The 56,944-nt window shown below is 63.2% G+C and carries 54 protein-coding genes (1 of these 54 cut by a window edge); 24 read left to right on the top strand and 30 right to left on the bottom strand.

The features are described 5' to 3' along the window. Positions 1-51, top strand: the 3' portion of a protein-coding gene (locus Q6A48_RS07730; RefSeq protein WP_304553261.1) for a methyl-accepting chemotaxis protein. The gene continues 1,515 nt to the left of window position 1, outside the view; only the last 51 of its 1,566 coding nucleotides appear in the window; its start codon lies off the left edge, out of view; its stop codon occupies positions 49-51. 151 nt (positions 52-202) lie between these two features. Here the strand turns inward: Q6A48_RS07730 and Q6A48_RS07725 are convergent, their stop codons facing one another. Beyond that, positions 203-895: an alpha/beta family hydrolase gene (locus Q6A48_RS07725; RefSeq protein ID WP_304553260.1), complete on the bottom strand. Its 693-nt coding sequence runs from the start codon at positions 893-895 to the stop codon at positions 203-205. A gap of 96 nt (positions 896-991) precedes the next feature. On the opposite strand from Q6A48_RS07725, the gene ccoN (Q6A48_RS07720) reads away from it, so the two are divergent. The 18 genes from ccoN (Q6A48_RS07720) (at position 992) to Q6A48_RS07635 (ending at position 21,439) form a co-directional block, all read left to right on the top strand. Beyond that, positions 992-2,416, top strand: a complete 1,425-nt coding sequence (ccoN, locus tag Q6A48_RS07720; RefSeq protein WP_304553259.1) for a cytochrome-c oxidase, cbb3-type subunit I — start codon at positions 992-994, stop codon at positions 2,414-2,416. 10 nt (positions 2,417-2,426) lie between these two features. Then, positions 2,427-3,035, top strand: coding sequence for a cytochrome-c oxidase, cbb3-type subunit II (ccoO, locus tag Q6A48_RS07715; protein WP_304553258.1), 609 nt, complete (start codon positions 2,427-2,429; stop codon positions 3,033-3,035). A gap of 5 nt (positions 3,036-3,040) precedes the next feature. Continuing rightward, complete coding sequence (locus tag Q6A48_RS07710; protein WP_042731116.1) at positions 3,041-3,244, top strand: cbb3-type cytochrome oxidase subunit 3; 204 nt, start codon at positions 3,041-3,043, stop codon at positions 3,242-3,244. Continuing rightward, positions 3,241-4,197 carry a cytochrome-c oxidase, cbb3-type subunit III gene (gene ccoP, locus Q6A48_RS07705; RefSeq protein WP_304553255.1) on the top strand — a complete coding sequence of 319 codons (957 nt, stop codon included), beginning with the start codon at positions 3,241-3,243 and terminating at the stop codon, positions 4,195-4,197. The genes Q6A48_RS07710 and ccoP (Q6A48_RS07705) overlap by 4 nt, the downstream gene beginning before the upstream one ends. Before the next feature lie 487 nt (positions 4,198-4,684). Further along, entirely contained in the window at positions 4,685-6,127 is a 1,443-nt protein-coding gene (gene ccoN / locus Q6A48_RS07700) for a cytochrome-c oxidase, cbb3-type subunit I (RefSeq protein ID WP_304553253.1), read from the top strand. Beyond that, positions 6,127-6,735 carry a cytochrome-c oxidase, cbb3-type subunit II gene (ccoO, locus tag Q6A48_RS07695; protein WP_129391555.1) on the top strand — a complete coding sequence of 203 codons (609 nt, stop codon included), beginning with the start codon at positions 6,127-6,129 and terminating at the stop codon, positions 6,733-6,735. Before ccoN (Q6A48_RS07700) ends, ccoO (Q6A48_RS07695) begins: the two co-directional genes overlap by 1 nt. A gap of 6 nt (positions 6,736-6,741) precedes the next feature. Then, a complete protein-coding gene (locus tag Q6A48_RS07690) occupies positions 6,742-6,927 on the top strand; it encodes a CcoQ/FixQ family Cbb3-type cytochrome c oxidase assembly chaperone (protein ID WP_003183474.1) in 186 nt (61 codons plus the stop codon). Next, positions 6,924-7,907, top strand: coding sequence for a cytochrome-c oxidase, cbb3-type subunit III (gene ccoP / locus Q6A48_RS07685; protein WP_134923491.1), 984 nt, complete (start codon positions 6,924-6,926; stop codon positions 7,905-7,907). Before Q6A48_RS07690 ends, ccoP (Q6A48_RS07685) begins: the two co-directional genes overlap by 4 nt. A gap of 146 nt (positions 7,908-8,053) precedes the next feature. Continuing rightward, positions 8,054-8,308: a type II toxin-antitoxin system Phd/YefM family antitoxin gene (locus Q6A48_RS07680; RefSeq protein WP_304553241.1), complete on the top strand. Its 255-nt coding sequence runs from the start codon at positions 8,054-8,056 to the stop codon at positions 8,306-8,308. Beyond that, the gene (locus tag Q6A48_RS07675; RefSeq protein WP_304553240.1) at positions 8,308-8,718 is read left to right on the top strand and encodes a type II toxin-antitoxin system VapC family toxin; all 411 of its coding nucleotides are present in this window, start codon (positions 8,308-8,310) and stop codon (positions 8,716-8,718) included. The genes Q6A48_RS07680 and Q6A48_RS07675 overlap by 1 nt, the downstream gene beginning before the upstream one ends. 170 nt (positions 8,719-8,888) lie before the next feature. Then, positions 8,889-13,286, top strand: a complete 4,398-nt coding sequence (locus Q6A48_RS07670) for an RHS repeat-associated core domain-containing protein (RefSeq protein ID WP_304553238.1) — start codon at positions 8,889-8,891, stop codon at positions 13,284-13,286. Positions 13,287-13,292: 6 nt separating this feature from the next. After that, positions 13,293-14,303, top strand: a complete 1,011-nt coding sequence (locus tag Q6A48_RS07665) for a hypothetical protein (protein ID WP_304553237.1) — start codon at positions 13,293-13,295, stop codon at positions 14,301-14,303. 517 nt (positions 14,304-14,820) lie between these two features. Further along, complete coding sequence (locus Q6A48_RS07660; RefSeq protein WP_304553236.1) at positions 14,821-15,714, top strand: phosphoesterase; 894 nt, start codon at positions 14,821-14,823, stop codon at positions 15,712-15,714. A gap of 255 nt (positions 15,715-15,969) precedes the next feature. Then, the gene (gene ccoG, locus Q6A48_RS07655) at positions 15,970-17,385 is read left to right on the top strand and encodes a cytochrome c oxidase accessory protein CcoG (protein ID WP_304553235.1); all 1,416 of its coding nucleotides are present in this window, start codon (positions 15,970-15,972) and stop codon (positions 17,383-17,385) included. Positions 17,386-17,396: 11 nt separating this feature from the next. After that, positions 17,397-17,936: a FixH family protein gene (locus tag Q6A48_RS07650; RefSeq protein WP_304553234.1), complete on the top strand. Its 540-nt coding sequence runs from the start codon at positions 17,397-17,399 to the stop codon at positions 17,934-17,936. Between the two features lie 135 nt (positions 17,937-18,071). Further along, positions 18,072-20,522, top strand: a complete 2,451-nt coding sequence (locus Q6A48_RS07645) for a heavy metal translocating P-type ATPase (RefSeq protein ID WP_304553233.1) — start codon at positions 18,072-18,074, stop codon at positions 20,520-20,522. A gap of 22 nt (positions 20,523-20,544) precedes the next feature. Then, positions 20,545-20,763, top strand: a complete 219-nt coding sequence (gene ccoS, locus Q6A48_RS07640; protein ID WP_053158784.1) for a cbb3-type cytochrome oxidase assembly protein CcoS — start codon at positions 20,545-20,547, stop codon at positions 20,761-20,763. Then, positions 20,756-21,439, top strand: coding sequence for a sulfite exporter TauE/SafE family protein (locus Q6A48_RS07635; protein ID WP_304553227.1), 684 nt, complete (start codon positions 20,756-20,758; stop codon positions 21,437-21,439). Before ccoS ends, Q6A48_RS07635 begins: the two co-directional genes overlap by 8 nt. A gap of 103 nt (positions 21,440-21,542) precedes the next feature. Here the strand turns inward: Q6A48_RS07635 and Q6A48_RS07630 are convergent, their stop codons facing one another. Continuing rightward, the gene (locus tag Q6A48_RS07630) at positions 21,543-23,927 is read right to left on the bottom strand and encodes a sensor domain-containing diguanylate cyclase (protein ID WP_304553226.1); all 2,385 of its coding nucleotides are present in this window, start codon (positions 23,925-23,927) and stop codon (positions 21,543-21,545) included. A 141-nt stretch (positions 23,928-24,068) separates the two neighbouring features. Next, on the bottom strand, positions 24,069-26,333 hold the full coding sequence (rlmKL, locus tag Q6A48_RS07625; protein WP_304553224.1) for a bifunctional 23S rRNA (guanine(2069)-N(7))-methyltransferase RlmK/23S rRNA (guanine(2445)-N(2))-methyltransferase RlmL: 2,265 nt from the start codon (positions 26,331-26,333) through the stop codon (positions 24,069-24,071). 532 nt (positions 26,334-26,865) lie between these two features. Here rlmKL and rmf point away from each other — a divergent pair. Further along, the gene (rmf, locus tag Q6A48_RS07620) at positions 26,866-27,081 is read left to right on the top strand and encodes a ribosome modulation factor (protein WP_003223300.1); all 216 of its coding nucleotides are present in this window, start codon (positions 26,866-26,868) and stop codon (positions 27,079-27,081) included. Between the two features lie 328 nt (positions 27,082-27,409). On the opposite strand, the gene Q6A48_RS07615 is transcribed toward rmf, so the two are convergent. Further along, the gene (locus Q6A48_RS07615; RefSeq protein ID WP_304553130.1) at positions 27,410-28,429 is read right to left on the bottom strand and encodes a quinone-dependent dihydroorotate dehydrogenase; all 1,020 of its coding nucleotides are present in this window, start codon (positions 28,427-28,429) and stop codon (positions 27,410-27,412) included. A 222-nt stretch (positions 28,430-28,651) separates the two neighbouring features. Between Q6A48_RS07615 and Q6A48_RS07610 the strand changes: the two genes are divergently transcribed. Beyond that, positions 28,652-30,121, top strand: a complete 1,470-nt coding sequence (locus Q6A48_RS07610) for a hypothetical protein (protein WP_304553129.1) — start codon at positions 28,652-28,654, stop codon at positions 30,119-30,121. A gap of 184 nt (positions 30,122-30,305) precedes the next feature. Here Q6A48_RS07610 and Q6A48_RS07605 read toward each other — a convergent pair whose 3' ends face one another. The 9 genes from Q6A48_RS07605 to Q6A48_RS07565 all read right to left on the bottom strand — a co-directional run bounded on the left by Q6A48_RS07605 (position 30,306) and on the right by Q6A48_RS07565 (position 36,247). After that, positions 30,306-30,731, bottom strand: a complete 426-nt coding sequence (locus Q6A48_RS07605) for a hypothetical protein (protein WP_304553127.1) — start codon at positions 30,729-30,731, stop codon at positions 30,306-30,308. Beyond that, the gene (locus Q6A48_RS07600) at positions 30,721-31,422 is read right to left on the bottom strand and encodes an oxygen-regulated invasion protein OrgB (protein ID WP_304553125.1); all 702 of its coding nucleotides are present in this window, start codon (positions 31,420-31,422) and stop codon (positions 30,721-30,723) included. Before Q6A48_RS07600 ends, Q6A48_RS07605 begins: the two co-directional genes overlap by 11 nt. Further along, entirely contained in the window at positions 31,394-31,960 is a 567-nt protein-coding gene (locus Q6A48_RS07595; protein ID WP_304553124.1) for an OrgA/MxiK family T3SS sorting platform protein, read from the bottom strand. The genes Q6A48_RS07600 and Q6A48_RS07595 overlap by 29 nt, the downstream gene beginning before the upstream one ends. Next, positions 31,947-32,669: an EscJ/YscJ/HrcJ family type III secretion inner membrane ring protein gene (locus Q6A48_RS07590; RefSeq protein WP_304553122.1), complete on the bottom strand. Its 723-nt coding sequence runs from the start codon at positions 32,667-32,669 to the stop codon at positions 31,947-31,949. The genes Q6A48_RS07595 and Q6A48_RS07590 overlap by 14 nt, the downstream gene beginning before the upstream one ends. Further along, positions 32,666-32,974 (bottom strand): type III secretion system inner rod subunit SctI, encoded by a 309-nt coding sequence (gene sctI / locus Q6A48_RS07585; protein WP_304553120.1) that lies wholly within the window; start codon positions 32,972-32,974, stop codon positions 32,666-32,668. The genes Q6A48_RS07590 and sctI overlap by 4 nt, the downstream gene beginning before the upstream one ends. 54 nt (positions 32,975-33,028) lie before the next feature. Next, positions 33,029-33,289, bottom strand: a complete 261-nt coding sequence (sctF, locus tag Q6A48_RS07580; RefSeq protein ID WP_304553118.1) for a type III secretion system needle filament subunit SctF — start codon at positions 33,287-33,289, stop codon at positions 33,029-33,031. Positions 33,290-33,296: 7 nt separating this feature from the next. Beyond that, positions 33,297-34,472 carry a PrgH/EprH family type III secretion apparatus protein gene (locus Q6A48_RS07575; RefSeq protein WP_304553117.1) on the bottom strand — a complete coding sequence of 392 codons (1,176 nt, stop codon included), beginning with the start codon at positions 34,470-34,472 and terminating at the stop codon, positions 33,297-33,299. A 150-nt stretch (positions 34,473-34,622) separates the two neighbouring features. Next, positions 34,623-35,093, bottom strand: a complete 471-nt coding sequence (locus Q6A48_RS07570) for a transglycosylase SLT domain-containing protein (protein ID WP_304553116.1) — start codon at positions 35,091-35,093, stop codon at positions 34,623-34,625. After that, positions 35,090-36,247, bottom strand: coding sequence for a winged helix-turn-helix domain-containing protein (locus Q6A48_RS07565; protein WP_369811672.1), 1,158 nt, complete (start codon positions 36,245-36,247; stop codon positions 35,090-35,092). The genes Q6A48_RS07570 and Q6A48_RS07565 overlap by 4 nt, the downstream gene beginning before the upstream one ends. 393 nt (positions 36,248-36,640) lie before the next feature. Between Q6A48_RS07565 and Q6A48_RS07560 the strand changes: the two genes are divergently transcribed. Beyond that, positions 36,641-37,858 carry a hypothetical protein gene (locus Q6A48_RS07560; protein ID WP_304553114.1) on the top strand — a complete coding sequence of 406 codons (1,218 nt, stop codon included), beginning with the start codon at positions 36,641-36,643 and terminating at the stop codon, positions 37,856-37,858. Between the two features lie 191 nt (positions 37,859-38,049). On the opposite strand, the gene Q6A48_RS07555 is transcribed toward Q6A48_RS07560, so the two are convergent. From Q6A48_RS07555 to Q6A48_RS07475, 17 genes are all read right to left on the bottom strand, one after another. Beyond that, positions 38,050-38,301, bottom strand: a complete 252-nt coding sequence (locus tag Q6A48_RS07555) for an acyl carrier protein (RefSeq protein ID WP_304553113.1) — start codon at positions 38,299-38,301, stop codon at positions 38,050-38,052. Positions 38,302-38,322: 21 nt separating this feature from the next. After that, positions 38,323-39,414 (bottom strand): IpaD/SipD/SspD family type III secretion system needle tip protein, encoded by a 1,092-nt coding sequence (locus Q6A48_RS07550; protein WP_304553111.1) that lies wholly within the window; start codon positions 39,412-39,414, stop codon positions 38,323-38,325. A gap of 12 nt (positions 39,415-39,426) precedes the next feature. Then, positions 39,427-40,506: an IpaC/SipC family type III secretion system effector gene (locus Q6A48_RS07545; protein ID WP_304553110.1), complete on the bottom strand. Its 1,080-nt coding sequence runs from the start codon at positions 40,504-40,506 to the stop codon at positions 39,427-39,429. Positions 40,507-40,532: 26 nt separating this feature from the next. Further along, a complete protein-coding gene (sctE, locus tag Q6A48_RS07540) occupies positions 40,533-42,293 on the bottom strand; it encodes a type III secretion system translocon subunit SseC family protein (RefSeq protein ID WP_304553109.1) in 1,761 nt (586 codons plus the stop codon). 2 nt (positions 42,294-42,295) lie between these two features. Continuing rightward, positions 42,296-42,778, bottom strand: coding sequence for a type III secretion system translocator chaperone SicA (gene sicA, locus Q6A48_RS07535; RefSeq protein WP_304553107.1), 483 nt, complete (start codon positions 42,776-42,778; stop codon positions 42,296-42,298). A gap of 298 nt (positions 42,779-43,076) precedes the next feature. Beyond that, positions 43,077-44,111: an EscU/YscU/HrcU family type III secretion system export apparatus switch protein gene (locus tag Q6A48_RS07530; RefSeq protein ID WP_304553106.1), complete on the bottom strand. Its 1,035-nt coding sequence runs from the start codon at positions 44,109-44,111 to the stop codon at positions 43,077-43,079. Next, positions 44,086-44,883, bottom strand: a complete 798-nt coding sequence (gene sctT, locus Q6A48_RS07525; RefSeq protein ID WP_304553104.1) for a type III secretion system export apparatus subunit SctT — start codon at positions 44,881-44,883, stop codon at positions 44,086-44,088. The genes Q6A48_RS07530 and sctT overlap by 26 nt, the downstream gene beginning before the upstream one ends. Beyond that, entirely contained in the window at positions 44,883-45,137 is a 255-nt protein-coding gene (locus Q6A48_RS07520) for an EscS/YscS/HrcS family type III secretion system export apparatus protein (protein ID WP_020795892.1), read from the bottom strand. The genes sctT and Q6A48_RS07520 overlap by 1 nt, the downstream gene beginning before the upstream one ends. Positions 45,138-45,145: 8 nt before the next feature. Continuing rightward, the gene (locus Q6A48_RS07515) at positions 45,146-45,805 is read right to left on the bottom strand and encodes an EscR/YscR/HrcR family type III secretion system export apparatus protein (protein ID WP_304553096.1); all 660 of its coding nucleotides are present in this window, start codon (positions 45,803-45,805) and stop codon (positions 45,146-45,148) included. Next, the gene (locus tag Q6A48_RS07510) at positions 45,798-46,721 is read right to left on the bottom strand and encodes a FliM/FliN family flagellar motor switch protein (RefSeq protein ID WP_304553095.1); all 924 of its coding nucleotides are present in this window, start codon (positions 46,719-46,721) and stop codon (positions 45,798-45,800) included. The genes Q6A48_RS07515 and Q6A48_RS07510 overlap by 8 nt, the downstream gene beginning before the upstream one ends. Then, complete coding sequence (locus tag Q6A48_RS07505) at positions 46,718-47,545, bottom strand: SpaN/EivJ family type III secretion system needle length determinant (RefSeq protein ID WP_304553093.1); 828 nt, start codon at positions 47,543-47,545, stop codon at positions 46,718-46,720. Before Q6A48_RS07505 ends, Q6A48_RS07510 begins: the two co-directional genes overlap by 4 nt. Beyond that, on the bottom strand, positions 47,542-47,997 hold the full coding sequence (locus tag Q6A48_RS07500) for a SpaM family type III secretion system protein (protein WP_304553091.1): 456 nt from the start codon (positions 47,995-47,997) through the stop codon (positions 47,542-47,544). Before Q6A48_RS07500 ends, Q6A48_RS07505 begins: the two co-directional genes overlap by 4 nt. Then, complete coding sequence (gene sctN / locus Q6A48_RS07495) at positions 47,981-49,267, bottom strand: type III secretion system ATPase SctN (RefSeq protein WP_304553090.1); 1,287 nt, start codon at positions 49,265-49,267, stop codon at positions 47,981-47,983. Before sctN ends, Q6A48_RS07500 begins: the two co-directional genes overlap by 17 nt. Positions 49,268-49,280: 13 nt before the next feature. Next, positions 49,281-51,329, bottom strand: coding sequence for an EscV/YscV/HrcV family type III secretion system export apparatus protein (locus Q6A48_RS07490; RefSeq protein WP_304553088.1), 2,049 nt, complete (start codon positions 51,327-51,329; stop codon positions 49,281-49,283). Between the two features lie 23 nt (positions 51,330-51,352). Beyond that, positions 51,353-52,459: a type III secretion system gatekeeper subunit SctW gene (sctW, locus tag Q6A48_RS07485; protein ID WP_304553086.1), complete on the bottom strand. Its 1,107-nt coding sequence runs from the start codon at positions 52,457-52,459 to the stop codon at positions 51,353-51,355. Next, positions 52,456-54,090 carry a type III secretion system outer membrane ring subunit SctC gene (gene sctC / locus Q6A48_RS07480; protein ID WP_304553085.1) on the bottom strand — a complete coding sequence of 545 codons (1,635 nt, stop codon included), beginning with the start codon at positions 54,088-54,090 and terminating at the stop codon, positions 52,456-52,458. The genes sctW and sctC overlap by 4 nt, the downstream gene beginning before the upstream one ends. 4 nt (positions 54,091-54,094) lie before the next feature. Next, positions 54,095-54,826, bottom strand: a complete 732-nt coding sequence (locus Q6A48_RS07475; RefSeq protein ID WP_304553084.1) for a helix-turn-helix domain-containing protein — start codon at positions 54,824-54,826, stop codon at positions 54,095-54,097. A gap of 223 nt (positions 54,827-55,049) precedes the next feature. Between Q6A48_RS07475 and Q6A48_RS07470 the strand changes: the two genes are divergently transcribed. After that, the gene (locus Q6A48_RS07470; RefSeq protein WP_304553082.1) at positions 55,050-56,261 is read left to right on the top strand and encodes a CmpA/NrtA family ABC transporter substrate-binding protein; all 1,212 of its coding nucleotides are present in this window, start codon (positions 55,050-55,052) and stop codon (positions 56,259-56,261) included. 14 nt (positions 56,262-56,275) lie between these two features. Next, the gene (locus Q6A48_RS07465; RefSeq protein WP_047737436.1) at positions 56,276-56,851 is read left to right on the top strand and encodes an ANTAR domain-containing response regulator; all 576 of its coding nucleotides are present in this window, start codon (positions 56,276-56,278) and stop codon (positions 56,849-56,851) included. Positions 56,852-56,944: the final 93 nt, after the last annotated feature.

Genomic DNA, 56,944 nt, shown 5'->3' with positions numbered 1-56,944 from the left:
ACCCGCACGGCCAACTCGCAGTATTCGCTGGTGGAGCGGTTCAACCGCTGACTTCAATGGGTCGACCCAAAACCCGGACAGTGAAAGCTTCCGGGTTTTTTATTGCCTGATAGGCCGCTATCGCGAGCAAGCTCGCTCCCACATTGAAATGCATTCCAATGTGGAAGCGAGCAGGCTCGCGATGAGGCCAGGGCAGGCGCTGTCACTCTCGAAGAAGGAATTCCGCCACCCTCGACGCCGCCGCCTCCAGATGCTGCTCATGACTGAACCCCGACGCCTTCAACGGCTTCAAGTCATGGTCCCCGGCCACCAGCCAAAACACTTCGATATTCGGTGACAAGCTGTAGCCCTGCACCGCCTGCCGATTGCCCAGCGCGTCACGCTCACCCTGGACGATCAAGGTCCGGGCCTGCAAGGTCGCCAGGTGCTCGACCCGCGGTTTCTCCGGCTTGCCCGCCGCATAGAAGGGATAACCCAGGCACACCAGCGCATCAGCGCCCAACTCATCGGCCAGCAAACTGGCCATGCGCCCGCCCATGGATTTGCCACCCACGGCCAGCCGTCCAGCGACATAAGGCCGCACCGTGGCGTACACCTCGCGCCAGCATTCCAGCAGTTTCGGCGCCGGGTTGGGTGGGCGCTTGCCACCGTCCTGGCGCCGCTGGGCCATGTAGGGAAACTCGAAGCGCAGCACGTTGACGCCCCGCGCGGCAAGGCGCGCAGCCATTTGTTCCATGAAACCGCTGTCCATCGGTGCACCGGCGCCGTGGGCGAGGATCAGGGTCGGCGGCGTGGTCCCCGTGCCCGGTTGCGCGGCCGTCCACAGCCAGCCGTGTTGCTCCACGCACCGCGCCCATTGATCCCCGTCAATACTGGCCTTGTGCTGTTTGTCCATGCTTGCCTCGCTTTTAGTCTGCCTATAACTCCAGGCGAAGAACGCCGCCCTGCCTTGCGCAGGCGCTCACTTCGGCTGAACCGTGGATGGGGAACCATGAACACTTCTATCAGTACCGCCTACAACTACAAGGTGGTCCGCCAATTCGCCATTATGACGGTGGTGTGGGGCATCGTCGGCATGGGGCTCGGGGTTTTTCTCGCCGCCCAATTGGTCTGGCCGCAGCTCAATTTCGATTTGCCCTGGACCAGCTTCGGCCGCCTGCGCCCGCTGCACACCAACGCGGTGATCTTCGCCTTTGGTGGCTGCGCGTTGTTCGCCAGTTCGTTCTACTCGGTGCAACGCACCTGCCAGACCCAATTGTTTGCGCCGAAAATCGCCGCTTTCTGCTTCTGGGGCTGGCAACTGGTGATCCTGCTGGCGGCCATCAGCCTGCCCCTGGGCTACACCAGTTCCAAGGAATACGCCGAGCTGGAATGGCCCATCGACATCCTGATCACCATTGTCTGGGTCGCCTACGCCATCGTCTTCTTCGGCACCGTGGCCAAGCGCAACACCAAGCACATCTACGTGGGTAACTGGTTCTTCGGCGGGTTCATCCTGACCGTGGCGATCCTGCACATCGTCAACAACCTGGAACTGCCGGTGAGCCTGACCAAGTCCTACTCGGTGTACGCCGGGGCCACGGATGCGATGGTGCAATGGTGGTACGGCCACAACGCCGTGGGCTTCTTCCTCACCGCAGGCTTCCTGGGGATGATGTACTACTTCGTGCCGAAACAGGCCGAGCGCCCGGTGTATTCCTATCGCCTGTCCATCGTTCACTTCTGGGCACTGATCACCCTGTACATCTGGGCAGGTCCCCACCACCTGCACTACACCGCGCTGCCGGACTGGGCGCAATCGCTGGGCATGGTGATGTCGCTGATCCTGCTGGCCCCCAGCTGGGGCGGCATGATCAACGGCATGATGACCCTGTCGGGCGCCTGGCATAAGTTGCGCAGCGACCCGATCCTGCGGTTCCTGGTGGTGTCCCTGGCGTTCTATGGCATGTCGACCTTCGAAGGCCCGATGATGGCCATCAAGACCGTCAACGCCCTCTCCCACTACACCGACTGGACCATCGGCCACGTACACGCCGGCGCGCTCGGCTGGGTGGCGATGATTTCCATCGGCGCGCTGTACCACATGATCCCGAAAGTCTTCGGCCGGCCGCAGATGCACAGCATCGGCCTGATCAACGCGCACTTCTGGCTCGCGACCATCGGCACCGTGCTCTACATCGCCTCGATGTGGGTCAACGGCATCGCCCAGGGCCTGATGTGGCGCGCGGTGAACGAGGACGGCACGCTCACCTATTCCTTCGTCGAGACGCTGGTGGCCAGCCACCCGGGCTTCATCGTACGGCTGGTGGGCGGCGCAGTCTTCCTCACCGGCATGCTGCTGATGGCCTACAACACCTGGCGCACCGTGCGGGCCTACCAGCCTGCCGAAGCCGCCGCTGCCGCGCAGATGGCTTGAGGAGTCCGCCATGAAACACGAAACAATCGAAAAAAACGTCGGCCTGCTGATGCTGCTGATGGTCCTGGCCGTGAGCATCGGCGGCCTGACCCAGATCGTGCCGCTGTTCTTCCAGGACGTGACCAACAAGCCAGTGGACGGCATGAAGCCCTACACCGCCCTGCAACTGGAAGGCCGCGACATCTACATCCGTGAAGGCTGCGTCGGCTGCCATTCGCAGATGATCCGTCCGTTCCGCGCCGAGACCGAGCGCTACGGCCACTACTCGGTGGCCGGCGAAAGCGTCTGGGACCACCCGTTCCTGTGGGGTTCCAAGCGCACCGGGCCGGACCTGGCCCGCGTCGGCACACGCTACTCCGACGACTGGCACCGCGCGCACTTGTACAACCCGCGCAACGTCGTGCCCGAGTCGAAGATGCCCGCCTACCCATGGCTGGTGACCCAGGCCGTGGACAGCAGCCACACCGAGACCAAGCTGCGGGCCATGCGCACCCTCGGCGTGCCATACACCGACGATGACATCACCGGCGCCGTGGCTTCGCTCAAGGGCAAGACCGAGATGGATGCCCTGGTGGCCTACCTGCAAGTGCTCGGCACTGCCATCAAGAGCAAGAGGTGAGCCCCATGTTTCTTGAAATGAGCACTGGAATGATCCGCGGGCTGGGCACGATCGTGGTCTTCGTCGCCTTCATCGGCCTGCTCCTGTGGGCGTTCAGCAGCAAGCGCGGCCCGGAATTCGCCCAGGCACGCCTGTTGCCGTTCGCCGACGAGCCGCCCGCCGACACCGCCAATCCCCAAGACCCTGCAACAAGGAGTACCCGGCCATGACCACCTTCTGGAGTACGTGGATCTGCGTACTGACCCTCGGCAGCCTGATCGGCCTGACCTGGCTGCTGATCGGCACCCGCAAGGGCGAGACCAAGGGCAGCGTCGACCAGACCATGGGCCACAGCTTCGACGGCATCGAGGAGTACGACAACCCGCTGCCGCAATGGTGGTTCCTGTTGTTCGCCGGCACCCTGGTGTTTTCCGTCGGCTACCTGGTCCTGTACCCGGGCCTGGGCAACTGGAAAGGCATCCTGCCCGGCTACGAGGATGGCTGGACCGGTGCCCATGAATGGGAAAAGGAAATGGCCAAGGCCGACGCCAAGTTCGGGCCGATCTTCGCCAAGTTCGCCTCGATGCCCGTGGAAGAAGTCGCCAAGGATCCCCAGGCGCTGAAGATGGGTGGCCGCCTGTTCGCCTCCAACTGCTCGGTCTGCCATGGTTCCGACGCCAAGGGTGCCTTCGGCTTCCCGAACCTGACCGACAACAACTGGCGCTGGGGCGGCGCAGCCGAGACCATCAAGGCCACCATCCTGGGGGGGCGCATGGCGGCGATGCCGGCCTGGGGTGAAGTGCTGGGGGATGCCGGGGTCAAGAATGTCGCGGCGTACGTACGCCACGACCTGGCCGGCCTGCCGCTGCCGGCGGACAGCGGCGCCGACCTGCAAGCCGGCCAGCAGGCCTTCAACACCACCTGCGTCGCCTGCCACGGCGCCACTGGCCAGGGCACCGAAGCCATGGGCGCGCCCAACCTGACGCAACCAGCCGGCTTCATCTACGGCACCAGCCTGGCCCAGTTGCAACAGACCATTCGCCATGGTCGCCAAGGCCATATGCCGGCGCAGAATGAAATGCTCGGCAATGACAAGGTGCAATTGCTGGCCGCCTACGTCTACAGCCTGTCGAAAAACAACGAGCCGTCGAGCGCCCAGCCGCAAACGGTGAGCGCCCAGTAAACCAAGAAACAAAAGCTGCAAGCGACGAGTACCCACTCGAAGCTTGCAGCTCCCCGCCTCCTGCTTCTTTTTGTCGCACCCCTCCCAAGGTCTTTCTTTCGGTTCCTTCGAATCGGGTCTAAGCTTGCCTTTGCGTGCACTGGCGACTGCCGTTTCAGGTCGACCCGACCCGATGTGTTCGACAATCGTTCGACTGAAAAACCCGCAAAGGCAAGGAATACCGGCAGTTGCGAGAATTGCCCGGCCTCCCTCGAACGCAGCGTCTGAACACACCCCGTTACAACCGACCTGAGCCCCTCGCCTCTTTCCTGTGTCGCGACATTTTTCCGAGGGCCGATTTTGTCCCTACACGGAACATGGAAAGGCCGCAGAATCAGCGTCGGAAAGCATTGACCCAGGTCATGGCGCGTTGCAATGACCCCCCGCTTTCTCCATACTTGCGACCGATTTTTATCCTAATAAAACACCCAAACCGTGGAACCTTAGAATGAGCACAGCAATCAGTCCGACTGCTTATAACTATAAGGTAGTCCGCCAGTTCGCCATCATGACGGTGGTCTGGGGGATCCTTGGCATGGGGCTCGGTGTCTTCATCGCCTCGCAACTGGTCTGGCCGGAGTTGAACTTCGATCTGCCATGGACGACATTTGGACGCCTGCGCCCGCTGCACACCAACCTGGTGATCTTCGCCTTCGGTGGTTGTGCGTTGTTTGCCACTTCTTACTACGTCGTGCAGCGAACCTGCCAAACGCGACTGATCTCCGACAGCCTCGCCGCCTTCACCTTCTGGGGTTGGCAAGCGGTCATCGTCGGCGCGATCGTGACCTTGCCCATGGGTTTCACCACCACCAAGGAATACGCGGAACTGGAATGGCCCCTGGCCATCCTGCTGGCCATCGTCTGGGTGACCTACGGTCTGGTGTTCTTCGGCACCATCGTCAAGCGCAAGACCAAGCACATCTATGTCGGCAACTGGTTCTACGGTGCCTTCATCGTCGTGACGGCCATGCTGCACATCGTCAACCACATGTCGCTGCCGGTCAGCCTGTTCAAGTCGTACTCGGCCTACTCGGGCGCGACCGACGCGATGATCCAGTGGTGGTACGGCCACAACGCCGTGGGCTTCTTCCTGACCACCGGTTTCCTGGGGATGATGTACTACTTCGTGCCGAAACAGGCCGAGCGTCCGATCTATTCCTATCGCCTGTCCATCGTCCACTTCTGGGCGCTGATCACCCTGTACATCTGGGCCGGCCCTCACCACCTGCACTACACCGCGCTGCCGGACTGGGCCCAATCCCTGGGCATGGCGATGTCGATCATCCTGCTGGCCCCCAGCTGGGGCGGCATGATCAACGGCATGATGACCCTCTCGGGTGCCTGGCATAAATTGCGCACCGACCCGATCCTGCGGTTCCTGGTGGTGTCCCTGGCGTTCTACGGCATGTCGACCTTCGAAGGCCCGATGATGGCCATCAAGACCGTCAACTCCCTGAGCCACTACACCGACTGGACCATCGGCCACGTACACGCCGGCGCGCTCGGCTGGGTGGCGATGATTTCCATCGGCGCCATCTACCACATGATCCCGAAACTGTTCGGTCGTGCGCAGATGCACAGCACCGGCCTGATCAACGCGCACTTCTGGCTCGCGACCATCGGCACCGTGCTCTACATCGCCTCGATGTGGGTCAACGGCATCACCCAGGGCCTGATGTGGCGTGCAATCAACGACGACGGCACCCTGACCTACTCGTTCGTGGAAGCGCTGCAGGCCAGCCACCCTGGCTACATCGTGCGTGCCCTGGGCGGCGCGTTCTTCGCCAGCGGCATGCTGTTCATGGCCTACAACGTGTACCGCACCGTTCGTGCCTCTGACCCGGCTGAAGCTGAAGCCGCCGCCAAGATCGCCGTAGTTGGAGCTCACTGATGAAGCACGAAGCAGTAGAGAAGAATATCGGCCTGCTGGCCTTCTTCATGGTCATCGCCGTCAGCGTCGGCGGCCTGACCCAGATCGTTCCGCTGTTTTTCCAGGACGTCACCAACAAGCCGGTCGAAGGCATGAAGCCGCGCACCGCCCTTGAACTGGAAGGCCGCGACATCTACATCGCCAACGGCTGTGTCGGCTGCCACTCGCAGATGATCCGTCCGTTCCGCGCCGAGACCGAACGCTACGGCCACTACTCGGTCGCCGGCGAAAGCGTCTGGGACCACCCGTTCCTGTGGGGTTCCAAGCGTACCGGTCCGGACCTGGCCCGCGTTGGCGGCCGCTACTCCGATGACTGGCACCGTGCGCACTTGTACAACCCGCGCAACGTTGTGCCGGAATCGAAGATGCCGGCCTACCCGTTCCTCGTAGAAAACAAGCTCGACGGCAAAGACACTGCGAAAAAAATGGAAGTCCTGCGCACCCTGGGCGTGCCTTACACCGACGAAGACATCGCCGGTGCCAAGGATGCCGTCAAGGGCAAGACTGAAATGGACGCGCTGGTGGCCTATCTGCAAGGCCTGGGCACCATCATCAAAAGCAAACGGTGATTCTTAATGGATATCGGGATGATTCGCGGCCTGGGTACCGTCGTCGTGATGGTGGCTTTCATCGGCCTGGCCCTGTGGGTATTCAGCCCCAAGCGCAAGTCGGAGTTTGACGACGCGACCTTGCTGCCGTTCGCGGATGATCCCGAAGCCATCAAGCACGTCGAGCAAGCTTCTAGGAGTAACAAAGAATGACTACGTTCTGGAGTCTGTACGTCACAGTCCTCAGCCTGGGAACGATCTTCTCCCTGACCTGGCTGCTGCTGTCGACCCGCAAGGGCCAACGCAGCGAAGCCACCGAAGAGACGGTCGGCCACTCCTTCGACGGGATCGAGGAGTACGACAACCCGCTGCCGAAATGGTGGTTCATGCTGTTCGTGGGCACCATCGTGTTCGCCCTCGGCTACCTGGTGCTCTACCCGGGCCTGGGCAACTGGAAAGGCCTGTTGCCCGGCTATAACTACCTGGACACCGAAAAGCAGACCGCTTTCGCCAACGGCCAGACCGGTTGGACGGGCGTTCACGAATGGGAAAAGGAAATGGCTCGCTCGGACGCCAAGTTCGGTCCGATCTTCGCCAAGTTCGCTTCCATGCCGATCGAAGAAGTCGCCAAGGACCCGCAAGCCTTGAAGATGGGTGGCCGCCTGTTCGCCTCCAACTGCTCGGTCTGCCACGGTTCCGACGCCAAGGGTGCCTACGGCTTCCCCAACCTGACCGACGCCGACTGGCGCTGGGGCGGTGAGCCGGAAACCATCAAGACCACCATCATGGGCGGTCGTCACGCCGTCATGCCGGGCTGGGCTGCCGTGGTCGGCGAACAAGGCGTTGCCGACGTGGCTTCCTACCTGGTGACCAGCCTGCACGGTCGCAAGCTGCCGGAAGGCGCCAAGGCCGATCCGGCCAACGGCCAGAAGCTGTTCGCGGCCAACTGCGTGGCCTGCCACGGTCCGGCCGGCAAGGGCACGCCGGCCATGGGTGCGCCTGACCTGACCCACCCTGCCGCGTTCATCTACGGTTCGAGCTTCGCCCAGCTGCAACAGACCATCCGCTACGGTCGCCAGGGCCAGATGCCGGCCCAGGCCGACCTGCAAGGCAACGACAAGGTCCACTTGCTGGCCGCCTATGTCTACAGCCTGTCCCACGGCGAAAAGGCCCCGGCCGCTGACGCCCAGTAAGTTGTGTACCTGAAACACCAGAGGCCCCGTCAATACCCGTTGACGGGGCCTTTTTCATGGCCGGCCCGATGGAAGGCAGCCCTCTGCATTGCGGCCATGCGATTCAAGTAGTAACGTGCCTACATTCGATTCGACGGGGCACGGCCATGTCCATCACCACCATCTCCAGCCGCGAATTCAACCACGACACAAGTGGTGCCAAAAAAGCGACCCGCGAAGGGCCGGTCATCATCACCGACCGTGGCAAGCCGGCCCACGTACTGCTAAGCATTGAGGAGTACCAGAAACTCACCGGCGTCAACGCCAGCATCGTCGAGTTGCTGGTCATGCCCGATGCGCCGGACATCGACTTCGAGACCGAGCGCGCCGTCATCTCTCCTCGAGCGGTAGACCTGTCCTGATGTATCTACTCGACACCCACGTCATCTCGGAACTGCGCAAACCCCAGGCGGACAAGAACGTGCAAGCCTGGGCCCGGAGCGTGGCAGCCCCCAGCCTGTATCTCTCGGCGATCACCGTATTGGAACTGGAAACCGGAGTGCTGCGCTTCGAACGCAAGGATCCGGGCCAGGGCAGCCGCCTGCGTGCCTGGCTGGACAACCATGTCTTGCCGGCCTTTGCCGGCAGGATCCTGACCGTCGACCGCGCCGTGGCATTGCGCTGCGCACGCCTGCACGTGCCTGATCGCAGCAACGAATGCGATGCACTGATTGCCGCCACGGCACTGGTCCATGGCTTGACCGTGGTCACCCGCAACGTCGCGGACTTCGAGGCCAGCGGGGTTGCGCTGCTCAACCCGTGGGTGGCCTGACACGGCGATACAACGCCTGCCCAGGATGATTGACCAAGATTGCCTGATGCGTCGCGAGATGATCCAATGCCCGCTCGCACGGATACGCAAGCCACGATTGCCAAGGAGACAAGGCACAATGGAAGGCCTCACAGCGCTGGACCCCATCGCCCACCGCACGGGCAACGTGCATGTCTGACGCGCTCTGGGCGGCCCGCCTGGGCGATGCACTGAACCACACTTCGATGATGGCCGACATCCTCGGCGGCGTCCTGGAGGTGGCGGCCAACATCGCGATCACCGCCGTCGCCACCGCCGCCGTGGTCGCGGCCACCGGCATCACCGTGGTCACCGGCGGCCTGGGTTGCTTCGTCCTCGGCCTGGTGGTGGGGACCATCGTCGGCCTGGCGATGAGCAAGACCGGGGCCGACAAAGGCTTGAGCCATTTATGCGAGAGCATCGGCAACGCCCTCTTCCCGCCCACGGTGCAGGCCAACATCCTCACCGGTTCCACCGACACCCTCACCAACAACATCCCCGCCGCCCGCGCCGCCGGGGCGATCGAGTCCCATGTCGCCCCGGCCGGCACCGAACTGGAAGCGCCCACGCCTGAAGAAGAACCCAGCTACCTGGACATGGCCGGGGAATTCTTCTCGCAGATGTGGCGCCCCACCGTCGCGGTGCCCGCCCCCGGCGCCGTACCCAAGCCGGAAGACCTGGTCATCTGCACCAAGCATCCACCAATGCCGCCGCAGTTCATGGCCGAAGGGTCGGACAAGGTCACCATCAACGGCCAGCCCGCCGTGCGCAGCGGCGACCGCAGCACCTGCGATGCGACGGTCGTGTCGGCCGGGCTGATTTCGCCCAACGTGACCATTGGCGGCGGCTCGGTGGTGGTGCGCGAGATTCGCAGCGGCAAGACCCCGGGCGTCGGCCTGGCGGTCACCGCGCTGCTGATGCTCAAGGGCGGCAAGGGCAAGTTCTTCAGCAAGCTGCCGTGCATGTTGGTGGGCGGCGCGGTGTCCATGGCCGCCAGCAGCGCGGTGAACGCGGCGGCCAACGCCGCCATGGGTTCGTCGAATCCGGTGCATGCCGCCACGGGGGCCAAGGTCCTGGGCGGTGCCGAAGACCTGGATTTCGTCTTGCCCGGCATCCTGCCGATCGACTGGCAGCGCGTGTACAACAGCCGGGACGAACGCCGCGACACGTTGTTCGGCCCCGGCTGGAGCGTCGCCTATGAAGTCTGCGTCGAGATACTGCCCCACCCGGAGGGCGGCGACACCCTGGTCTACACCGACGAACAGGGTCGGCCCATCGACATGGGCTCGATTCCCTTGGGCGGCGCGGTATTCAGCGCCGGCGAAGGTTTGGCCGTGCGCCGCCATGTGAGCGGGCAATTGCTGATCGAAAGCGACGACGGCCTGTACCGCTTGTTCGAACCCACGCCAGCCAACCCATCGCACTTGCGCCTGAACCAGTTGGGTGACCGCAACGACAACCGCATCCACCTCGACTACGACGACGCCGGACGCCTGGTGCGGCTGCGCGATACGTTTGATCTGGTGCAAGTAGAGCTGATCCGCGAAGGCGAACGCGTCACCCACATCGAACGCCTGTACCCCGACCAATCCCGGGAAGTCCTGGTCAGCTACGCCTACGACGCCTTGGGCAATCTGGCTGAAGTACACGACGCCACCGGCCAGGTGCAACGGCGTTTCCGCTACGACGCCGGGCAACGCATGGTCGAACACCAGTTGCCCGCCGGCCTGCACTGCTTCTACGAATGGGCCCTGATCGACGACCGGGAATGGCGCGTGGTGCGGCACTGGACCGACGAAGGCGACGCCTACCAGTTCGACTATGACCTCACAGCCGGCACCACCCGTATCACTGACAGCCTGCAACGGATCAGCATTCGGCAGTGGAACAGCCAGCACCAGATCACCCAATTCAGCGACAACCTCGGCCAGACGTGGCGGTTCGAGTGGAACGATGAACGCCAGTTGCTCAGTGCCACCGATCCACAGGGCGGCCAGTACTCATTCAGCTACGACGAAGCCGGCAACCTGATCAGCGAAACCGACCCGTTGGGCCGCAGCGAATCTACCCTCTGGCTCGAACACTGGGCCCTGCCGCTGGCCGACATCGACGCCGCCGGCAACAGTTGGAGGTACCGCTACGATCAGCGCGGCAACTGCATCGCCGAAACCGATCCGCTGGGGCATGTCACCCGCTACCGCTACGACGCCCACGGCCAGGTCGTGGAAATCATCGATGCCACCGGCAAGAGCAAGAAATTGCGCTGGAACCCGTTCGGGCAATTGGTGGAACACATCGATTGCTCAGGCTACCCGACACGCTTCAGCTACGACGCACGCGGTTACCTGCACACCATCACCGACGCCCTCGGCGAGCGCACCCAGTTCAGCTATGACGCCCAAGGGCGCTTGCTCGGCAGCCAATTGCCGGACGGCCGCACCGAGCACTACCAGCGCGACATCGCCGGCCAGTTGACCGGTTACACCGACCCGGCTGGACATACCACGCTCTACCAACACAACCGCCGCGGTCAGGTCCGCCAGCGCACCGACGCCCAGGGCCGGCAGGTGCAATTTGCCTACGACAGCTTTGGAAGGCTGCAAGCGCTGATCAACGAGAATGGCGAAAGCTACCGGTTTGCCTGGGATGCCGGGGATCGCTTGACCGAACAGCGCAACCTTGATGGCAGCGCCAAGGGCTATACCTACGACGCCCTCAACAACGTAAAACGAGTCGAAACCGTCGCGGCGCCGCGAAGTGGTCATCAGCCCAGTGAAAAGCCCCTTGTTCATCATCTGGAGCGTGATGCCATTGGCCGGCTGACTACCCGAATTACACCGGATGGACAGTCCCGTTACAGCTATAGCCCGTTGAATCAGCTGATCGAAGCCACCGTCATCGATAAGGACGGCAACGAACAACGACTGGGCTTCGCTTATGACGCGCTGGGTTACCTGATCGAGGAGCAGAGTTCAGCAGGCGTTCTGAAGCATCACTACGACGAACTCGGCAACCTGATCCAGACCCAACTGCCCGATGGTCGTTGGATCAACCGCCTGTACTACGGCAGTGGTCATCTGCACCAAATCAACCTCGACGGCCACATCATCAGCGACTTCGAACGCGATCGGCTGCATCGAGAGGTGCTGCGCACCCAAGGCCAAATCAGCACCCGGAGTGAGTATGACCGTAGCGGGCGCTTACGCAGCCGCCACCGTCGGCACACCAGCCAGCTGTCGTTGATGCCTGCCGCAGAGCAGACCCATTTTGAGTTTGATCCTGGCGACCACCTGGTGGGGCGTCTTGAACGCCAGCCACAGGGTCAACAACGCCAATGGCTGCACTACGACGTGACAGGTCGGATTCTGGCAAGCCAGGGCACTCGACAAGGCCAGAATGAAACATTTTCCTTCGACGCCGCCGCCAATCTCCTCGACAGTTCAACCGGTACGGGTGGGCGGGTAACGCACAACCAGCTCAAGAGTTTTCAGGATAAGCACTATCGCTACGATGGTTTTGGTCGAATGATAGAAAAGCGCAGCAGGCGGTATGGCCTGCAGCGCTTCAGTTACGACTCGGATCATCGGCTGGTTGAAGTTCGAACGCACAAATCCGGCGGTGAAAACACTGTCAGGATGCGCTATGACCCGTTGGGCCGGAGGATCGAGAAAACCGAACACGACGACAACGGGCGTCTCATCGCCTGCACGCGTTTCGATTGGGACGGCCTGCAATTACTCAAGGAACATAAGAATAGCCTGACCAGCCTGTACCTCTACATTGGCGACAATCACGAGCCCTTGGCCCGGGTCGACGGCATCGGCGAGCATCAACGCATCCGCTATTACCACAACGACCCCAATGGCCTACCACAGGTCTTGACGGAAAGTGACGGCCACCCGCTGTGGCGTGCTCACTATCAGGTATGGGGCAACACCCTCGATGAAGTCCGTGAGCCGTACTACATCGAAGAACAGAACCTGCGCTTTCAGGGACAATACCTGGACCGGGAAACAGGCCTGCACTACAACACCTTCCGCTTCTATGATCCCGACATAGGCCGTTTTATCACCCCCGACCCGTTGGGCCTGGCCGCAAGCCTGAATCTTTATCGCTACGCACCGAATCCATTTACCTGGATCGACCCGCTGGGGCTCAAAGAGAATGAGATTATCCGCTACATGGGCGAAAGCGAAACGGTCTCATCCAAGGCTGCCAACGGAGGCAAAGGCGGTTTGGTTCCGAATATCAGGGGAGAAAAAGCAGTCTGGGTCAATCAGGACAGTAACCCAGGGTTCAACCCAGGCAATGAAAAGTATCGGGTAGTGGCCACCGTCAATAACGAAGGGGTCAGCATGCTCAATAACCACAAGGACATCTCTACCGTTGACTATAAAGAGACAGGTCTGAAAGATGGCGTGCTGTCCAAGACGAATGAGCCCAAGGCCAGAGGCATCGGTTTCCGATTATTGGATAAATTCAATAAAACCATTACGTCATTCCGGGTCGAGAAGAAAGGCCCGAACGGAAAATGGAAGACCTGCGGATAACACCAGATGGACATATTCGATCTTCTCTCATACAAGCTTGAAAACTTCCTGAACGCCCGGCCCTGTCCGAAGGCGCTGGACGCTGTCTTTTACAAAGAGGAAGAGCCTTCGCTGCTAAGCGTTGTCGCCAGAAAACACAATGGCGCGCCCTTCAGCGTTAGCCGCTGGCATGATTTGTTCTCCGTCAGCGCTTTCGAAAAATCCATGTTGAAAAATGGTTTCACGGAACCCGACTGCTACGCCCTCGTCCTGGTCCTGTCGCGCCTTGGCTATCTGCTGGAAATCGACAACCGCCAGAGAACCAACAAGGAATACTTTATTTTCTTCTACCTGATCCAACTGATCAGCTTGAAGAACAGTACCGAGGATGCGGATGCGCACCTCAGGAACTACGCGCTCAGGTTCCTGCTCTTCGAACTGAGCATTGATGACGAGGCGTATCGTCGGTTCAGCATCGAGGGCAATCAGCTGGTGATGGCGACCGATGGGCTAGGGTCCGTGGCTTTTCTGGATGTGATTGATCGGGTCTACAAAGCGATCAAGGCCGACAGCAGGAAAGAGCATGAACTGCTCAGTACGTTGAAAACATTTCAAACAAACACAGTCAGATTACTCACCGAGCCCGACGATACCGCTTACCGTTTCGCGATCAATGATCGTCACAGCGAACTCATGTACCCCGACGTGTTTCTACGCACGTATGCTCAGGGCCCCCAAACAATATTCGATGCGTTGATCGACGCGGTCAATCCGCTTCAGTCGACGGCAAATCTGTTCGTTTCCAATATGATCGTGATGAATTACGCCTTTCACATCCTGAAAGACACGCCTCGCGAAATCCTGAAACTGAAAAAACACGTCCGTGACGAAACGTTGTTCGGACAATTGCTGGAGGTGATCATCATGCGTCGGATGGCGGTCAGCAAAGCGCTTTTCGAAAAAGTCCCAACGGGTCACGATCTCTCCTCGGTCAAGGATAGGCAAACCACGTTTTACAACATCCTGTACAGCCAGTAGAAGCAACTGATCGAACCAAGCTCATTGCTTGCCAACCCGATGCTGGACAACGTCGACCCGCGCCAGTCGCTACCCCCCACCTGTGGCGAGGGGATTTATCCCCGCTGGGCTGCGTAGCAGCCCCGTAAAAGATGACACTTTCTTCCAGGCAAACCGCACAGCCGGTTTACGACGGCTGCGCCGCCGCACGGGAGCAAGCGCCCTCGCCACGTGATATCAACCTGCCCCATCACCTTCGCGAGCAGGCTCGCTTCCACACGGTTGGCGGTGGTATCCGATGGTTGAGGCTCATCCCGCGCTCACCGACACAAACACTATCAATGCAAGCGCGGCCCACCCTGGCGCGGGCAAGTGTGCCTCGCTAGAGTCGCTCCAGGAACAACACACCCACACTTCATAGAAAAGGATTTCCATGAAAAAACTGGCCTGCTTGAAGCTTCTATCAGCCCTGCTGCTTGGCTGCAGCCTCCCTATTACACATTCACTGGCGGCAGACATACCACCGAGCCATATCGTATTGGCCGCCAGCCCCAAATATCCCTCCAGTGAAAAATCCGAAAGTGGCGCAATCGAATCGGCCGGCGAAACGGCTTCCCGTTCCCGCGGGCTGATCGAGGCCCAGTACGCCAGCATCGCCGAATTCCGTGCGCAGTCGGGGGGCCCGGCCGCGGTGCCTGTCATGGTCAATGGCAACCTGACGAAAACAGGCCACGCCAGCGAGCGTGCCTATATCAAGGCCGTCCTGCAGAATAAATTGAACAATGTCTATGACTATGGCCTGGGCCTTCATGACTACGACTTCAACGTCGACAGTTGCGCCGCTTGCGCGGCCGGCAGTGTCGATGACCTCAAGGAACGGTATTGGGGAAAAGTGCCGAACATGGACTGGTCGGCCAGGGCTTCGGGCCTGACGAAAACCTGGTACGGCAGCCTGGCCTATGCCCGGGATTTTGGCGACATCCACTTGGTCCAGCTACATGGCCAGCCCACCTATTCGGTGAATTTTTCCACCCACGCCGTTTTCAACACCACCGCCTACGAGATCACCGCGTCGCTCGACTGGCTGGAGCGCGATCTGCAGCAGGCGCGTGCCCAAGGCAAAATCATTCTGTTGAACCTGAACCAGCCATTCCATTGGCCGGCCCTGGAAGCCGACATCGCGCGCTTCAAGCGGATGATCGAGGATCATGGCGTCACCGCCGTGTTTTCCAGCGATGGGAAGAGCAAGCACGGGCTTTACCCGCACAACTACCTCTACGGCGACGTGCCGTTGTTCAACAGTGGCTCGGCCGCCCGGAAAACCTGGCTGTACGTCAAGGTCTCCGACGACCGCAGACACCTGACGGTCAATGTCGTCGCCGACAACGATTGGCGCAACCCTGTGGCCACTCATACCATCGCCGTGCGGTAGGTCTTCAAGGGCGCCAATGGGCATGCATTGGCGCCGTTCGCGACGACTGGACGGCTATACTCGACAAGTCAATTGATCTGGATCATGACTTGTTACATCCGCTACACCATTCGACCCTTGCACCCAACGCGACCAAAGGTCGCACCCTTGAGTTAGAGCGACAGGCGTATCATTGCGCCACTGCAACACCCTTTTGTGACCGTGGCCGGCACGTACTGGCCTTGGCACTTTTCCACTGCCGTGGGATGCATCTTGATGAGTAACCAGATTCCGGTACATGACGTCACCCCGCCTGCCAAGGACGCGAACAAAAGCGTCGACCTGTATGCCTCTCGGGAAAAAATCTACACCCGCGCCTTCACCGGCCTGTTCCGCAACCTGCGGATGCTCGGTGGTGCGTTCCTGTTCCTGCTGTATTTCGGCACGGTCTGGCTGAACTGGGGCGGCCACCAGGCCGTCTGGTGGAACCTGCCGGAACGCAAGTTCTTCATCTTTGGCGCCACCTTCTGGCCCCAGGATTTCATCCTGCTGTCCGGGATGTTGATCATCGCGGCCTTTGGCCTGTTTTTCATCACGGTGTACGCCGGCCGAGTCTGGTGTGGGTACACCTGCCCGCAAAGCGTGTGGACCTGGATCTTCATGTGGTGCGAGAAGGTCACCGAAGGCGACCGCAACCAGCGCATCAAGCTCGACAAGGCGCCCATGAGCGCCAACAAGTTCCTGCGCAAGTTCGCCAAGCACAGCCTGTGGCTGCTGATCGGTTTCGTCACCGGCATGACCTTCGTCGGCTACTTCACGCCGATTCGCGAGCTGGTGTTCGAATTCTTCACCGGCCAGGCCGACGGTTGGTCGTACTTCTGGGTCGGCTTCTTCACCCTCGCCACCTACGGCAACGCCGGCTGGCTGCGGGAGCAAGTGTGCATCTACATGTGTCCCTACGCCCGCTTCCAGAGCGTGATGTTCGACAAGGACACCCTGATCGTTTCCTACGACCCGCGTCGTGGCGAAAGCCGTGGCCCGCGCAAGAAAGGCGTCGACTACAAGGCCCTGGGCCTGGGCGACTGCATCGATTGCACCATGTGCGTCCAGGTCTGCCCGACCGGGATCGACATCCGCGACGGCCTGCAGATCGAGTGCATCGGCTGCGCGGCGTGCATCGATGCCTGCGACAACATCATGGACAAGATGGAATACCCACGCGGGCTGATCAGCTACACCACCGAACACAACCTGTCGGGGCAAAAAACCCATAAACTGCGCCCGCGCCTGATCGGTTATGCCCTGGTGTTGCTGGCGATGATCAGCTTGCTGGTGACGGCCTTCTTCATGCGCTCGCTGGTGGGTTTCGACGTCAGCAAGGACCGCGTGCTGTACCGCGAGAACGCCGAGGGCCGGATCGAGAACGTCTACAGCCTGAAGATCATGAACAAGGACCAGCGCGACCACACCTACGTCCTGGAAGCCGCCGGCCTGCCGGACCTGAAGCTGCAAGGCCGCAGGGAAATCAAGGTCGCGGCCGGCGAGATCTTCAGCCAGCCGGTCGAATTGTCCAGCGCACCGGACCAACTGCCATCGAGCACCAACGAGGTGACCTTCATCCTCAAGGATGCCGATGACGAAAGCGTTCACGTCGAAGCCAAGAGCCGATTCATCGGCCCACAAACTCGTTGAGAGAACTGAACATGCCTGCAGCAACCGCCACCAGTCCTTGGTACAAGCACCTTTGGCCGTGGATCATCATCGGGATCCTGACCTGTTCGGTGACGCTGAGCCTGACGATGGTGACCATTGCGGTGAAGAACCCGGACAACCTGGTCAACGACAACTATTACGAAGCCGGCAAGGGCATCAACCGCTCCCTGGAGCGCGAGTTGCTGGCCCAGACCCTGCAACTGCATGCCAACGTGCAACTGGACGACGTCACCGGCGAAGTCAACCTGCGCCTGAGCGGCAACAGCCGCCCCCAGACCCTGGAACTGAGCCTGATTTCCCCGACCCAACCGGAGAAGGACCGTAAGATCGTCCTGACCCGCAACGACAGCGAGCCGGGACGCTACGTGGGCCAGTTGGCGGACAAGATCGACGGCCGGCGCTTTGTCGAATTGCTGGGCATGGAAAACGACAAGACCTGGCGGCTGTTCGAAGAAGAACAGGTCAACCATGACCAGGACATCCTGCTGGGCGATGAACCGCTGCAAGGCGCTGAAGACCTGAAAAAATAAGTGACCGCGCTTCGCGCAAATCGCGAGCAAGCTCGCTCCCACAGTGGATTTGTGTTGTTCACATAACCCCTGTGGGAGCGAGCTTGCTCGCGAAGCGATTTCAAATGCCTAGAAAGCTGCGATATGTGAATACCCATGACCACGCCACAGCCCTGCTACCACTGCGCCCTGCCCGTCCCTCCCGGCAGTCGCTTCACCGCCGTTGTCCTCGGTGAAACCCGTGAGCTGTGCTGCCCGGGTTGCCAGGCGGTGGCCGAGGCGATTGTCGCCGGCGGCCTGGAAAGTTATTACCTGCATCGCAGCGAAGCGTCGGCCAACCCCGAGACCCTGCCGGTGCAATTGACCGACGAGCTGGCGCTGTACGATCGCCCTGATGTACAGCAATCGTTCGTGCGCCATGAGGGCGAGCTGGCCGAAACCACCCTGTTGATGGAAGGCATCAGTTGCGCCGCCTGCGGCTGGTTGATCGAAAAGCAGTTGCGCAGCCTGCCGGCGGTGGCCGAGGCGCGGCTGAACCTGTCCAATCATCGCTTGCAGGTGCGCTGGGCCGACACTCAACTGCCGCTGAGCACGCTGCTCGCCGAATTGCGTCAGATCGGCTACGTCGCCCACCCCTACCAGGCCGACCAGGCCAGCGAGCAACTGGCGGCACAGAACCGCCTGGCCCTGCGCCAACTGGGCGTGGCCGGGCTGCTGTGGTTCCAGGCGATGATGGCGACCATGGCCACCTGGCCGGAATTCAACATCGACCTGAGCCCGGAGATGCACACCATCCTGCGCTGGGTGGCCCTGTTCCTCACCACGCCCATCGTCTTCTACAGCTGCGCGCCGTTCTTCAAGGGCGCCATGCGCGACCTGCGCACCCGCCACCTGACCATGGACGTCTCGGTGTCCCTGGCCATCGGCAGTGCCTACATCGCCGGAATCTGGACGTCGATCACCGGTGTCGGCGAACTGTATTTCGATGCCGTGGGCATGTTCGCCCTGTTCCTGCTGGCCGGCCGCTACCTGGAGCGCCGCGCCCGGGAACGCACCGCCGCAGCCACCGCGCAACTGGTCAACCTGCTGCCGGCCTCATGCCTGCGCCTGGCGGATGACGGCCAGGGCGAACGCATCCTGCTCAGTGAATTGCGCAACGGCGACCGGGTGCTGGTGCATCCCGGGTCGGTATTGCCGGCCGACGGCAGGATCCTCGAAGGCCAGTCCAGTATCGATGAGTCGCTGCTGACCGGCGAATACCTGCCGCAACCGCGCCAGGCGGGCGATGCGGTCACGGCGGGCACGCTCAACGTCGAAGGCGCGTTGACCGTGGAAGTGCTCGCGCTGGGCCAGGACACCCGCCTGTCGGCCATCGTCCGCCTGCTGGAGCGGGCCCAGGCCGAAAAGCCGCGACTGGCGGAGATCGCCGACCGCGCCGCCCAGTGGTTCCTGCTGTTCTCCCTGGTTGCCGCGGCGGCCATCGGCCTGTTGTGGTGGCAGCTGGATGGCTCGCGGGCCTTCTGGATTGTCCTGGCGATGCTGGTGGCCACGTGCCCTTGCGCGCTGTCCCTTGCCACGCCGACCGCCCTCACCGCCGCCACCGGCACCCTGCACAGGCTCGGCCTGCTGCTGACCCGCGGCCATGTGCTGGAGGGCCTGAACCAGATCGACACGGTGATTTTCGACAAGACCGGCACGCTCACTGAAGGTCGCCTGGCGTTGCGCACCATCCGGCCACTGGGCGCCCTCGACAGCGACCAGTGCCTGGCCTTGGCCGCCGCCCTGGAAAACCGCTCCGAGCACCCCATCGCCCGCGCGTTCGGCCGCGCGCCGGTGGCGGCCGAGCACGTGCAGAGCAGCCCCGGGCTGGGCCTCGAAGGCCTGGTGGAAGACCAACGCTTGCGTATCGGCCAGCCCGCGTTCGTCTGCCAGTTGAGCGGCGCGGCAGTCCCGCCAATGCCGGACGAACCCGGGCAGTGGCTGTTGCTGGGCGATGCCAGCGGGCCGTTGGCCTGGCTGGTCCTGGATGACCGCCTGCGCGCCGATGCCCCGGCCTTGCTGGCGGCCTGCCACGCCAGGGGCTGGCGGACCGTGCTGCTGTCGGGCGACAGTTCGCCGATGGTGGCCAGCGTCGCCGCCGAACTGGGCATCGACGAGGCGCGGGGCGGCCTGCGTCCGGATGACAAGCTGGCCGTGTTGCAGCAGTTGCACCAGCAAGGCCGCAAGGTGCTGATGCTCGGCGACGGGGTGAACGACGTGCCGGTGCTGGCGGCGGCGGACATCAGCGTCGCCATGGGCTCGGCCACGGACCTGGCCAAGACCAGCGCCGACGCCGTGCTGCTGTCCAACCGCCTCGACGCCCTTATCCACGCCTTCGCGCTGGCCCGGCGCACGCGCCGGGTGATCCTCGAGAACCTGGTGTGGGCGGCCCTGTACAATGGCCTCATGTTGCCGTTCGCCGCCCTCGGCTGGATTACCCCCGTGTGGGCGGCGGTCGGCATGTCCATCAGTTCGTTGACCGTGGTGTTGAACGCGCTCAGGCTGACCCGCCAGCCCGGCACGCCCGTGTTCGACGCCACGCCCGATACCCGCCCGCTGCCGGCCTGAGCCGCGGGCATGGAGTTCCGAGATGCCAGCTCTCTACGTGATGATCCCGGCCGCACTGCTGATCGTGGCCATCGCCGTGTACATTTTTTTCTGGGCCGTGGACAGCGGCCAGTACGACGACCTCGACGGCCCGGCCCACAGCATTCTGTTCGACGACCAGGACCCTAACCACAAGGCGGCGGTGGACGAGGCCGACGGCCAGCCCCGCGAACCCGACGACAAGGCCCCGCCCCATGCTTGACCTGGCGCCCCTGCTGGTTTCGGCGGTGATCCTTGGCCTGCTGGGCGGTGGCCATTGCCTGGGCATGTGCGGCGGCCTGATGGGCGCCCTGACCTTGGCGATCCCCAAGGAACAGCGCAGCCGGCGCTTCCGGCTCCTGCTGGCCTACAACCTGGGGCGGATCCTCAGCTACGCTTGCGCCGGGCTGTTGATCGGGCTGGCTGGCTGGGCCGTCGCCAACAGCCCGGCGGCGATGGTCATGCGCATCCTGGCGGGCCTGCTGCTGATCGCCATGGGCCTGTACCTGGCAGGCTGGTGGAGCGGCCTGACCCGCATCGAAGGCGTGGGCCGTGGCTTGTGGCGGCATATCCAGCCCGTCGCCAACCGCTTGCTGCCGGTGTCGAGCCTGCCTCGGGCCTTGCTGCTCGGCGCGCTCTGGGGCTGGCTGCCTTGCGGGCTGGTCTACAGCACCCTGTTGTGGTCCGCCAGCCAGGGCAATGCGCTGGACAGCGCCCTGCTGATGCTGGCCTTCGGCCTCGGCACCTGGCCGGTGCTGCTCGCCACCGGCCTGGCCGCCGAGCGCGTCACCGCCCTGCTGCGCAAACGCAGCGTGCGCATGGCCGGTGGGCTGTTGGTGATTGTTTTCGGGATCTGGACACTGCCGGGGCCGCACCAGCATTGGCTCATGGGGCATTGACCGAGTCGCCGCCCATCGCGAGCAAGCTCGCGCCCACATGGAGGGCCCTGCCGCAAGCCTTCTGTGGGAGCGGGCCTGCCCGCGAAGGCGCCAACCGGGCTTGCTACCCCAGTTGCGTTTCGACCCGATCCCGCCCGGCCTGCTTGGCGGCGTACACGCCTGAGTCGGCTCTCAGCAGCAGGGCGTCGGCGCCTTCGCCGGCGCGCCAGGTGGCAATGCCGAAGCTGGCGGTGACGATACCCACGCCGTCGATGGGCGCCGAACGCAGGCCCTCCCACAGCCCCAGGGCCAGGGCATAGGCACTGCCGCTGTCAGTGTCCGGGCATAACACCACGAACTCTTCCCCGCCCAACCGGCAGAACACATCGGTACGTCGCAACCGCTGGGCAATGCGTTGGCAGACCGCCTGCAGCACGCGGTCGCCCACCGCATGGCCGTGCTGGTCGTTGATGCGCTTGAAGTGATCGATGTCGAGCATGATCACCGCCAACCCGCCGGAACCGCGCTCGACCCGGGACATTTCCGACGTCAACCGCTCCTGGAAATAACGGCGATTGCGAATCCCCGTCAGGGCATCGGTCACCGACAGGGCCCGCAGTTCCTCCTCCACCCGCTTGAGATCGGAAATGTCCGAGATATAGCCGTGCCACAGCACCCCGCCGCCAGGCAGCTCCTCGGGCGTGGCCTCGCCCCGGACCCAGCGCAGGCCCCGCTGCGGCAATTGCAGCCGGTACTCTTCACGCCAAGGGCTCAGGGTATCGGCCGAGGCACGGATCGAGGAGCGCACCCGTCCGACGTCCAGGCAATGGATGCGCGAGAAAATCGCCTCGGCATTCTGCACCAGCACGTCCGGCTCCAATTCGTAGATGTCACGGATGCCATCACTGGCGTAGATCACGCTGAAGCGGCCGTTGAAGTCCATCTTGAACTGGTAGATGCCTCCCGGCACATGGGCGCTGAGTTTCTTCAGCAGCAGGTCCCGCGCCGCCAGGGCTTCGTGGACACGCTTGCGTTCGGTGATGTCGATGCAGATCGCCAGGTGCCCGACCCACAGGCCCTGGTCATCGAGCATCGGCGTGGCCAACATGTTCACCGTCAGGTGGCTGCCATCGCGCCGCACCAACGTCCATTCCCGCGCCTGCTGGCCACCCTGTTCGCCGCCTTCGAGCAGCATCGCGTGGCAGGTGGGGATGGGCTTGCCGAAGCGCGCGCCGAGCTGGGCGGCCCGGGCCTGGAGTTCGCGGGGGACGTGCAGGCTTTCCAGGGTCATGCTCTGCAAGACCTCGCTGCTCGAATAGCCAAGCATCTGTTCGGCGCCGGCATTGAACGTGGTGATGACCCCGCGCAGGTCCGTGGCGATGATCGCCACCTCGGTCGCGGCATCCAGCACCCCGCGCAGTTGGCCATGGGTGCCGCGCAGTTCCTGCTCCCTGGCCCGCAGTTCGCGAGTCCGCTGCTCCACCAGCGTCAACGCCCGTTGCCGCTGGCTGACCAGCACGTAGAGCAAGGCGCTGAGCAACAGGCTGAGCAAGCCGCCCAGCACCACCAGGCTTGCCACCGACGAGTGGTTGGTCGCCAGGAACGTCCGGCTGGGCCGCAATTCCACCCGATAATCACGGTCGGCCAGGCGCACCCGGCGGCTCGCCGACAGGTCGCTGTGACCCGCCGGGGTGGGCGATTCGAACAGGGCTTCCTCGCGGTCACCCGCCGACAAGTCGATGACCCGCATCGACAGATTGTCATGACCGGCGCCCGGCAGGCCCTCGCCCGCCAACTGGCGCATGCTGATGGCCGCGACCACATACCCGAACGGTTCGCCAGCCCCCGGCCGGGTGACCGACGCCGCCAGCAACACGCCGCGCGTGAAGGCCGGATCGACGCCAATCAGGTCCAGGGGCTGCGAGACCGCCAGTGCGCCACTCTGATGTGCCCGGTCCAGCGTGGCCCGGCGTACGGGATCGAACAACAGGTCCAGTCCCAATGGCGAACCATAGGATGGCTGGCTTTGCACGTAGAGCACGGGGACATATTCGTCCCGCTCGGCCGCCGGCCGCAGGCCACCGCTGCCGTCCGTCTCACGGATGATGAAGTTGATCGAGCCGTCGGCCTGGGCCTGTTGCTCGAACGCTGGCCGGTCGGCCCGCCGCACCCTGGGCGCCCAGGCGAGGGCTCGGGTACGACGCAACAAGGCGTCGGCATACCCGCGAAACTCATCGTGGGACACCCGTTCGGAGTTGGCGAAGAAACGCCTCAAGCCATCCAGGCGCTGCTCCTGCTCCTGGAAACGCTCCTCGATCCGACTGAAGCGCTCCTCGGCTTGCAGCTCGAAACGCTGGCGCAGTTGCTGGCCGAACAGGTTCATCATCGCCCAGCTCAGCACGCCGGTCAGGAAGGTGCCGGCCAGCAGGACCAGCGTTGCCACGAGCCAGGCCGAGACGTCTTCGCTGATAAAGCCCAGGATCCTGGGGCGCACCTGATGCAAGGCCATAAACACGACTCAAAAAGGACCGGGCAGTCGGTTCAACCCGGCCACAGGCTAAGTTATAGCTATTAGCCATCATTTTGACCAGCCCCAAAATGAGCTGGAAGCCTTGAGCTACAAGGCTTGCGTGGATCCAATCAGCATCGATCAGCGGGCCATGATCTTCCAGGCACGGTGAATCTTGCCATTGCGGGCGAAATCCGGATCGATGGTCTTGGCGGTGATTTCCTCCACCGCATAGCGCTCGGCGAGGTTGTCTTCGAGCTGGAACTTGCGGAAATTGTTGGAGAAATACAGCACGCCCCCCGGCGCCAGGCGCGCCATGGCCAGGTCGAGGAGCTGGACGTGGTCGCGTTGCACGTCGAAGATCCCCTCCATGCGCTTGGAGTTGGAGAACGTCGGCGGGTCGATGAAGATCAGGTCGTACTCGTCACGACTGGCTTCCAGCCAGGCCATCACATCCCCCTGCTCCAGGCGGTTCTTGTCCGAGAAACCGTTGAGCGACAGGTTGCGGCGTGCCCAATCCAGGTAGGTTTTCGACAAGTCGACACTGGTGGTGCTCCGAGCACCGCCCTTGGCCGCGTGAACGCTGGCGGTCGCGGTATAGCAGAACAGGTTGAGGAAGCGCTTGCCGGCGGCTTCCTTCTGGATCCGCAGGCGCATCGGCCGGTGGTCGAGGAACAGCCCGGTGTCCAGGTAGTCGGTGAGGTTGACCAGCAGCTTGACGCCACCTTCGTTGACCTCGGTGAACTTGCCCTGGGCGCTCTGGCGCTCGTACTGCTTGGTGCCGCTCTGGCGCTCGCGGCGCTTGATCACCACGCGGCTCTTGTCGACGTTCAGCGCCTGAGGGATCGCCGCCAGGGCGTCGAACAGCCGGGCCGAGGCCTTTTCCGGGTCGATGGATTTTGGCGCGGCGTATTCCTGCACATGGACCCAATCGTGGTACAGGTCGATGGCCATGGCGTATTCCGGCATGTCGGCATCGTAGACCCGGTAGCAGTCCACGCCTTCACGCTTGGCCCACTTGCCCAGCAACTTGAGGTTCTTTTGCAGGCGATTGGCGAACATCTGCCCGCCTTCGCTCAACCGTGCCTGCTCGACCACCGGGGCCGGCGCCGGCTTGATCGGGTTGCCGTTCTTGTTGTACTGGCGCTCTTGCGGTACTTGCGGGGCCTGATCGTAGGCGGCCTGCTCGCGCTCGGCCTGGCGCTGTTCCGGGGTGCGGCGCTCGCCGGTGACGAACTGGTCCGGCAGCACCTTGATCAGCAACAACTTGCACGGCAACGCGCCGTTCCAGAACGAATATTGCTTGTGGCTGCGGATGCCCATGCGCTTGCCCAGGTCCGGCGCGCCGGTGAACACCGCGGCTTCCCAGTTCAGGCAAGCCTGGCGCAGGCGCTCGCCGAGGTTCTGGTAGAGGTAAAGCAGGCTGGCTTCGTCGCCCAGGCGCTCGCCGTACGGCGGGTTGCAGATCACCAGGCCCTTCTGGTTCTGGTCCGGGCGCGGTTCGAAGGTGGCGACTTCGCCCTGGTAGATCTTGATCCACTCGCTCAGCCCGGCCCGCTCGACGTTGTTGCGGCCCGGCTGGATCAGCCGTGGGTCGGCCTCATAGCCGCGGATCCACAAGGGCGGCTTGGCCAGCCCGGCGGCGGCGCGGGCGGTGGCCTCTTCGTGGAGTTTCTTCCACAGCGCCGGCACATGGCCGAGCCATGCGGTGAACCCCCACTGCTGGCGACGCAGGTTCGGCGCCATGTCGGCGGCGATCATCCCGGCTTCCACCAGGAACGTGCCCACGCCGCACATCGGGTCGGCCAGCGCCCCGCCTTCGGCGGCAATGCGCGGCCAGCCGGCGCGGATCAGGATCGCGGCGGCGAGGTTTTCCTTCAGCGGCGCGGCCCCCTGCTGCAGGCGATAACCGCGCTGGTGCAGGCTGTGACCGGAGAGGTCGAGGGAAAGGATCGCCTCGCCACGGTCCAGGCGCAGGTGAATGCGCAGGTCCGGGTTGAGCTTGTCGATGGACGGCCGCTCGCCCGAGGGGGTACGCAGCTTGTCGACGATGGCGTCCTTGACCTTCAAGGCGCCGAAGTGCGTGTTGTCGATGCCCGAGCCATGCCCGCTGAACTCCACCGCGAGGGTGCCATCGGCCAACATGTGGTCTTGCCAGTCGACGTCCAGCACGCCGTGGTACAGGTCGTCGGCGTTCTTCATCTCGAACCGCTTGAGGACCAGCAACACCCGGTTGGCCAGGCGAGACCACAGGCACAAGCGATAGGCGGTTTCCATGTCGGCCATGCCGCGCACGGCCGAGGTGTGTTCGCGAGCCTCTTCAAGGCCAAGCCCGACGGCTTCCTCGATGAGCAGGCCTTCGAGGCCCTTGGGGCAAGTGAGGAAGAGTTCGAAACGGTCGGACATGGGAATTCCAGCGCCTTTGGCTTAGTGGACCGGGCAACGCATTGCCGGGTCGGGTTCAGTCAGGTGCTTTTCTCAAGAGCACCCGCGTGGCACGAAGGTGTGCCGTCCCACCCCCGCCGCTCAGGTCAAAAGAGCTTGGACGCGGGGGCAGGTGAAAAATTCTGTGAAACAAATTGTGAAAACTCGACCCTTTCGTCGAATAGTACCCGAGTGCAACGGGAGGACATTCTCATCCGGGCCACCACCGCGCCTTTCAGCGCAGGGCTGATCATACAGGGGTCTTGCTCAAAAGCGGACGCTGAACATCAAGTTACTTATCGCCCTAACATCTTTATTGTTACGTGCTTATGACAAAACGATCATTCCATCCATGTGACGCTTTGGTTAGAACTCAACACAGGTTGACGTCGCCACGGCGCCAACACCTTGGCTCGTCACGCCGGCAACGAGCCACCAACGGCAGAATGATTCTGCCCCGGCCTCGACAGGGGCCGACGCTAAAGAAACAGTCAACAAGTGAGGGCAACACCCTATGAGAAGACTTAAGCGTGATCCGTTGGAAAGAGCATTTTTACGCGGTTACCAATATGGCGTTGGTGGTAAATCCCGTGAGCTTTGCCCCTTTACTCTACCGTCGGTACGTCAAGCCTGGATCAACGGCTGGCGAGAAGGACGCGGCGACAACTGGGACGGTATGACCGGCACTGCGGGTATCCATAGACTCAACGAACTTCACGCCGTCGGCTGACACAGGGCTCAACACTCAAGAACTCGACAATCTGATGTGCCAATCGATTTAACCACGCGCGTCCCATCCGGACGGCGGGCTACGGCCCAGGGGCTCCTTCGAGGAGCCCTTTTTATTGCCTGGATTTCATGACCACCAGGAATGCCCGAGGTGTGAACACTGTTGTGGCGAGGGGATTTATCCCCGCTGGGGCGCGAAACGGCCCTAAGAACAGTTAACTCGATAGTCCTGATACACCGAGGTGCTGGTTATAGGGGGGCTGCTACGCAGCCCAGCGGGGATAAATCCCCTCGCCACGAAGGCTAGCCAGTCCCCAGCAGGCTCAGGATCAGCCCAACGCCGCAATCGCATCCACCGACTCACGAATCAACGCCGGCCCCTTGTAGATGAAACCCGAATAGATCTGCACCAGGCTCGCACCGGCGCTGATCTTCTCGGCAGCATGCCGGCCTTCGGTGATCCCGCCCGCGGCGATGATCGGCAAGCGCCCTGCCAGCTCCCCCGCCAGCACTTTCACGGTGTGGGTGCTCTTGTCGCGCACCGGCGCGCCGGACAGCCCGCCGGCCTCGTCACCGTGCTCCAGCCCTTCGACCCCTTCGCGGCCCAGGGTGGTGTTGGTGGCGATCACCGCGTCCATGCCGGTCTCGATCAAGGCCTGGGCCACCTGGACGGTTTCCTCGTCGCTCATGTCCGGGGCGATCTTGATCGCCAGCGGCACATGCCGGCCATGCAGCACCGCCAGTTCGGCGCGGCGGCGGGCCAGGTCGGCCAGCAGTTGCTTGAGCGAATCACCGAACTGCAGGCTGCGCAGCCCCGGGGTGTTCGGCGAGCTGACGTTGACGGTCACGTAGCTGGCGTGGGCGTAGACCTTGTCCAGGCAGATCAGGTAATCGTCGACGGCACGCTCCACCGGCGTGTCGAAGTTCTTGCCGATGTTGATGCCCAGCACGCCCTTGTACTTGGCGGCCGCCACCCGGGCCAGCAGATGATCGACACCCAGGTTGTTGAAACCCATGCGGTTGATGATCGCCTCGGCTTGCGGCAGGCGGAACAGCCGTGGCTTGGGGTTGCCTGGCTGTGGACGTGGGGTGACCGTGCCGATTTCGACGAAGCCGAACCCCAACTGGGCAAACCCGTCGATGGCCGCGCCGTTCTTGTCCAGCCCCGCCGCCAGTCCGACCGGGTTGGGGAATTCCAGGCCCATGACCGACACCGGCAATTTCGCCGGGGCCTTGCACAGCAGCCCATTGAGGCCCAAACGTCCACCCGCGCCGATCAGGTCGAGGGACAGATCGTGGGAAGTTTCCGGGGAAAGTTTGAACAGCAGCTCACGGGCCAGGGTGTACATGGGCGGGTTTGACTCTCTGGGGGGGAAAAAAGTGACGCGATTATACCGGGCAGGAAGGCCAGCGGCGAGGACGCTGGCTCATCGAGGTTTGATCCCGGGCCGATGCAGCATCGCCATGACCTGCGAGCGTTATTTGAAAGTCGAACGCGCGAAAAACCTGCAAAAGATCAATGACGCTGAAATTGCAGCGTCCACTATTTTGCCAAGCAGGATCAGAAACCCATGGAACTCGCCTCGTTAAGTCATTTCACTTCACCTGTATCCGGTCGCGCCGAAACACCAGGCCCGTCAAACGTTGATGACCCACGCCACACCATCATCGACATGACGAGCATAGAGACCCTCAGTGAAGGCATCCCCCACGAGCATAGAACCGAGCTTTCACCGCACGATCTGGAATTCGCAATGCGGGGCGTCGAAGACGCGCTCCATCAAATCATTTCCGAACGACAGCTTGATGCGGGCACCGATACCGAACGGGTCCTGGAATACATCGCAGTGTCGATAGGAGAGTCCACTGACGACGGTCAGTTGACAAAGGCCCTCCTTGGCCTGGGGGACTTCGAATTCTTGAAGCATTCCCTGTCCGCTGACCAACTCATCCAAGGCGCCCAAACCGTCCTGGCCTACCTCAGCGACAAATTGGATAAATTATCTCGCAATGAACTCGAAGGCGATCTGGGGCGCTGGGTCGGCAACCTGACGACTGCCAGCGTACGCACCGGCATGGTGACCGGGGTGCTCACGGTCTTCAGGCAACTGGCCGGCTTCGCCATGGAAAAAAACCTCCAGTCCAACGCAACGTCGCCATTGACCCGCAGCGTGATCGGCGCAATCGCCCTGTCCGTCGGTCCGATAACGAATATGCTCGGCGCCATCAGGGACGAGTGCAACGGTACGGCAAACATCGAGACGCGCATGGCGCGTTTATCCACGCTCCTATTATCGATGGCCGCCCTGGCTGCCGCAGCGACCGTGCCAACCGCCCTGCCCGCATTGGCCTCCCTGGGCTCGCAAATGGCTTTCTATACCTTTGCCCAGGATCTGGTGAGCCTGTTCTGTCCCACTGGCGACAACGCGAAAGCCAATTTGGGCGGTACGGCAATCGCCGGCCTGCTGAACGGTGCGCTTCAGTTCGTATCCTTCACGCTGATGAACTACACCGCGCCACACTCGGGCCCCGGGTATGTCATGGCGCAAGGGAACGCCTCATCAGCGTCCGAGACAGAGGGCCTGGCCGCCCAACTCTCGGCCTGGGTGGAACAACAGGCCAATACCACCGGAGAACCCGGGCCTCAACAGACCGCGGACTCTCTGACCGTGGCGCTGGGCGACGATGTGCTGCGAGGCGTCTACAACGCCTTCGCCGACGTCTCCGGCCAAATACTCATGGGCGAAGCCATGCACGCCATGCAAGCCGAGCCTTCCAAGGACGGTTTCCGGATCAATCCCATCTCATTCCGAATCCCCACTGCCGAGCAAGCCGCCAATCAATTCCTGTCCACCAATGCCATACGGACCTCCGTAGGACAGATCATCGTGGGCGTCGTGGTCGCGGCATCCCGCTATTTTTCGACCCTGCCCATCTCAAAGGAGACGGCTGACCATATCGCCAACCTGTTCGTCGCCGCCGTGGTGTTCGCCGCTCGTCCCGGTACAACCTACGTCAACGCCCGCACCCAACCGGCATGACCCCTTTGCCTCGGCAGACCTGACGCCGACCTGGCGTCGGTCCCCAAACAGAGGCTAGTCGCCGATGCCGAGGGAGCTTGGAAGCGGCCCTGTCTCGGGGCTGCTACGCAGCCCAGCGGGAGCAAGCTCCCTCGCCACGGGATGATTGCCTGTGACGTTGTTCTTGTACCAAAGAGGATCAGGGTTACCACTCACTCTTCTCCCACGCCTCATCCCCCATCGGCTGGAACACTTCACGCATCGCGCCCCTGACGAAGACTTCCATGGCGAACGCCAGGCCGTTGGCCCCGACGATTTCCTTGTACAACTGCGACTTTTCCAGTCCCTCCTCCTTCAATCGATACAAAACCTGCAGGGTGACGGCCTTCAACGCCGTGGCGGTTCGATACATCGGCGTTTCCCCATCCGGCCCGCGCAGGGTGCGGAGAAACCGATGGATCGCCTTCTCCCCTTGTCCTTCCATGGCCAACAGCAGCCGATACACCTGCTCGAATTCAGGGTCCGGTCGTTTGTGCTGATGGGCCGCCAGCAGCCGCGACTCCAGCATCTCGACCGATGAACCGACATCGTGACCGAGGGCGCTGGTGCCCGTCGTGGACTCAATCTTCATGGCGCGGATCGCCAGGGGTGGTGTGCGGGGCGAAGCTGGCGCACGCATCCGACAGGGCCTGCCACGCGGCCTGGTCCAGGACACGCACCGATTCCGGCAAGTCGGCAAGGCTCGCCAACAAGCGGGGCGCCAGTCGCGCCCGGGTGGTTTCAAGGTCGAATTCCAGCACTCGGTCCGCCAGCCGCAGCACGTAGCGGTCCTGCGGGTGATACTCCAGGCTCAGCTCGCCCGCCCAGTGCCTGCCCAGCCGCTCGCGCCATTCATCGGCACGCGGCCGACACGCCAGCGGCAGCACTGCCTGCAATATCGCGCTCGCGTTGCCCACCTGCGCGGCCAGCCAGCGTTCGAGCATCTCGTCCAGCCATTGCGGGCAGCTCAAGGCCTGTGCGAGCAACTCGTTCGCCGCCTGCGCCAGTTGGTGGCGCAATTGCAGCGCCAGGTTGTGCGAGGTCAGCAGGCCTTCCGCCAGGTGCGCGGTGGCACGCAGGATGCCCTCGGCATAGCCCTGTCGAAACGCCTCGGCATGCACCGCGTCGGCGTCGCGCCGGGCCTGTTCGACGCACTCGCGGGCCCGGCGCCGGGCCTCCCGTTGCAGGCGTCGACGACAGCGGGCGGCGGCGACGTCCTCGCGCGCCAGGTGTACGTCTTCGCCAACGGGCAGGTCAGCCAGGGATCGGATCGCGTCGAGCATGTTGCACCGCCAGGAAGAAAAGCGTCGGGGCCGGTTCCGGGACCGGCCATTGCCGGTGCAAGCCCACAACCGGTTCGGAAAATTGCAAGGCCAGGCATTCCAGCAAGCACGGCGGAACCTGCCTGTGCCAACCCCACAATGCATTGAGGCCGGCCGCTTCGACCTCGGCCATCGAGACCGGCCAGCCGTCGATTGGCGGGCCATTGCGCGGGCCCAGGTGGCAGCCGGCGAACCGCCGTGCCGAGGCCGGCAGGTTGCACAACGCCGCGCCCCGCGCCAACGCGGGCAGCAGCCGATAGGCGCCCATCAGCAAGGCAATGGAAGGCAGTCGTCGCCAATGACGAACCCACGGCTTCGCCACGCCAGCCAGTGCCGTCGAAGGCAACGACCGGGGCAGCGCCAGTGCGTCGCGCACCATTCGGTTGAGCACACTGCGGGCCTCGGCGCCGGCGAACTGCGCCGGGACCACCAGGCGCTGCGGGTGCAGATAAGCCAGAGGCTCGGCGAGAATGCGCCGCAGGCATTCAACGTCCGACATCACGCCGCCTCACGCCTGCAAAGTGATAGACCCACGCGGCACCAGCGGCCACCAGCAATCCGCACATCACCCCCAGCAACCACGGCCAGGGCGAGTAGCCCGGGGTGACGGCCCGCGACGGCGCAACATGCTGGGTCGGCGAGCGCCTGGACAGCACCACCGAAATGTTCTCGTAGTCCACCGCCGCGAAACTGTTCTTGAGAAAACGCTTGATGTCGTTGATCAGCAATTGCGCCTCGACGTCGCGTTCGTGCAACACCACCGCCGAGAGATGGACCGGCGCGACCTTGCGCCCGCCTTCGCCGGCATCCAGGTCATAACTGATGTGTACCCGCGCCGACACCACGCCTTCGAGCACGCCCAGCGACTGCTCGACGCGCTGTTCCAACGCCGAATACAACCGAGCTTTTTCCGCGCGAGGCGACGCCACCAGGGCGTCGGCGGGGAACATTTGCGCGACTTGCAGGCGCGGCCTGGAAGGCAGCGAGTAGAGGTTGAGCAGGTCGACGGCGGCGGAAAAGTCCAGCGGATCGATCTTCACCGCGTAACCGGCCTTGCCGGTGTCGACCTTCACCGCCACGATGTTGTTGCGTTGCAGCACCGACAGCACTTCGTTGGCCTGCTGCTGATCCAACCCTTCCAACAGGTTCGGCTGGCGGCAACCCGCCAGCGCCAGGCACAACAGCACCCCGCACAGGGCCGTTTTCATGAGGCACGCAACAAGGTTTCCGCGGTGCCCACGGCCTTGCGCACCAACACGTTGAGCAGGTTGATGTCGACGTTGTACTGCCCGGTCAGCTCCTGCAACCGGGCCAACACGTCAGGGTCGGTGATGTCCGGGCGCCGCAGCAGTTGGTCGATCGCCGCGACGTCTTGCCCGCTGTCGACGACGGACCGGGCATAGCTGTCGATCAGGCGCGACTCCAGCGACACGATCGGCCCTTCCTGGGGGCCTTGCAATTCAACGATGGCCGACCGCTCGACGGCCAATGGGTAAAGACTTTGGATGGGCATACGGTGCACTCATGCAAGGGCCGCCGGGGCGACGGCCAGCCAAAGGAAAAAGCGTCAGCGAGCCGCCTGGATGATCGCCATGTCGATGTCCTTGAAGCCCTTGATCGTGTTGGTCTGGGCGTTGCGAAACACCGTGTACGAGGAAAAGGCGGTCTGGTAGGCCGCCAGCAGCCCGGGGTCCGAGGCGTCTTTCTTGAGTTCTTCAAGCGCCTTGTCCAGGGCCGCCTTGAGGTTCTGGGCGCCGGCCTCGAACGCGGCGGCTTGTTCGCCGAGAAAATCGTCGGGAAATGTGATGGGGAGTCCGATACCTGCCATTCGTCACCTACTCTGTCTGTGTTGAGAAATGCCAGGACGAAGCGCTCGTCTTGACGTAGCCCTGCGGGCCGGTTTGAAACGACTTGCCCTTGAGCGCGTCGTCCTTGAGCTCGACGGTGAAGTGCACGTAGCGATCACCCCACTGCCGGTAGAAGTCGTCGATGTACTGGCGGGCCGCGGCCAATTCGGCATCCTGCAGGTTGCCTTCGACGGCGAACGTGACGCTGCCCTCGTGCTCGGTCCGCTCGAAGGCCAGCGACAGCCGTTGCAAACCGCCCTGGGCCAGGTCGGCCAGCACCCGGTCATCCTGCATCCGCACCACCACGTCGTGGGCATACGGCGCCGCCGCCAACAGCGTTTCGAGCAGTTGCGCCTGCTGGTCAGGCGTGAGCAGATTGCGCTGTGCGCTAAGCACCAGGCGCGGCAGCGACGGGTCCTTGAGGTCGAGGAAATGCCAGGCCAGTTGCGGGTCATGTTCGATCAACAGGCGCTCCAGGCGACGACGTTCCTGATCCAGCATCAGGACTTTGCCGTCAAGGTTGTGGTGGCGTGTCAGCACCTGGCGGCTCCAGCCGGCATCACGCTCGTTGGAGACGAAGACATACACCGACCCATCGCGCCCGCCCAGCACTTGGGGCTGCACACTGGCACCGGCAGTCAGCGCGCGAACATCGGTTTCAGGTGCCGGTGCCGGTCTCGACCCGAAGCCGAGCGCCACCACCAGCGTCGCCAGCGCCAGGCCCGAGGCGAGCCAGCGCGTTCGCGGACTGCGCCACGCCGAGGGGGCGGCTACAGGCCCCGGTGCAGCAGCGTGTTGATGGAAGAGACCCGGCGCCCAGGCCTGGTCTTGAGGACGCAGGGCGATGTGCAGGCCACCGACCTGGACCCGGGTCTGGAAGATTGCGTGGAGCACCTCGACCGAGTCGCCGAGCAAGCGCAACGGCACGCCCTGCGCCGTGGCCTGGTCGGCCAGCACCTCGAAGTTGCGGCCTCCGGTTGGCAGGGGAACGAAGATCGCCTCGGCGGGCACGCTGGCCGAGAGGGCGCGCTCCCCCAACAGCTCCAGCGCCCCGACCACGAACACGGTGGTGCCTTCGCCCAACGCGAACTCGCAACCCTGCAACGGGCCATCGAGTATCCGCAGGACGCAGGGCTGTAGCGTAGGGGCCGTCGGGACTGTCACCGTCCAAACTCCGGGGCAATCGAATGAAGTGCCATGGTAGGCACCCCAAAAACCGCCTTCCTGATCGAAATCTGCCGGTGGCGCCTGGCGGGGGATCAGAATCGGCGGCCTTTCTTTTCACTCGATGTCAGACCCTCGCGAGGCCAAGGTTCATGGCTCCGGCTGGCCCCGGGTGAGCACTTGGTAGCGCTGCCAGACCTTGCGCGCATAGCGCAACCGCGCAGCCTGGCGATGGGGTGAGTTGCCCGCGTTGTAGGCGCCGACCGCGGTCCAGTTGTAGCCATGGCGGGCGATGAATTCGGCCAGCACCGACGCCCCCACCTCCACTGACAGGCACGGCTCGTCCAGCAAGCGTTGCTCGGTGATCCCTTGGCGCTGCAAGCGCGGCAAATGGCTGCTGTTGACCTGCATCAGGCCGATATCGCGGGTGCCGTTGCGGTTGTGGTGGATGGCCCCCGGCTGCTGCCCCGATTCGACCTCGGCAATCGCCTGCAGCAACTCGGGCTCGATGCCATGCAACTGCCCCGCCTTGCTCCAGCACCAGGCCTGGGCGTGCGTCATGCCCAGGCCCAGGCCGAGGCACACCGGCCAGCACAACCAAGGCTTGCGACACCGCGTCATGCCAGGCGCCGCTCGCTGGCCCAAGTCATCTGCTGGTGGATGCTCACCTGCAACAGCTGGGCCCGCACACAACCCGGATCGTGGGCCAGGCACTGCTCGATCAGGCGCGCCGCCACCTCGTGACGCCGCCAGAACCAGTGGTGCCAAGCGTGAAAGTACAGCACGTCGGCCTGGTCGGCCGACAACAGGCAGCGTCGGAACAACACCTCGGCCGCCTGCTCGCAGCCGCGCAAACTGGTGAGCAAGGCCAACCGCGTCAACGCCGGGAGGCTGCCGGGATCCAGCGCCAATGCATTGGAAATCGCCGACTGCGCTTCTTCGATAGCATTCTGTCGATCACCCAGGCCCATCGTCAGCTGTCCCAGCCACACGTCCGCCAGGCCGCACCAGGGCGGCGCGTACCCGCCATCGAGTTTCAAGCATTGCCGGAACGACACCGCTGCATCGCCCAGGCTTTGCACCGTATGTTGCTGTAAGTTGTACAACCCATGGAGGTACGCCACCGCCACCGGATAGGAACCACAGCGATCCGCGACGGGCCGCAGCCCGGGCACCCGCTGGGCCACCAGGCACGTCAATGCACCCAGCGCCTCCCCGGCGTCCTGGGCATCCAGCGTCTGTCCGTGCAACAGGGCCTGGTCACCGCCGCGAATCAACTCGACCGACCAATGCCGGTATTCGCTCGAACCGATAAAACGCCCGCTCAAGCAATAGTCCGGCGACAACCGCTCGGCCAGCACTCGCATATCGCCCACCATCCCGCAGGCCGCGATGACACTGGAAGGAATGAGATGCAGCGCCTCGCCGAAGGCGATCGTCAGCTGGCGGATCATCACATCCTGCAAATCCAGCGCCGCCGTCTCTTCGAGATTGCGAAACGGCATCACCGCCAATGAAGGCGCCACGGTCCTCGCCTGGCCCGGCACATCGAGCTCGACCACCGACGCCGTGAATCGATAACCCTGGCCGTACACCGTGGCAATGAATTCCTTGTCTTCCCTGAACAATTTGCGCAGGGCATAGATGCAACGGGTCAACGACTCTTCCGCGGCATCCATCCGCGGCCAGACATGGTCCAGCAGATAATCCTTACTTATCACCGCCCCTGCCGACGCCAGCAGCAGGCGCAATACCTGTAGTTCCTTGGGTGGCACATGAACTCCCTGTCCATCTCGCGTCAGCGTTCCGTCGCCTTGCAATAACCAGTGGCCAAAAACGAATGACTTCGCCGGTGTTCGATCAGTTGCACTGTCCATACTCTGGGACTTCTCTATAGAAAGTTACTGAAGCGCGGTTGAGCCTGTGGGTGTGACAGGCTCGGGATGATGAGCGCGGATGACTATAGGAAGATCCTTGGGACTATTCCGTAGTATGAATTCCCTAGGCACCTACGAAACAACGACAAAGCCTGTAGGAATTTTTACGATCAAGCAACACCCACTCCAACCAGCATGCTCTGCATCCGAGACAATACATGAGCTTTTTATATAAGAAAGACACAAAGAAACAAATTAAATTGGGCGAACCTATTCTCCTTGGGAACAACCATGACCATATCCACCAGTCGTCTTCAAACACCCCAAATCCCCCCTCTTTCTGTTCATCAGAATTCGACAAACCCTCCTGACCATCAACAGGAAAAATTCTGCAAGAACAAGGAAATCTATCACGATGTATTCAACCGCATCACTGAGCGCTACAAATCCTTCTCCCCAGAGACAGAACTAGGGCATCAACAAACTCCCGGGATTACTGCCGACATCGAAGACATTTCCGTCAAGGACATTATCTCCATACTCGAGTACATCAAGGCAGACGATCAGCAATTGGACATCTGTAAAAACAGCTCTGCTCAAGCGCCCTTCTTTAACAAATTCTACTTAATGTCCAACCCGGAGCAAGGCTGGAATTTGCGCCTGCACGCCTTCAACATCAGGGGAAACAGCCTTGGCGAAGACGACAGCCCTCATTACCACCGCTGGGTGTTAGCGTCAAAGATACTGGCTGGCGGCTACAACAACATTAGATACCTGGAAACCCCTAAAACAGACTCAAGCCTAGAAGACCACACCTATTCAAAATATGAGCTTGCTTCTACGAAATCTCAAACCAGCGCTCAATCACGCCAAGCGACTTACCTATCAGAAGCTGTCATGACGCCTATTGAACGTACGCTGTACGCCCAAGGTGACCTCAAGCATTTCCCAAAGGCTATCCCTCATAGCGTAGAAACCCATCCAGCCGTCATGGGCACAACCATGACGCTCGCTCACACCAGCAACGCACTCTCCGACACGTCCTTTACATTCAAAAAAAGTGGCGGAATGGAGAGCTTTCCTGAAGTAAAGGTAGGCAGCAGGGAAGCGTTCAGTGACATGCTCAGCAGTCAGATAACCCACCTTCAAGTCATGACATTGAGCGAAGATCTCAATTCGTGCTTAAAGGCAAAATTTGAAGCCAACGCAAACCTGACCCCAAGAGAAGCGCTTCACCTACAAGATTGCAAGTACCCCAACTACATAGAGACCTCGCTCTTACCAGCCCTGGCCATCTACCAAATGGAGTCCTTGAACGATATCGAGCACATTGAGTTCAGCAAAGAAGCATCCAACATCATTGACCAGGCATTACTTGACATTGATACCGATTCGCTTAACAAATTAATCGCCAGCAACCAAGGCGACCTATTTGACAATCTACTAACCGTCGAAGTGCACGATACCAAACTTGCAGATGAACTGGAGAGGCGCGCCGCCCTGCTTTAAAGCCGCACCACCACAACACCTGCATTAGCAACCACCGCAAAGACAAGCTCCGATAACGGTTGCTTTATCGAGAGCTTGTCTTGCGCTTTTCCCTCCAGTCGTCCAAACATGCACTAACGATGTTGCTCTCGCAGTACGGGGAACAGTCGTTCAGGCCAACTTCAGCCGCGACACATCCCTACCGACACATTTTATTGAGCCGCGATCACCGATTTAACAATATCGTTTATCGATCGCCACAGCGTTACCTCATCTGAAGACAGCTCTACGTTAAACCCATCACTCATAAGCATGACGATTTCCACGACTTCCATGGAATCGACATTCAGATCTTCGACCAATCTCGAATGTCCGCTTAAATCCCGACAGGCCTTTGAAAAAAAGCTGGACAACAGCCTTATCACCTCTGCTTCAACATGGGCTTCGGTTACTGGCAAACTCATCTATCACCCTCTGCATGATGACTAGAAATTCAGCATCGCCCGCAACATATCCGCAAACTGATTCAAATGCGCCGACAACGTCTTGTTGAAATTGTCATGGTACGAATTGGCGTTCGAATATTTCTGTGTCAACGACTGCAACAAGTTCTTCATGATTTCTTCCTGGGCGTTGAAGCCGGTTTGCCACTGATTGTACTTGGCGGTATCCCAGGTCACGGTGCCGTCGCTCGAAGACAGGCTGTTCTTCATGATGGTCAGCGGGCCGGTGTCGATGACGACGCACCAGGTGCCGTCGGCATTTGGCTTGAGGCAACTGGCGGGCAGGCCCATGGCCTTGCGCCATTTCTCGGCTTCGTCCTTACAGGCGCCGCCCTGCCCTGGTTCGGGGAAAAGCACCGACGCAGGGTTGGGGTGGGTGTATTGGGCGATCAGGTTGTTCAACGCGGCGCGCAACGCACCGGCGTTGAGCTTGACCTCCTTGCCGTCGTTCGCGCCTTCGATCCAGTCCTTCATCTGCGCGGTGATCTGGGCGTTGAAGTCGGCGAAAAAGTCGGAATAGGCGGAGATGATGTGTTCGTAGCCGGCGAGGTAGCCGTTCTTGATCAGGTCGATCAGTTCGAGCAGCTTCTCGAAGAAATCGTCGGAGGAGTTAATCGTGGCATCCAGGGCCTCGGCGATCTCGACAGGCTTGTCCTTGTCCAGGAACGCCTTGAGGTCTTGCAGGATCTCGCCTTGCCGATCTATGAGTGTGCGCCGCTGGGTTTCGTCCACGGCGTTCATGCAGCAGCCGATGGCGGCGGCGCACTGACGCAGTTGCAACGTCCACAATTGCGAGCGCGTGCGCTTGGCATGGACGAATTCGAGAACCTCGGCGAGGTTCATGGCCAACCCACCTTCAGTGGCCAGGTTGTCCATTCGCCTGGAGATCTCCGCCGAACAATCGAGCATGCGATCGAGATGGCGATTCAGATGCTGGAACGCGCGATCCAACGCGTGCGCCGGCTGGAACGTCGAAGGCAGCGCCACGCTCATCTCAGGCGGAACCGGCACGGGGTCGGTACGATCGGCGCTGGTCGACTGCCGGGGTGTCTGTGTGAAACCTTGAATGATCATCGGTGGACTCCTTTAGGCCGTCAGGGCGCGAATGACGTCGGTGCGCGATTGAAAAAGCTGCATCACCAGGTCCATCAACTTCTGCAACAGCGCCGCTTCGGCCGCGTCTTTCTGCGTGATTTCGTCGACCAGGCTCTTCTGGCTGTTCTGCGCGCTTTGCTGCAGCACTTCCCGCTCCCGCGCGGCGTGCTCGGTCAGGCGTACCACGCTCGACACCACCTGGCTGAGGTTCATCGACATGGCGCTGAGGGCGCGGCCGATTTCCAGTTTCTTGTCGATGCTCCGGCTACCCATCTGGCTCAGCCAGCTGGAGGTCTGGTCGATCTTCTGGGCCTTGAGGATTTCACCGTCGAACCAGGCCTGCTCCTGGGGCGTCAGGGTCGAGCCCTTGGGTTGGAAGTCGACGGTGACCGGGCGGCCAAAATCATCGAAGGTGCTGATCTTGCAAGGGGTCTTCGGGTCCCATTCCTCTCGGTTGCGCGCCATCTTGAGGTCGCGCTCGACGTTGCCGGCGTCCAGGGCGTTGCGCCGGTGCAGGTTGATGTCGGCGTGCTTCAACGCCTGCCCGTGAAGGGTCTTGACCAGGGCAAAGCCGGCGACGGCGCCGGATACCACGGCGGCGGTGATGGCGCTGTACAGGGCCGCCTTGCCGGACTCCATGATCGACCTGCCCTGGGCCTTGGCCGCTTCGGCCGCCATGACGGTGAAATGGCCGCGCAACTCGCCGTTGGTGACCCGCGCAATGTTCAGCGCGATGATCGCTGCCACCAGCACGTTCGCGTGCTTTTCCCAGGCACCGGGGTCGAGTGTCAGCTCGCTGCGCATTTTGTCGTCGAGCCTCATCGAGGCGGCCATGAAGGTTTGCCAGTCCGCCTCGGTGAGTGAATAGGCGTCGATGGCATTTTCCAGTTCCGCCGCCGAAAACACCGCGTCGCCCGGGTCCTGGAGGATTTGCCGGGCAATGATCTCGTCGAAGAGCGCCGCCCCGGTAAAAGGTGTGAGCGGGTTCGAATACGGCTTCTGGGCGATGGACTCGCCCCGCTGCACATCGAAAGAAGTGAAATGCCGGATCGTCGGCTCAATCGCGTTCATCGTAGCTCCTTGTCATCCATGGTTTTTCAAACATGCCGGGCCATCTGCAGGCTCACGGCATGGCTGCGTTGCAGGTCGGCGAAGACTTGTTCGATCTGCCGGGCCCGGTACTGCATCGCGTGCCCGTAGTCCTCGACCACTTGCGTGAGGTACCGGCTGATTTCTTCACTGATCGCCATGCGCACCCGCACCTCGGCCAGGTGCACGGCGGCCTGGGCCTGGTGCTTGCCGCTCTGGATCTGCAGCCCGCCTTGCACCGCGACGCCGCCGAATTCGGTCAGCGCCTGGGCGATTTCCAGGTTGGCGGCGTAACGGGCCAGCGTCACCGGGTCGGCGCCGTGGGTAATGAAGCCCCTGAGCTGGGCCAGCGCTTGCGTCAGGGTGTTACCCACCGATGACGCCATCTGCTTCATGACTTGCATCGCGGCGGGCGCCACCTGGCTGGCCACCGAAGCCAGTTTCGACGCAACGGCACTGATCATCGGCCCGATCACTTGCGCGCCCGCCATGGCGACCAGGGCCACCGCCGCCAGGGTCGAGATCACGCCCTGGATCATGCCCGCGACCTGGGCGATGTCCTTGGCCTTTTCCGGATCGACACCGAAATCGATCAATAGCTGGGTGTAGATCTCGGTGAACCGCTTGATGGCTTCCTGCATGACGACGGTCAGCGGTTTCATGGCTTCGGCCATGAACGACTTGCCGGTTTTTTCCTCCACCACCACATCGGCCATCATGACGCCCATGCCAGCCACCCCTACCGCGATCAACGGCAAGGCTCCGGTCATGACGCCAGCCACGATGGTTGCAACCGACACGATCGCCCCGAGGATCTTGCCAAGGCAGCCCATGGTTTTCTGCAATGCCTCGGCCTTGCGCACTTGCTCCAGGTACTTATCCGACTCTCGCTTCATGTGTTCCTGGAGCCTGGCCTGCAATTCCTGGAACAGTTCCTGGCTGAGTTCTTCCTTGTTCTGCGCCGCCTCGCCCAGCAATTCGATGATCTTCAGGCGATTGAGCAATGCCAGCGCGCTGCTGCTGAGGGCCTTTTCATCGGTGTCCTGGGTGGCGCGGCCATTGATGCCGGACACCAGCACTTTCGCGACCACGCCATTCAGGGTGGTGGCCAGGGCATTGGCGACCTCGATCAACTTGAGGTGGGCCACGACCGCTCCGTTGAACGCCTGGGTGTGGCTCGCCAACTCGCCCTTGAGCTGGTCGCGCCGGGCCAGCTCTTCGGCATATTCGGCGGACGCCGGGTCCAACTGCGCCAACCGGGCCTCGCTGTCGGCCAACAAGCCTTGGGCATGCACGACCCGCTCATGCAATTGGTCGAGGTGTTCCTGACTGCTGCCGACCTGTCCTTCGGCCGCCTCCCAGGCCTGGAGGGCCGCGGCGTAGTCGGCCGAGAGTTTTTCCAGCCCTTGCTGCCGCGCACTCGCCATGCTCTGCAGCATCGCCAGGCGATTCTTCAGTTTATTGACGTCGACTTCGCCGATCAGCTCGCTGATCATCGCCATCAACCAGGTGAACAGGTCGCCGCTGGTTGCCTGCCGGTTGCCATCGGGCCGCAGCGGCGGATGCAGCACGGGCTTGCCCAGGCTGGCGGTGGACGGGCCAGCCTGGCCTTCGTAGCGCACCGACATCAGGGCCTCCAGCGCCTGCTGCCCGGCCTCGCGGTACTGGGCGGTCCTGGCGGCCCGGCTGGCCGCGTCGCCGTAGCGCTCGAAGGCCTCGGCGCGACTCAGTGTGGCGCCCAGGTAGCCTGGGCGGGTGATCTCAATCATGTTCAGTCCTCGGAACAGTGCTGTTGCAGGTGCGCCAGGGTGTCGAGATAGACCTTGGCCTGCTCGCGCAGATCGTCTTGGGTGGCGTGTTCGAGCACGTAGTCGAAACACAACCGGGCCTTGCCGACCTTGCCCAGGGCCAGGTGACACTGGCCGGTGTAGAGCATCGGCCGGTAGTCGTCCTTGCCTTGGGCAAAGGCGATCGCATACAAGTCGATCGCCTTCTGGTGGTTCTGCTTGAGCTGGTGCACCGCCGCCAGCCCCATCCAGTAATGGCTGTTGTGGAAGTCGTAGATGCACAGGAAATGAAAGAACTTCTCCGCATCGTCCAGGCGCCCCTGCTCGTAGAACTCGAAGGCGAAGGCATAGAGGCTGGCCATGTGCTCGTCACTGATGCCTTGCACGTCTTTCAACGCCGCGCCGGCGAGCAGCGCATCGACGACGTCCTGGGCCACCTGCTCGTCTTGTTTGTTGTTGCGACTCATCGCCACACTCCTGAAAAAATGCCAGCGTCGCTGACAGGTGCATTGAGCCAAACCGCTGGCGGGGGCGCTGCCAAATTGCGCTCATGCCAGGGTGGAAACACACAAACCTGCTGCCTGGTGAATGCTTTTGTGGCGAGGGAATTTATCCCCGCTGGGGCGCGCAGCGGCCCCGAACCCGGCAACGCGGTAGATCAGGCAGATCGAGTTCACTGCTGTCAGGTCTGCTACGCAGACCAGCGGGGATAAATCCCCTCGCCACAAGGATCGTGCGCGGCTCGGGTATCGGAACTTACGAGCCTCAAGCCTGCTCGACCTGCTCCAGCCAGATCAGCAGCCGCAATACCTGCTCCACTTCCTGCACTTGCAGGAAGCTGTAGCGCTGGTGGGTCTTGAAGATCCGTCGGGCCAGGGCCACGTCGTTGACCACCGGCACGCCGACCTCCTTGGCGTACGCCCGCACGGCCAGGGCACGCTGGTTGGTTTCCATCAGGGAGATGAACGGCAACAGGGTGATTTCCGGGCGGAAGTACACGCCGATGGCGATGTGGGTCGGGTTGGCGATGATCATGCGCGAACTGCGCACGTCGGACTTGACCTGCTCCGACAACAGCTCCAGGTGCAAGTCGCGGCGGCGGCCCTTGATCTGCGGGTTGCCGTCCTGCTCCTTGTGTTCGCGCTTGACCGAATCCTTGTCCATCATCTGGTCTTTCATGAACAGGCCGTACTCGCACAGCGCATCGAGCACGACGATCAACAGGACACACCCCAGGAACGCCAATACCAGCACCAGCAGCAGGCGTCCCCAGATCGCGAACAGGTCCGGAGCCTGGGCAAACAGTTGGGCGAAGAGCAATGGGCGCTGGGTGATCCAGACGATCCACAGCGCCAGGGCGAAGCTGCCCAGGTACAGCAGCGCCTTGACGGTGTCCTTCACCGTGCGCAGGCTGAACAACTTCTTGAAACCGTTGACCGGGTTCAGCGCCCCCAGGTTCAGCTTCAACGCCTCGCTGGCCAGGGCAAAACCGCTTTGCAGCAAGGCCGGCAACGCGCTGGTCAGCACACACACCAGCAGCAACGGCAGCAACGCCTTGAGGCCGACCAGCACCAGCATCGCCGAATAGGCTTGAAGCCCCGCGTCAAAATCGCTGGCGATGATCCGCCGGTAGACCTCCATGATGTCGAACAGCGAGCTGTTGAACACCAGGTAGCTGATACCGCACAGGGTCAGGCAGGTGATGACCAGGTCCTTGGCCTTGAACGTCTGCCCTTTGCGTGCGGCATCCCGGAGCCGCTTGGCGGTGGGTTTTTCAGTCTTCGAGGCGCTGGACGACATGCCCGCCCTCCGCGCCGCCCAGGTAATCGGCCAAGGCCCCGGAGGTCGAACCCATGCGTGCGACTTCGTCGGGCAGGTGCGCGCCGAAATACAGCATCAACACCACCAGCGCCACCAGGCTCTTGACCGTCAGCGACACGGAGAACGCGTTCATCTGCGGCGCATAGCGCGAGAGCAGGCCGAGCAAGGCCTCGCTGACCAGCAAGGCGGCCACCACCGGCGCGCTGATCACCAGGGTCTTGCCCACCAGCAAATCCAGCAGGGCATGGACAGCCGGCAGGTTCATCGCGCAACCACTCGACGGCGCACAAACGCGGTAGCTGTGGGCGACGGTTTCAAGCATCAACAGCATGCCGCCACCTTCGAGGTACACCACCGCGGCGAACAGTTGGAGAAAGTTCGCCAGCTCCGAAGTGTCGACGCCGTTGGCCGGGTCCACCGTGCTGCTGAGCATCGCGCCGCGCTGGTTGTCGATCAGGTTGCCCATGGCATGCAGCACCCAGAACGGCCAGCACAGCAGCCCGCCCAGCAGCACGCCAATGCTCATTTCCCGCAGCAGCGCGCCGAGGAACGCGACGCTGTCGAGGGCCGGCACGGATTCGCCCACAGCGGTCCAGAAGCCCAGCGCAACCAGCACGATCACCGCTTGGCGCGGCACGCCAGTGAGCACGCCGTTGTTGAGGAACGGCAGCATGAAGAAAATCGGCGCCAGGCGCGCCACCCCCAGCAGCGCCGCCGCGAACCCGGCGTACAACTCGAAGAACAAAGTCATCAACCCAGCGCCAGGCGGATGACTTCGCGACTGAAGTCCAGCAGGGTTTCGCCGTACCAGCCCGACAGCAGGAACAGGCACGCGGCGACCGCCAGCAACTTGAACCCGAACGGCAGGGTCTGCTCCTGCAACTGGGTCACGGTCTGGATCAACCCCACCACCAGGCCGACCACCGTGGCGACGATGATCGGCCAGGCCACCATCAGCAGGATCAGGTACAGGGTCTTGTTGCCGGCGTAGACCAGGTCATTCATCGGCGGGCCTATGCCAGCAGGGTCAGGTATTGCTTGACCAGCCCGGTGGACAGCAGCGCCCAGCCATCCAGGGCGACAAACAGCACCAGCTTGATCGGCACCGAGATGATCACCGGGCTCATCATCATCATGCCCAGCGCCAACAGGATGCTGGAGATCACCAGGTCGACGATCACGAACGGCAGGTACAGGTAGAAGCCGATCTTGAAGGCGCCCTTGATTTCGCTCAGCGCATAGGCCGGCAGCAGCGAGAACAACGACGGCGCCAGGTCTTCATCGACGTACCGGTCGATGTCGGCATCGACCTGGCCGGCCTGGGCGCGCTCGAAGAACAGCGCCAGCTCCGGGTCGGTGTACTTGCGCAGGTAATCCTTGTAGCTGCCCAGGCCGTTCTCGGCGAAATTCACCACCGATTCGATATCGGTGAAGGCCACCGCCTCGCTCTTGTAGTAGTCATGGCCCTGCTTCATCACCGGCGTCATGACGAAGATCGCCAGCATCAGCGCGATCGCATTCAGCGCCATGTTCGATGGCACCTGCTGCAACCCCAGGGCGTTGCGCACGATGACGAAGACAATGGAAAACTTCAGGTAGCAGGTGCCCGCCGCCACCAGGAAGGGCAGCAGCGAAGCGAACGCCAACAGCGCGATCAGCGAGACGTCATTCATCGCTGGCGTTCCGATGGACTTCGAGCAGTTCAACGCCCAACTGGCGGTCCAACTGCACCAGTTCACCCCGGGCCACGGGCAGGCCGTTGGCGCGGATCTCGATGCGCTGCGCGGCATCGGCGGCCAACGGGATCAGTTGCCCCTCGATGAACTGCGACAGCCGCCCCAGGTCGATGTCGTGGGTCGCCAGGACAAACTCCAGGCGCACCGCAACCGCGCCCAGGTCGACCGGCCGGGCAGTGGGTGGCGGGGTTCCTGGATCGGCATCGGTATCGCTCGGTTGCATGTGTAAACCCTCTTCGGTCATGGTGAAAACGCCCAGGCTGCGGTGGGCCAGCAAGACCCGCTGGGTGCGTTCGGTGATGCGCAGGACATCGCCCTCGCGCAGTCGCCTCACGCCCCCGGCGCGCAGCTCACTGACGCCCAACTGCAACACCAGGCGCAGCGGCAATGCCTTGAGCCAGGCAGCCGGTTCCTGGGGCTCGACCGTCGCATTCGTGGGTGGCAAACGCGTGATCCACAGCCGCCCGCGACCGGTGTCGAGCCAGGGCAGCTCGTGCTGCGGGCACAGCGCGCTGTCCACGGCCTCGACGTCCGACAGCCGGTGGTAATGCAGCACGTTGACCGCCAGTGGCAAGGGCCGAGGCACCGCCCGGAACAAGGCGACGATGCTCGGCAACGCGCACTCGCGTCCCAGCCACGAGCGCAAGGTCGGCAGCGCCTGGTGCAACCAGTCCCGGGCCAGGATCATCCCCTGCCAATCACCATCGACGCCGTGGGCGCGAAATTGGATAGCCGCGACACGCTCCGGCACCCGCCCCCACCCGGCCGGCTGGCCGGCCCGCCGCCAACGCTCGATCGCTTGCGTGCAGGCGTGTCGCCCGGGATCGACCCGTCGCAGTTTCAAGGCCCTCACGCCGGACGCTCGGACGCTTCGTCCGGGTCGTCATCCGGCGCCTGCCGCGACCCCTGGCGCGGTTGCTCGTCGCCACGCCCGGTCAACCGCCAGGCCGGTTCCGCCGCCAGGGCGAAAGGCTCCTTGAGTTGCTCGAACACCCATGCATGGCTCGGGCTGAGTGTCAGGCCGGCTGCATTCTCCGGCAGCCGGTGGATCGTCACCTGGCCGCTGGCGGCGCCCCTGTTGAACGGTACTTGCAGCAGTTCCCGCGCCGGCCCCGGCAAGGTTGGCGCCTCAACCTCGAGTGGTGGTGGCGGCGCTGCCGGCGGCGCAGGCGTCATTGGCGCGGCGCTGGGCACGACGCGCGCAACCTGCGGGGCCGCTGGCACCACTGGCACCGGCTCATCGCCCTGGGCCGCGGGGGGCTCGGCCGGCACCGACAGGGTCGGTACGCTGGACGAGTCAATGGCCCTCTCCAGCCGTAACGGCATCGGCGCCTGCAGCGACCCATCGAGCACCGCCCCGACCTGCAACAGCGTCTTGGCGATGGGGCTTGCCTCGCGCATCACATCCATCCCAGGTTTCACAGTCGATGGCAGTTCCCGCGAATCGCCATCCTCTCGCCCCAAGGCAGTACCCACCGCGTGCCAGACCTTCCCCCGAGTGCCCTCCGGCAGCGGACGCGAGAAACGCGGCAGCGCCGCCAGAAGGTCCAATACGCCTTGGGGCAAATCCTCCTCCTGCGCCGGGACCCGGGTATCCGGCAGCGTGTCCACCAGGCCTTCGTCATTGAGGTCCAGTGCCGGGACGGGGCGAGCGGGCACGCCGAACACTTCATTCATCGCCCTGCCCCCATCCGCTCTTCCTGCTCCCGCTCTTCCCGGCGCACCTGCATCCGCCGTTGCAGGCGCAATTGCTGCTGGAGCCCACGCTGGTACTGGTCGTGCTTGCGCTGCAACGAACCCAGTCGTTCGCGCTGTGCCTGCAATTGCAGTTCAAGCTGCCGGCATTGCTCGTCGACACGGTCACGCTCGACCCGCAGCAGATCGATCCGTCGACGAATGACCGCCTGGGTGCGCAGCAGCGCCAACAGTTGCCCGTGGTCCAGCACGCAGTCATTCGCCCGATGGCTCGCCAACAGTTGATGCAACGCCGCCGCCTGTTCCTCGAAGCCGCGACGCTCCTGCAACAGCGGTTGCAATTGGCGTTGGGCCCGCAGCAGCGCCAGTTCGCCGCGTTGTCGGCGCAACTGGCTGAGGACCAGCAAGCGGCGGTGGTCAGGCAAGGATTTCATGCAGGCTCCGCAAGGTTTCGTCCGGCTCGCAACGCTCGTCCGTGGGCTGGCGCAACCATTGATCGAGGGCGTCGCGACGTTGCATCGCCCGGTCGTTGGCCGCGTCCGCACCCGGGCTGTATTCGCCCATGTCGACAAACACTTGCAATTGTTCAAGGCGGGCCAGGGTGTCCCGGGCCACGGCGGCCAACTGCCGGACCGACGGCGGGGTGACTTGCGCCGCCACGCGGCTGACGCTGCGCAACACGTCGATCGCCGGGTAGTGCCCCTTGGCCGCCAAGGCCCGGCTGAGGTAGACGTGGCCGTCAAGGATGGAGCGGATCTCCTCGGCGATCGGGTCCGGTTCGTCATCGCTTTCCAGCAGCACCGTGTACCAGGCGGTGATGCTTCCCGTGGCGGTCACGCCCGGGCGTTCCAGCAAGCGCGGCAAGGCGTCGAACACCGAAGCCGGATAGCCACGCCGCGCCGGCGCTTCACCGGCGGCCAATGCCAGGTCGCGGCGGGCCCGGGCATAACGGGTCAACGAGTCGAGCAGCAACACCACGCACCGGCCCTGGTCGCGAAAATACTCGGCGATGGTCGTCGCCAGCAGCGCCGAGTTGCAGCGATCCACCGAGGAAAAATCCGAAGTGGCGTACACCACCACGCAACGGGAATGCTTCGGCGACTGGCGCAGATGCGCGATGAACTCGGTGACCTCACGTCCGCGCTCGCCGATCAGGCCGATCACAAAGACATCCGCATCGGTGTGCTCGATCAGCATGTCGATCAAGGTGGTCTTGCCGGAACCGGCGGCGGCAAAGATACCGATGCGCTGGCCGACGCCGCAGGTCAGCAAACCGTCGATGACCCGGATGCCCGTGTGCAACGGTTCCGCCACCGGGCGTCGCGCCTGGTACGACGGTGGGTCGGCGTCCACTGCGCAGTCGCGCTGGGCAACCGCTGTCGACGGCGCCAGGCGTTCGACGATAACGCCCTGGGGATCGACCACGCTGCCGAGCAAGGCGTCGCTGCAAGTCAGCTGCAACGTGGCGCCCGTGGGCACCACCAGCGACGCCCGGGACAAGCCTTTCGCCTCGCCCAACAGGCTGAGCAACACCGCGCCGGGCTTGAAGCCGATGACCTGGGCCCGGGCGGCCACCTCGGGCGAACGCCAGTGCCGACGGACCTCGCAGACCTCCCCCACCACCACTTCGTCCAGCGCCGCCTCGATCAGCGGGCCGCTGAGGCGCAGCGGATGGGCGGCGTATCGCTCCAGGCGCAGGTTCATTTGGCAGATCTCCCTACAGCGTCTTGATGACATTGACCGAAACGGTCTCGGCGATTTCGCCGAACGACATGACGTCCAGCTCCCGGAACCGGCCTTCGATCAGTTTCTTGATGTAGCGCCGCACATCCACCGAGCACAGCAGCACCAGGTCCTTGTGGGCGATGTGCACACCGTCCAGGCCGACGCTGAGGCGGTCCATCAGCTCTTCCGATTCGGCCGGCTCAAGGTTGAGGAAGCTGCCGCCGGAGGTTTGCCGGATGCCCCGGCGTATCACTTCCTCGAACTCCGGCGACAACAGCAGCACCCGCAAGTCGTTGCCCTGGGCGAACTTGTTGCTGATGTAGCGGGCCATTGCCCCGCGCACGTGCTCCACCAGCGCCAGCACGTCTTTTTCCCGGGACGCCCAGTGGGCGAGCGACTCGAGGACGAGCTTCATGTTGCGCACGGAGATGCGCTCGCCGATCAGGCGCTGCAGCACTTCGGCGATCTTCTGCACCGTGACGTGGCGATACACTTCCTTGAGCAGGTCGGGGTAGCGGCTTTCCATTTCGTCGAGCAGTTGCTTGGTTTCCTGCACGCCGAAAAACTCGCGGATGTTGCGCGCCAGCAACGTGACCAGGCAGCGGTAGCATTCCTCGTCCGCCGGGCGCAGGTGGTAGCCCAGTTGCTGCACCCGCTCGCGATCGGCCGCGCCGACCCAGACCCCGCCCTGGCGGTTGCTGTCGTTGCCGCGCACCAGAGCAAAGCCCAGGGGCTCAAGCTCGGGTGAATAATCCAGCAGGCGCCAGTGGTCGAAATGAATGTCGAACTGTTCGGCGCGCACCTCGTTGATCAGCACCGCCACTTGATGGGCCGGCAACGCCTCGCTGGCCCGCAGCCGGGGTTCGGGGATGCGCAACCCGTAGTCGACGAAGAACTGGCTGCGAAAGCGCGCGGCCCAACGCTGTTTTTCCAGCGCCGGCAGGCGTGCACCGGGCACCAGCAACATCAACGGGACGGTTTCCGTGGCGATGTTGTCGACATCGTCGAGCAAGCCCGATTCGGCCGGCGCCGCCTCCGGGTCGGCGGGTTCGGCACGCTGCTCGGCCGAACCCTGGCGCCAGGCCTTGCGCTGGCGCATGAACACCACCAGCCCGAGCACGCTGGCGATCGCCAGGAAGGTCGGCAACGGAAAGCCCGGCAGCAGGCCGACGCCCACCGCCAGCACGGCGGTGACGCCAAGGACGAACGGATTGCCCAGCATCTGGCTGAGCATGTTGCGGCCCAGGTTGCTGTCATCACCGTTGACCCGGGTGACGATAAAGCCGGCGCCGATGGCGATCAGCAGCGCGGGAATCTGCGCCACCAGGCCATCGCCGATGGTCAACAAGGTGTAGGTCGACAACGCCATGGACAGGTCCATGCCCAACTGCCCGACGCCGATGGCCATGCCGCCGATGAAGTTGACGAAAATGATGATGATGCCGGCGATGGCGTCGCCCTTGATGAACTTCATCGCCCCGTCGAACGAGCCGTACAACTGGCTCTCGCGCTCCAGCACGCTGCGTTTTTCCCGGGCCTGGGCCGCATCGATGGCACCGGCCTTGAGGTCGCCGTCGATGCTCATCTGCTTGCCCGGCATGCCGTCCAGGGAGAAGCGCGCGGCGACTTCGGCGACCCGCTCCGAGCCCTTGGTGATGACGATGAACTGGACGATGGTGACGATGGAAAAAATCACGAACCCTACCACCAGGCTCTCGCCGATCACGAAGTCACCGAACGAGGCGATGATCTCGCCGGCATCGGCCTGGCTGAGGATCAGGCGACTGGTACTGATCGACAGGGCCAGGCGAAACAGCGTGGTCAGCAACAGCAATGCCGGGAACGTCGAGTAGCTGAGGATGCGCTCGATGTAGAACGAGCCCATGAACACCAGCAGCGAAATGACGATGTTCAGGCCGATCAGCGCGTCCACCAGCACCGTGGGCAAGGGGATGATCAGCATGGCGATGATCATCACCATCAAGGTCAGGATCAGCAGCTCCGGGCGCGCACTGACGTTGCGCAAGAACTTATCGAGCATTCAGGCCAGGCTCCGGGACAGCATCATGGGCAACCGCCGGCGCGGCGTTGCTCGATGCATTCATGGGCATAGGTGACGTCGGCCAGGCGGGTGAACTGTTGCGCCAGGCGCCGGGGCGCCTCGTCATCGGCGAACAACGCGGGCGGCAAGCGCAGGCTGAGCCGGCGCAGGGTTTGCAGCAGCGTCGAGCGTTCCCGGTGGGTGCTGAGCATCACCTGTTCGCCCAACGCCCCGAGCAACAACTGGTCGAGGTCATCGGGATACGTCAGCACGCCGAGCAGGAACACCAGCCAGTCGGCTTCATCGGGGTTGTGCCGACAGACGAGTGCATCGCCGAGCAACGCGCCGATGAACAGTGCATCGGCCGAGCGCAGGTGCTTGAGGTCGTTGACACGGCCCAGCAGCTGGCCGAACTCGGCGTGGGAGCAACTGGGGTCCTGGGCATTGATGTCGGTGAGCAGCGCGGCCTCGATGAAGGCCAACACGTTCATGCGCTGTGCCGGGCCGTACAGGGCGATCCAGTCCTGGTAGGCACTGAGCGGACCGTCGTCGGATTCGAGAAAGTCCCGGTAGCTCTCGCGCAACAGGCCGGCCCGCACCGCCATGCTCGCGCCGAACATCCGCGCCTTGAGGGCCGCGTTGATGCCGGCGTTCATGCGCTTGGGCGAGCCTTGGGCAACCACCGTCTGCAAGAGGGTTTCGAGGCGCTGGCGGGTGCGGGCCTCCAGACTACGGCGGCGCAACAACGCCCGCAGCACCAGGGCCAGGTCACTGTCATCGGGGAACAGTTGCCGCGCCATGTCGAGCAGCCAGGCGACCGGTTTTTCCGCCAACCGCGCCAGGCTCAACACTTGCCGCGCCTTGGGCACGGTATCGTCCTCCAGCACGCGCTCGAAGGTGTCGCTGGGGGTTTCGGACTTGAGCTCGAACAAGCGCCGGCCGCGGAACTGGGTGAGCGCCGCCGACAGCTCGTCGCTGATCTGTACGATGCGCTGCGCCACCGCTGCCGTGGTGCTGTCGTCGGCGCTCGCCTCGGCGTCGACCGGCGGCGTCGGCTGCTCGGCGGCCTTCTCGGCGTTCAGGCGGGCCTGGGCGGCGCGTCCGCCCAGGGAAACCGGCGGCAGGATCATGGTGACGATTGCCGCAAATAAGACCGCCGCAGGCGTTCATGCTGCTCCGGGGTCAGCAACGGCCCGCCCGGTTCGACTGCGGCGGGTTCGAGGGCCTGGTGAATTTCCTGGGGTTGGATCAGGAACACGCGCACGGTGTTGGCCGAGCGGTTCTGGCGATAGCTGAACAACCGGCCGATCCACGGGATCGAGCCCAGCACCGGGACCCGGCCGATCTGCTCGCCGTGGTCATCGCGGGTGAAGCCGCCGACCAGCAGGCTCTTGCCCTGGGGCACCCGTGCCACGGTGCTGATGCGGGTGCGCCCCACCGTCGGCAACGCTCCCTGGTGCTCGTCCTGGCCCGGCCGCTCGACTTCGTTGCCGTCCTCGATGTTGAGCGACATCTCGATCTCGTCCGCCTGGGCGAAGCGCGGCAACACGCTGACCAGGGTGCCGTAGGTCACGTGTTGCAGGTCGACGCTGCGCTCCCCCACCAGCGGCGCATAGAAGGTGCGGTTGTTGTCGAAGATCGCCGGGACGTTTTCCTGGGTCAGGATCACCGGGCGCGACACGACATTGGCGCGCTGGGTGCGCTCCAGTGCCAACACGCGGTTGACGAACGACGCGCCGTCGAGGGTGGTCGCCGAGCCGGCGTTGAGCGAGGCGCTGAAGGTACCGCCGGACTTCACCGCGCCCTGCCAGTGGATGCCCAGTTGCTTGAGTTCGTCCTTGTGCAGGTCGATGATCCACAGCGACAGTTCGACGTGGCGCTTGGGCGTGTCCAGCGCGTTCACCAGGTTCTCGATAAAGCGCACCTGCTCCGGCAGCCCCTTGACCAGCAAGCTGTTGGTGCCTGGGTAGGCCACCACGCGGATGTTGCCGGCGGCCACCTCACGGGCGAGGATGCGCGGCGCCGTCGGGTCCTGTTCCGCCGGCGTGTTCGCCAAGCCTTCCAGGGGAAACACCGGCATCATGCCCCGCGAACGCTGGGCCGGCACCTGGGCCACCGCGGGCTCGACCGGCTGTTGTTCGCCGCGCAGCAACGCCTCGATCACGCTGGCCAAGCCTGGCAGCGTGACCTTGTCATCGCGCAGCTCGTACTGGCGATCGCTGACAAAGGTATTGCGCACCGGGATCACGCCGATCTGCTGCTTGCCCAACAGCAACTCCGAGCGCTGGTTGTCCATCAATTGCGCCGCCTGCAAGACCAGGTCGACGTAGATCGGCGGCCCGGAAACGTGAAAGGTCCGCAGGCCGTCATTGCGCAGCGGGTAGCGGGGGTCGTGCAGCCCGGATTGTTCGAGGAATGCCAGCAGCCTGGCCACCGTCAGGGTCTGCAACGAGGCCATCGAGCTCTTGGTTTCCGAGCCGTCGTACAGGTAGATCGCCTGGCCGTCGCTGTACCAGATCAGGCCCATCTGCGCGCTGATGCGCTCGAACGTCCGCTGTGGCGTGCGCAGGTCGAAGGTGCCGCCAATCCGCTTGGTCGCCGCCACCTTGCTGACGATGACGGGCTTGCCCAACGCGCCGGACAGCTCGCTGAAAAACGTTCGCGCGCTCTGTTCGCGCGCCTCGAAGCTGTAGACATCGGCCCGGGTCACGAGGGGAGCGAGCAGCAGGCACAGGGACAAGGACAACACGCGGCGCTTCATCGCTTCACTTGCCCGGCAGGTAGGTGATGTCAGCCAGGCTGCTGGGGGCGAACCCCACCAGCTCGCGCACTTCCTTGGAGAAATGCGAGGAAGACGCAAAGCCGAACGCCAGTGCGACGTCGGTCAGCGAACCGTTGCCCAGGCTCATGTCCAGCAGCGCCTGGGCCGTGCGCCACCCCCGCAAGGCCGGCTTGGCCGCGCTGCCGAGGGCTTGTCGGCACAGCCGGCGAAAATGCGAGACCGACACCCCGTAGCGCTGCGCCAGGGTGTTGAGCTTTTCGCTGCGGGTGCCCTGCTCCAACAGGAAGCGCACCAGCCCGTAGCTCTCGTGCTGGCGCAACAAGTGAGCGACGGCGTGATAACCGGGGGCGCCGCCCAGGGCCTGTTCGATGTACCAGCGTTCGAGCCGCGCCTGGGCCCGGACCACGTCCTGTGCCACCGGCAACAGGGCCCACGGCGCGGCCTCGGTTTCTTTCGCGGCGAAGGCAGCGCTCATGTCGAAGAACGCCTGCAATTTCACCAGCGACGCCGCGCAGACCGGTCGCACCTGCCACTCGCCGCCGGAACACTGCAACGGCTCGCGCAACACCACCAGCCCCTGCCAACCGCTGGGCAGTGCCTGGCCGTGGCGGCACCCTGCGCTGTGCAGCGCCAGCGTGCCGTGGACGACCCGCAGGTGCAGTATCCGCTCGCGCGGGTCGGCCAATGCCGTGGGGCGCGATGGTGTGTCCTGCATTGGTGGCTCCTGTGCAACGTGGCGAATGGAAGGAGCGACAGGATGGAAGGCGCGGCGCCTGAAATCTTGATGGAAAGGTGATGGGCAACGGGCTGGCATATGCCTTGCACCCTTTTCGTTCATCGGTGCCCAGGCCTCGCCCGGATGAGTGCCACGCGGTTTCAAGGACAAGGGCGCCGTCATCCCGCCGGATGGCGGCGCTGTCATGTGAAGGTGATGTGCGATGAATGAAGTTCCAGCCAATCCCCTGGCCTGGGTCAACGGCAGCGATGCCCCGGAAAAGAGCGCGGTCGATCTCGGCTTCATGGCCCTGAGCGACTGCGCCCCCCTGGTGGTGGCCGCCACCCAGGGTTTCGCCCAGCCCTACGGCCTGACCCTGAACCTCAAGCGCCAGGCCTCCTGGGCCAACCTGCGGGACAAGCTGGTCAGTGGTGAAATCGACGCCGCCCACAGCTTGTACGGCCTGGTCTATGCGGTGCACCTGGGCATCGGTGGCGTCGCGTCGACCGACATGGCGGTGCTGATGGGGCTGAACCAGAACGGCCAGAGCATCAACCTGTCCCATGGCTTGCAGGCCCAGGGCGTGACCAGTCCTGAGGCACTGGAGCGGCACGTGCACCAATCTCGCCCGAAGCTGACTTTCGCCCAGACCTTCCCCACCGGCACCCATGCCATGTGGCTCTATTACTGGCTGGCCGCCCAGGGCATCCATCCGTTGGTCGACGTCGACAGCGTGGTGGTGCCGCCGCCGCAGATGATCGCGCACTTGCAGGCCGGGCGGATCGACGGCTTCTGCGTCGGCGAACCCTGGTGCGCCAGCGCGGTGAAGCAGAACCTGGGGTTCACCCTGGCGACCACCCAGACCATCTGGCCCGATCACCCGGAAAAAGTCCTGGGCTGCACCCGCGCGTTCGTCGAGCAATACCCCAACACGGCCCGGGCGCTGGTGATGGCGATCCTGGAGGCCAGTCGCTTCATCGAGCAAAGCGGCGAGAACCGTCGCAGCACCGCGCAACTGTTGAGCGCGCCGCAATACCTCGACGCCCCGCTGGACTGCATCGAACCGCGGCTGCTGGGCATCTATGCCGACGGCCTGGGCAACAGCTGGCAGGACCCCCACGCCATGCGCTTCCATGGCGGTGGCGAGGTGAACCTGCCGTACCTGTCCGACGGCATGTGGTTCATGACCCAGTTCCGGCGCTGGGGCCTGTTGCGCGAAGACCCGGACTACCTGGGCGTGGCGCGGCAGGTCCAGCAGCTCACGCTGTACCGGGAAGCCTGCGCGGCGCTGGACATCGCGTCCCCGCGCCAGGACATGCGCAGCAGCCAACTGATCGACGGCGTCACCTGGGACGGCACGGACCCGGCCGGCTATGCCAAGCGCTTCAAACTGCACGCCTTGAGCGATGCGGCTCCCCTTATGGCCAGCCGTTGACAGGAGCCACGACCATGCTGCGTATCCTGCTGATCAACGACACCGCGAAAAAAGTCGGGCGCCTCAAGGCCGCCCTGATCGAGGCCGGGTTCGAGGTCATCGATGAGTCCGGCCTGACCATCGACCTGCCCGCGCGCGTCGAAACGGTGCGTCCGGACGTGATCCTGATCGATACCGAGTCACCCGGGCGCGATGTGATGGAACAGGTGGTGCTGGTCAGTCGCGACCAACCGCGACCGATCGTCATGTTCACCGACGAGCACGACCCGGATGTCATGCGCCAGGCGATCAAGTCGGGCGTCAGCGCCTACATCGTCGAAGGCATCCACGCCGCGCGCCTGCAACCGATCCTCGACGTGGCCATGGCCCGCTTCGAAAGCGACCAGGCCCTGCGCGCCCAACTGCTGGCCCGCGACCAGCAACTGGCCGAACGCAAGCGCATCGAACTGGCCAAGGGCATGCTGATGAAGATGAAGGACTGCAACGAAGAACAGGCCTACACCCTGATGCGCCGCCAGGCCATGAGCCGCCAGCAGAAGCTGATCCAGGTGGCGGAGCAGATCATCGCGATGAACGAGCTGCTCGGCTAAAGGGTGGGAGCGGGCTTGCTCGCGAAGGCTGTTCTCCATTCAACATAGATGTCGACCGATCCGCCGTCTTCGCGAGCAAGCCCGCTCCCACAA

This window comes from Pseudomonas citrullilanati (assembly GCF_030580855.1).
GTDB lineage: Bacteria > Pseudomonadota > Gammaproteobacteria > Pseudomonadales > Pseudomonadaceae > Aquipseudomonas > Aquipseudomonas citrulli.
The sequence above is the reverse complement of the archived record's forward strand: the minus strand, read 5'-3'. Positions and strand labels throughout refer to the sequence as shown.

Coding starts and splice junctions, on each gene's coding strand:
- sicA (WP_304553107.1), bottom strand. CDS start 42,778: ATGAGTCGCAACAACAAACAAGACGAGCAGGTGGCCCAGGACGTCGTC.
- ccoO (WP_129391555.1), top strand. CDS start 6,127: ATGAAGCACGAAGCAGTAGAGAAGAATATCGGCCTGCTGGCCTTCTTC.
- Q6A48_RS07515 (WP_304553096.1), bottom strand. CDS start 45,805: ATGAATGACGTCTCGCTGATCGCGCTGTTGGCGTTCGCTTCGCTGCTG.
- Q6A48_RS07545 (WP_304553110.1), bottom strand. CDS start 40,506: ATGAACGCGATTGAGCCGACGATCCGGCATTTCACTTCTTTCGATGTG.
- Q6A48_RS07675 (WP_304553240.1), top strand. CDS start 8,308: ATGTATCTACTCGACACCCACGTCATCTCGGAACTGCGCAAACCCCAG.
- ccoG (WP_304553235.1), top strand. CDS start 15,970: ATGAGTAACCAGATTCCGGTACATGACGTCACCCCGCCTGCCAAGGAC.
- ccoS (WP_053158784.1), top strand. CDS start 20,545: ATGCCAGCTCTCTACGTGATGATCCCGGCCGCACTGCTGATCGTGGCC.
- ccoP (WP_304553255.1), top strand. CDS start 3,241: ATGACCACCTTCTGGAGTACGTGGATCTGCGTACTGACCCTCGGCAGC.
- Q6A48_RS07470 (WP_304553082.1), top strand. CDS start 55,050: ATGAATGAAGTTCCAGCCAATCCCCTGGCCTGGGTCAACGGCAGCGAT.
- Q6A48_RS07645 (WP_304553233.1), top strand. CDS start 18,072: ATGACCACGCCACAGCCCTGCTACCACTGCGCCCTGCCCGTCCCTCCC.
- Q6A48_RS07570 (WP_304553116.1), bottom strand. CDS start 35,093: ATGACGCGGTGTCGCAAGCCTTGGTTGTGCTGGCCGGTGTGCCTCGGC.
- Q6A48_RS07500 (WP_304553091.1), bottom strand. CDS start 47,997: ATGAAATCCTTGCCTGACCACCGCCGCTTGCTGGTCCTCAGCCAGTTG.
- Q6A48_RS07560 (WP_304553114.1), top strand. CDS start 36,641: ATGACCATATCCACCAGTCGTCTTCAAACACCCCAAATCCCCCCTCTT.
- Q6A48_RS07465 (WP_047737436.1), top strand. CDS start 56,276: ATGCTGCGTATCCTGCTGATCAACGACACCGCGAAAAAAGTCGGGCGC.
- rmf (WP_003223300.1), top strand. CDS start 26,866: ATGAGAAGACTTAAGCGTGATCCGTTGGAAAGAGCATTTTTACGCGGT.
- Q6A48_RS07630 (WP_304553226.1), bottom strand. CDS start 23,927: ATGGCCTTGCATCAGGTGCGCCCCAGGATCCTGGGCTTTATCAGCGAA.
- sctF (WP_304553118.1), bottom strand. CDS start 33,289: ATGGCAGGTATCGGACTCCCCATCACATTTCCCGACGATTTTCTCGGC.
- Q6A48_RS07490 (WP_304553088.1), bottom strand. CDS start 51,329: ATGCTCGATAAGTTCTTGCGCAACGTCAGTGCGCGCCCGGAGCTGCTG.
- rlmKL (WP_304553224.1), bottom strand. CDS start 26,333: ATGTCCGACCGTTTCGAACTCTTCCTCACTTGCCCCAAGGGCCTCGAA.
- Q6A48_RS07530 (WP_304553106.1), bottom strand. CDS start 44,111: ATGTCGTCCAGCGCCTCGAAGACTGAAAAACCCACCGCCAAGCGGCTC.
- Q6A48_RS07635 (WP_304553227.1), top strand. CDS start 20,756: ATGCTTGACCTGGCGCCCCTGCTGGTTTCGGCGGTGATCCTTGGCCTG.
- Q6A48_RS07595 (WP_304553124.1), bottom strand. CDS start 31,960: ATGTCGGACGTTGAATGCCTGCGGCGCATTCTCGCCGAGCCTCTGGCT.
- Q6A48_RS07665 (WP_304553237.1), top strand. CDS start 13,293: ATGGACATATTCGATCTTCTCTCATACAAGCTTGAAAACTTCCTGAAC.
- Q6A48_RS07550 (WP_304553111.1), bottom strand. CDS start 39,414: ATGATCATTCAAGGTTTCACACAGACACCCCGGCAGTCGACCAGCGCC.
- Q6A48_RS07650 (WP_304553234.1), top strand. CDS start 17,397: ATGCCTGCAGCAACCGCCACCAGTCCTTGGTACAAGCACCTTTGGCCG.
- sctN (WP_304553090.1), bottom strand. CDS start 49,267: ATGAACCTGCGCCTGGAGCGATACGCCGCCCATCCGCTGCGCCTCAGC.
- Q6A48_RS07520 (WP_020795892.1), bottom strand. CDS start 45,137: ATGAATGACCTGGTCTACGCCGGCAACAAGACCCTGTACCTGATCCTG.
- Q6A48_RS07690 (WP_003183474.1), top strand. CDS start 6,742: ATGGATATCGGGATGATTCGCGGCCTGGGTACCGTCGTCGTGATGGTG.
- Q6A48_RS07610 (WP_304553129.1), top strand. CDS start 28,652: ATGGAACTCGCCTCGTTAAGTCATTTCACTTCACCTGTATCCGGTCGC.
- ccoO (WP_304553258.1), top strand. CDS start 2,427: ATGAAACACGAAACAATCGAAAAAAACGTCGGCCTGCTGATGCTGCTG.
- Q6A48_RS07505 (WP_304553093.1), bottom strand. CDS start 47,545: ATGAATGAAGTGTTCGGCGTGCCCGCTCGCCCCGTCCCGGCACTGGAC.
- sctE (WP_304553109.1), bottom strand. CDS start 42,293: ATGATTGAGATCACCCGCCCAGGCTACCTGGGCGCCACACTGAGTCGC.
- Q6A48_RS07555 (WP_304553113.1), bottom strand. CDS start 38,301: ATGAGTTTGCCAGTAACCGAAGCCCATGTTGAAGCAGAGGTGATAAGG.
- Q6A48_RS07680 (WP_304553241.1), top strand. CDS start 8,054: ATGTCCATCACCACCATCTCCAGCCGCGAATTCAACCACGACACAAGT.
- sctW (WP_304553086.1), bottom strand. CDS start 52,459: ATGATCCTGCCGCCGGTTTCCCTGGGCGGACGCGCCGCCCAGGCCCGC.
- Q6A48_RS07725 (WP_304553260.1), bottom strand. CDS start 895: ATGGACAAACAGCACAAGGCCAGTATTGACGGGGATCAATGGGCGCGG.
- ccoP (WP_134923491.1), top strand. CDS start 6,924: ATGACTACGTTCTGGAGTCTGTACGTCACAGTCCTCAGCCTGGGAACG.
- Q6A48_RS07670 (WP_304553238.1), top strand. CDS start 8,889: ATGTCTGACGCGCTCTGGGCGGCCCGCCTGGGCGATGCACTGAACCAC.
- Q6A48_RS07475 (WP_304553084.1), bottom strand. CDS start 54,826: ATGCAGGACACACCATCGCGCCCCACGGCATTGGCCGACCCGCGCGAG.
- ccoN (WP_304553259.1), top strand. CDS start 992: ATGAACACTTCTATCAGTACCGCCTACAACTACAAGGTGGTCCGCCAA.
- Q6A48_RS07615 (WP_304553130.1), bottom strand. CDS start 28,429: ATGTACACCCTGGCCCGTGAGCTGCTGTTCAAACTTTCCCCGGAAACT.
- Q6A48_RS07590 (WP_304553122.1), bottom strand. CDS start 32,669: ATGAAAACGGCCCTGTGCGGGGTGCTGTTGTGCCTGGCGCTGGCGGGT.
- sctC (WP_304553085.1), bottom strand. CDS start 54,090: ATGAAGCGCCGCGTGTTGTCCTTGTCCCTGTGCCTGCTGCTCGCTCCC.
- Q6A48_RS07710 (WP_042731116.1), top strand. CDS start 3,041: ATGTTTCTTGAAATGAGCACTGGAATGATCCGCGGGCTGGGCACGATC.
- ccoN (WP_304553253.1), top strand. CDS start 4,685: ATGAGCACAGCAATCAGTCCGACTGCTTATAACTATAAGGTAGTCCGC.
- Q6A48_RS07600 (WP_304553125.1), bottom strand. CDS start 31,422: ATGCTCGACGCGATCCGATCCCTGGCTGACCTGCCCGTTGGCGAAGAC.
- sctI (WP_304553120.1), bottom strand. CDS start 32,974: ATGCCCATCCAAAGTCTTTACCCATTGGCCGTCGAGCGGTCGGCCATC.
- Q6A48_RS07605 (WP_304553127.1), bottom strand. CDS start 30,731: ATGAAGATTGAGTCCACGACGGGCACCAGCGCCCTCGGTCACGATGTC.
- sctT (WP_304553104.1), bottom strand. CDS start 44,883: ATGACTTTGTTCTTCGAGTTGTACGCCGGGTTCGCGGCGGCGCTGCTG.